The sequence below is a fragment of the Entomomonas sp. E7T21 genome, from assembly GCF_058693955.1.
The window spans coordinates 1,556,868-1,614,538 of record NZ_CP191672.1 but is presented as its reverse complement, the minus strand read 5'-3'; the positions used below and the strand labels follow the sequence as shown (position 1 = coordinate 1,614,538).

General features: G+C 35.8%; 60 protein-coding genes and 3 tRNA genes (2 of these 63 cut by a window edge). 34 read left to right on the top strand and 29 right to left on the bottom strand.

Annotated features, from left to right (window positions below; translation table 11 throughout):
- The 17 genes from pheT to ACQVD9_RS07715 all read right to left on the bottom strand — a co-directional run.
- Positions 1 to 962, bottom strand: the 5' end (the start) of a protein-coding gene (gene pheT, locus ACQVD9_RS07795) for a phenylalanine--tRNA ligase subunit beta (RefSeq protein ID WP_264745488.1). The gene continues 1,420 nt to the left of window position 1, outside the view; the window shows 962 of its 2,382 coding nt (coding positions 1-962); its start codon is at positions 960 to 962; its stop codon lies off the left edge, out of view.
- A 26-nt stretch (positions 963 to 988) separates the two neighbouring features.
- On the bottom strand, positions 989 to 2,005 hold the full coding sequence (pheS, locus tag ACQVD9_RS07790; RefSeq protein ID WP_264745487.1) for a phenylalanine--tRNA ligase subunit alpha: 1,017 nt from the start codon (positions 2,003 to 2,005) through the stop codon (positions 989 to 991).
- 215 nt (positions 2,006 to 2,220) lie between these two features.
- Positions 2,221 to 2,529, bottom strand: a complete 309-nt coding sequence (locus ACQVD9_RS07785; RefSeq protein ID WP_264745486.1) for a TRL-like family protein — start codon at positions 2,527 to 2,529, stop codon at positions 2,221 to 2,223.
- 208 nt (positions 2,530 to 2,737) lie between these two features.
- Positions 2,738 to 3,556 carry a UCP032817 domain-containing protein gene (locus tag ACQVD9_RS07780; RefSeq protein WP_264745485.1) on the bottom strand — a complete coding sequence of 273 codons (819 nt, stop codon included), beginning with the start codon at positions 3,554 to 3,556 and terminating at the stop codon, positions 2,738 to 2,740.
- A gap of 33 nt (positions 3,557 to 3,589) precedes the next feature.
- Positions 3,590 to 4,387 carry a TatD family hydrolase gene (locus tag ACQVD9_RS07775; RefSeq protein WP_264745484.1) on the bottom strand — a complete coding sequence of 266 codons (798 nt, stop codon included), beginning with the start codon at positions 4,385 to 4,387 and terminating at the stop codon, positions 3,590 to 3,592.
- Between the two features lie 22 nt (positions 4,388 to 4,409).
- Complete coding sequence (locus ACQVD9_RS07770) at positions 4,410 to 4,760, bottom strand: PilZ domain-containing protein (RefSeq protein ID WP_264745483.1); 351 nt, start codon at positions 4,758 to 4,760, stop codon at positions 4,410 to 4,412.
- 32 nt (positions 4,761 to 4,792) lie between these two features.
- Positions 4,793 to 5,779, bottom strand: a complete 987-nt coding sequence (locus tag ACQVD9_RS07765; protein WP_264747871.1) for a DNA polymerase III subunit delta' — start codon at positions 5,777 to 5,779, stop codon at positions 4,793 to 4,795.
- Complete coding sequence (gene tmk / locus ACQVD9_RS07760) at positions 5,772 to 6,410, bottom strand: dTMP kinase (RefSeq protein WP_264745482.1); 639 nt, start codon at positions 6,408 to 6,410, stop codon at positions 5,772 to 5,774. The genes ACQVD9_RS07765 and tmk overlap by 8 nt, the downstream gene beginning before the upstream one ends.
- Complete coding sequence (gene mltG / locus ACQVD9_RS07755) at positions 6,410 to 7,453, bottom strand: endolytic transglycosylase MltG (RefSeq protein WP_264745481.1); 1,044 nt, start codon at positions 7,451 to 7,453, stop codon at positions 6,410 to 6,412. The genes tmk and mltG overlap by 1 nt, the downstream gene beginning before the upstream one ends.
- Before the next feature lie 19 nt (positions 7,454 to 7,472).
- Positions 7,473 to 8,720 carry a beta-ketoacyl-ACP synthase II gene (gene fabF, locus ACQVD9_RS07750; RefSeq protein ID WP_264745480.1) on the bottom strand — a complete coding sequence of 416 codons (1,248 nt, stop codon included), beginning with the start codon at positions 8,718 to 8,720 and terminating at the stop codon, positions 7,473 to 7,475.
- Between the two features lie 225 nt (positions 8,721 to 8,945).
- Entirely contained in the window at positions 8,946 to 9,185 is a 240-nt protein-coding gene (gene acpP, locus ACQVD9_RS07745; protein WP_201090405.1) for an acyl carrier protein, read from the bottom strand.
- Positions 9,186 to 9,364: 179 nt separating this feature from the next.
- Positions 9,365 to 10,108: a 3-oxoacyl-ACP reductase FabG gene (fabG, locus tag ACQVD9_RS07740; protein ID WP_264745479.1), complete on the bottom strand. Its 744-nt coding sequence runs from the start codon at positions 10,106 to 10,108 to the stop codon at positions 9,365 to 9,367.
- Positions 10,109 to 10,118: 10 nt separating this feature from the next.
- Positions 10,119 to 11,060 (bottom strand): ACP S-malonyltransferase, encoded by a 942-nt coding sequence (fabD, locus tag ACQVD9_RS07735; RefSeq protein WP_264745478.1) that lies wholly within the window; start codon positions 11,058 to 11,060, stop codon positions 10,119 to 10,121.
- Positions 11,061 to 11,222: 162 nt separating this feature from the next.
- Positions 11,223 to 12,341: an SEL1-like repeat protein gene (locus tag ACQVD9_RS07730; RefSeq protein WP_264745477.1), complete on the bottom strand. Its 1,119-nt coding sequence runs from the start codon at positions 12,339 to 12,341 to the stop codon at positions 11,223 to 11,225.
- Positions 12,342 to 12,531: 190 nt separating this feature from the next.
- Entirely contained in the window at positions 12,532 to 13,569 is a 1,038-nt protein-coding gene (plsX, locus tag ACQVD9_RS07725) for a phosphate acyltransferase PlsX (RefSeq protein WP_264745476.1), read from the bottom strand.
- A gap of 2 nt (positions 13,570 to 13,571) precedes the next feature.
- Positions 13,572 to 13,760, bottom strand: coding sequence for a 50S ribosomal protein L32 (gene rpmF, locus ACQVD9_RS07720; protein ID WP_264745475.1), 189 nt, complete (start codon positions 13,758 to 13,760; stop codon positions 13,572 to 13,574).
- A gap of 13 nt (positions 13,761 to 13,773) precedes the next feature.
- Positions 13,774 to 14,304 carry a YceD family protein gene (locus tag ACQVD9_RS07715; RefSeq protein ID WP_264745474.1) on the bottom strand — a complete coding sequence of 177 codons (531 nt, stop codon included), beginning with the start codon at positions 14,302 to 14,304 and terminating at the stop codon, positions 13,774 to 13,776.
- Between the two features lie 99 nt (positions 14,305 to 14,403).
- Between ACQVD9_RS07715 and ACQVD9_RS07710 the strand changes: the two genes are divergently transcribed.
- The 7 genes from ACQVD9_RS07710 to ACQVD9_RS07680 all read left to right on the top strand — a co-directional run bounded on the left by ACQVD9_RS07710 (position 14,404) and on the right by ACQVD9_RS07680 (position 19,846).
- Positions 14,404 to 14,982 carry a Maf family protein gene (locus ACQVD9_RS07710; RefSeq protein ID WP_264745473.1) on the top strand — a complete coding sequence of 193 codons (579 nt, stop codon included), beginning with the start codon at positions 14,404 to 14,406 and terminating at the stop codon, positions 14,980 to 14,982.
- An 81-nt stretch (positions 14,983 to 15,063) separates the two neighbouring features.
- The gene (locus tag ACQVD9_RS07705) at positions 15,064 to 15,471 is read left to right on the top strand and encodes a pilin (protein WP_264745472.1); all 408 of its coding nucleotides are present in this window, start codon (positions 15,064 to 15,066) and stop codon (positions 15,469 to 15,471) included.
- 171 nt (positions 15,472 to 15,642) lie between these two features.
- Entirely contained in the window at positions 15,643 to 16,284 is a 642-nt protein-coding gene (gene upp, locus ACQVD9_RS07700) for a uracil phosphoribosyltransferase (RefSeq protein WP_264745471.1), read from the top strand.
- A 27-nt stretch (positions 16,285 to 16,311) separates the two neighbouring features.
- Positions 16,312 to 17,073: a tRNA (cytosine(32)/uridine(32)-2'-O)-methyltransferase TrmJ gene (gene trmJ, locus ACQVD9_RS07695; protein WP_264745470.1), complete on the top strand. Its 762-nt coding sequence runs from the start codon at positions 16,312 to 16,314 to the stop codon at positions 17,071 to 17,073.
- A gap of 17 nt (positions 17,074 to 17,090) precedes the next feature.
- Positions 17,091 to 18,185 (top strand): calcium:cation antiporter, encoded by a 1,095-nt coding sequence (locus ACQVD9_RS07690; protein ID WP_264745469.1) that lies wholly within the window; start codon positions 17,091 to 17,093, stop codon positions 18,183 to 18,185.
- Between the two features lie 467 nt (positions 18,186 to 18,652).
- A complete protein-coding gene (locus ACQVD9_RS07685) occupies positions 18,653 to 19,216 on the top strand; it encodes a Smr/MutS family protein (protein WP_264745468.1) in 564 nt (187 codons plus the stop codon).
- Between the two features lie 72 nt (positions 19,217 to 19,288).
- Positions 19,289 to 19,846, top strand: coding sequence for a hypoxanthine-guanine phosphoribosyltransferase (locus tag ACQVD9_RS07680; protein WP_264745467.1), 558 nt, complete (start codon positions 19,289 to 19,291; stop codon positions 19,844 to 19,846).
- Positions 19,847 to 19,892: 46 nt separating this feature from the next.
- On the opposite strand, the gene ACQVD9_RS07675 is transcribed toward ACQVD9_RS07680, so the two are convergent.
- Both ACQVD9_RS07675 and glyA read right to left on the bottom strand, forming a co-directional pair.
- Positions 19,893 to 20,888, bottom strand: coding sequence for an MFS transporter (locus ACQVD9_RS07675; protein WP_264745466.1), 996 nt, complete (start codon positions 20,886 to 20,888; stop codon positions 19,893 to 19,895).
- 82 nt (positions 20,889 to 20,970) lie between these two features.
- Positions 20,971 to 22,224, bottom strand: a complete 1,254-nt coding sequence (gene glyA, locus ACQVD9_RS07670; RefSeq protein ID WP_264745465.1) for a serine hydroxymethyltransferase — start codon at positions 22,222 to 22,224, stop codon at positions 20,971 to 20,973.
- Positions 22,225 to 22,422: 198 nt separating this feature from the next.
- Here glyA and ACQVD9_RS07665 point away from each other — a divergent pair, with 198 nt between their 5' ends.
- The 3 genes from ACQVD9_RS07665 (at position 22,423) to ACQVD9_RS07655 (ending at position 25,389) form a co-directional block, all read left to right on the top strand.
- Positions 22,423 to 22,866 (top strand): hypothetical protein, encoded by a 444-nt coding sequence (locus ACQVD9_RS07665; RefSeq protein WP_264745464.1) that lies wholly within the window; start codon positions 22,423 to 22,425, stop codon positions 22,864 to 22,866.
- A 169-nt stretch (positions 22,867 to 23,035) separates the two neighbouring features.
- A complete protein-coding gene (gene ettA / locus ACQVD9_RS07660; RefSeq protein ID WP_264745463.1) occupies positions 23,036 to 24,700 on the top strand; it encodes an energy-dependent translational throttle protein EttA in 1,665 nt (554 codons plus the stop codon).
- Positions 24,701 to 24,894: 194 nt separating this feature from the next.
- Positions 24,895 to 25,389, top strand: a complete 495-nt coding sequence (locus ACQVD9_RS07655; protein ID WP_264745462.1) for a hypothetical protein — start codon at positions 24,895 to 24,897, stop codon at positions 25,387 to 25,389.
- Between the two features lie 50 nt (positions 25,390 to 25,439).
- On the opposite strand, the gene ahpF is transcribed toward ACQVD9_RS07655, so the two are convergent.
- The 3 genes from ahpF to ACQVD9_RS07640 all read right to left on the bottom strand — a co-directional run bounded on the left by ahpF (position 25,440) and on the right by ACQVD9_RS07640 (position 28,629).
- A complete protein-coding gene (gene ahpF, locus ACQVD9_RS07650) occupies positions 25,440 to 27,002 on the bottom strand; it encodes an alkyl hydroperoxide reductase subunit F (protein WP_264745461.1) in 1,563 nt (520 codons plus the stop codon).
- A gap of 129 nt (positions 27,003 to 27,131) precedes the next feature.
- The gene (ahpC, locus tag ACQVD9_RS07645; RefSeq protein WP_264745460.1) at positions 27,132 to 27,695 is read right to left on the bottom strand and encodes an alkyl hydroperoxide reductase subunit C; all 564 of its coding nucleotides are present in this window, start codon (positions 27,693 to 27,695) and stop codon (positions 27,132 to 27,134) included.
- A 190-nt stretch (positions 27,696 to 27,885) separates the two neighbouring features.
- A complete protein-coding gene (locus ACQVD9_RS07640; RefSeq protein ID WP_264745459.1) occupies positions 27,886 to 28,629 on the bottom strand; it encodes a hypothetical protein in 744 nt (247 codons plus the stop codon).
- Between the two features lie 176 nt (positions 28,630 to 28,805).
- Here ACQVD9_RS07640 and ACQVD9_RS07635 point away from each other — a divergent pair, with 176 nt between their 5' ends.
- The 9 genes from ACQVD9_RS07635 to ACQVD9_RS07595 all read left to right on the top strand — a co-directional run bounded on the left by ACQVD9_RS07635 (position 28,806) and on the right by ACQVD9_RS07595 (position 38,200).
- Entirely contained in the window at positions 28,806 to 29,279 is a 474-nt protein-coding gene (locus tag ACQVD9_RS07635) for a hypothetical protein (protein WP_264745458.1), read from the top strand.
- 250 nt (positions 29,280 to 29,529) lie between these two features.
- Positions 29,530 to 29,606 (top strand) — tRNA-Arg (locus ACQVD9_RS07630).
- 50 nt (positions 29,607 to 29,656) lie between these two features.
- Positions 29,657 to 29,732, top strand: a tRNA-His gene (locus ACQVD9_RS07625).
- 18 nt (positions 29,733 to 29,750) lie between these two features.
- Positions 29,751 to 29,835, top strand: a tRNA-Leu gene (locus ACQVD9_RS07620).
- Between the two features lie 292 nt (positions 29,836 to 30,127).
- Positions 30,128 to 30,673 carry a GNAT family N-acetyltransferase gene (locus ACQVD9_RS07615; RefSeq protein ID WP_264745457.1) on the top strand — a complete coding sequence of 182 codons (546 nt, stop codon included), beginning with the start codon at positions 30,128 to 30,130 and terminating at the stop codon, positions 30,671 to 30,673.
- Positions 30,674 to 30,685: 12 nt separating this feature from the next.
- Complete coding sequence (locus tag ACQVD9_RS07610; RefSeq protein WP_264745456.1) at positions 30,686 to 32,359, top strand: AMP-binding protein; 1,674 nt, start codon at positions 30,686 to 30,688, stop codon at positions 32,357 to 32,359.
- 9 nt (positions 32,360 to 32,368) lie between these two features.
- Positions 32,369 to 32,614, top strand: a complete 246-nt coding sequence (locus ACQVD9_RS07605; protein WP_319804731.1) for an acyl carrier protein — start codon at positions 32,369 to 32,371, stop codon at positions 32,612 to 32,614.
- Between the two features lie 139 nt (positions 32,615 to 32,753).
- Positions 32,754 to 35,651, top strand: coding sequence for an autotransporter family protein (locus tag ACQVD9_RS07600; protein ID WP_264745454.1), 2,898 nt, complete (start codon positions 32,754 to 32,756; stop codon positions 35,649 to 35,651).
- A gap of 317 nt (positions 35,652 to 35,968) precedes the next feature.
- Positions 35,969 to 38,200: a bifunctional diguanylate cyclase/phosphodiesterase gene (locus ACQVD9_RS07595; RefSeq protein WP_264745453.1), complete on the top strand. Its 2,232-nt coding sequence runs from the start codon at positions 35,969 to 35,971 to the stop codon at positions 38,198 to 38,200.
- An 83-nt stretch (positions 38,201 to 38,283) separates the two neighbouring features.
- Here the strand turns inward: ACQVD9_RS07595 and ACQVD9_RS07590 are convergent, their stop codons facing one another.
- The 3 genes from ACQVD9_RS07590 to ACQVD9_RS07580 all read right to left on the bottom strand — a co-directional run bounded on the left by ACQVD9_RS07590 (position 38,284) and on the right by ACQVD9_RS07580 (position 40,529).
- Positions 38,284 to 38,562, bottom strand: coding sequence for a hypothetical protein (locus ACQVD9_RS07590; RefSeq protein ID WP_264745452.1), 279 nt, complete (start codon positions 38,560 to 38,562; stop codon positions 38,284 to 38,286).
- Between the two features lie 160 nt (positions 38,563 to 38,722).
- Complete coding sequence (locus ACQVD9_RS07585) at positions 38,723 to 39,139, bottom strand: hypothetical protein (protein ID WP_264745451.1); 417 nt, start codon at positions 39,137 to 39,139, stop codon at positions 38,723 to 38,725.
- A gap of 199 nt (positions 39,140 to 39,338) precedes the next feature.
- Positions 39,339 to 40,529 (bottom strand): amino acid aminotransferase, encoded by a 1,191-nt coding sequence (locus ACQVD9_RS07580; protein ID WP_264745450.1) that lies wholly within the window; start codon positions 40,527 to 40,529, stop codon positions 39,339 to 39,341.
- 153 nt (positions 40,530 to 40,682) lie between these two features.
- Here ACQVD9_RS07580 and ACQVD9_RS07575 point away from each other — a divergent pair, with 153 nt between their 5' ends.
- The 15 genes from ACQVD9_RS07575 (at position 40,683) to ACQVD9_RS07505 (ending at position 55,335) form a co-directional block, all read left to right on the top strand.
- Entirely contained in the window at positions 40,683 to 41,435 is a 753-nt protein-coding gene (locus tag ACQVD9_RS07575) for an SDR family NAD(P)-dependent oxidoreductase (protein WP_264745449.1), read from the top strand.
- Between the two features lie 97 nt (positions 41,436 to 41,532).
- On the top strand, positions 41,533 to 43,551 hold the full coding sequence (gene uvrB / locus ACQVD9_RS07570; RefSeq protein ID WP_264745448.1) for an excinuclease ABC subunit UvrB: 2,019 nt from the start codon (positions 41,533 to 41,535) through the stop codon (positions 43,549 to 43,551).
- Positions 43,552 to 43,822: 271 nt separating this feature from the next.
- A complete protein-coding gene (locus ACQVD9_RS07565; RefSeq protein ID WP_264745447.1) occupies positions 43,823 to 44,320 on the top strand; it encodes an OB-fold protein in 498 nt (165 codons plus the stop codon).
- 199 nt (positions 44,321 to 44,519) lie between these two features.
- On the top strand, positions 44,520 to 45,890 hold the full coding sequence (purB, locus tag ACQVD9_RS07560) for an adenylosuccinate lyase (protein WP_264745446.1): 1,371 nt from the start codon (positions 44,520 to 44,522) through the stop codon (positions 45,888 to 45,890).
- A 3-nt stretch (positions 45,891 to 45,893) separates the two neighbouring features.
- On the top strand, positions 45,894 to 47,063 hold the full coding sequence (locus ACQVD9_RS07555; RefSeq protein WP_264745445.1) for a ribosomal protein uL16 3-hydroxylase: 1,170 nt from the start codon (positions 45,894 to 45,896) through the stop codon (positions 47,061 to 47,063).
- Positions 47,056 to 47,490 (top strand): GNAT family N-acetyltransferase, encoded by a 435-nt coding sequence (locus ACQVD9_RS07550; RefSeq protein WP_264745444.1) that lies wholly within the window; start codon positions 47,056 to 47,058, stop codon positions 47,488 to 47,490. Before ACQVD9_RS07555 ends, ACQVD9_RS07550 begins: the two co-directional genes overlap by 8 nt.
- 541 nt (positions 47,491 to 48,031) lie before the next feature.
- On the top strand, positions 48,032 to 48,754 hold the full coding sequence (gene aqpZ, locus ACQVD9_RS07545) for an aquaporin Z (protein WP_264747870.1): 723 nt from the start codon (positions 48,032 to 48,034) through the stop codon (positions 48,752 to 48,754).
- A gap of 470 nt (positions 48,755 to 49,224) precedes the next feature.
- Positions 49,225 to 49,659, top strand: coding sequence for a DUF1090 domain-containing protein (locus ACQVD9_RS07540; RefSeq protein WP_264745443.1), 435 nt, complete (start codon positions 49,225 to 49,227; stop codon positions 49,657 to 49,659).
- A gap of 256 nt (positions 49,660 to 49,915) precedes the next feature.
- On the top strand, positions 49,916 to 50,905 hold the full coding sequence (locus tag ACQVD9_RS07535; protein ID WP_264745442.1) for a methyltransferase: 990 nt from the start codon (positions 49,916 to 49,918) through the stop codon (positions 50,903 to 50,905).
- A 217-nt stretch (positions 50,906 to 51,122) separates the two neighbouring features.
- On the top strand, positions 51,123 to 51,494 hold the full coding sequence (locus ACQVD9_RS07530) for a SirB2 family protein (RefSeq protein ID WP_264745441.1): 372 nt from the start codon (positions 51,123 to 51,125) through the stop codon (positions 51,492 to 51,494).
- A 209-nt stretch (positions 51,495 to 51,703) separates the two neighbouring features.
- Positions 51,704 to 52,726, top strand: a complete 1,023-nt coding sequence (locus ACQVD9_RS07525) for a class 1 fructose-bisphosphatase (protein WP_264745440.1) — start codon at positions 51,704 to 51,706, stop codon at positions 52,724 to 52,726.
- A gap of 13 nt (positions 52,727 to 52,739) precedes the next feature.
- Entirely contained in the window at positions 52,740 to 53,000 is a 261-nt protein-coding gene (locus ACQVD9_RS07520; RefSeq protein WP_264745439.1) for an outer membrane protein assembly factor BamE, read from the top strand.
- 84 nt (positions 53,001 to 53,084) lie between these two features.
- On the top strand, positions 53,085 to 54,053 hold the full coding sequence (locus ACQVD9_RS07515; RefSeq protein ID WP_264745438.1) for a DMT family transporter: 969 nt from the start codon (positions 53,085 to 53,087) through the stop codon (positions 54,051 to 54,053).
- Between the two features lie 47 nt (positions 54,054 to 54,100).
- A complete protein-coding gene (gene pdxY, locus ACQVD9_RS07510) occupies positions 54,101 to 54,967 on the top strand; it encodes a pyridoxal kinase PdxY (RefSeq protein WP_264745437.1) in 867 nt (288 codons plus the stop codon).
- Positions 54,968 to 54,987: 20 nt separating this feature from the next.
- Positions 54,988 to 55,335, top strand: coding sequence for a hypothetical protein (locus tag ACQVD9_RS07505; RefSeq protein WP_264745436.1), 348 nt, complete (start codon positions 54,988 to 54,990; stop codon positions 55,333 to 55,335).
- Between the two features lie 29 nt (positions 55,336 to 55,364).
- Here ACQVD9_RS07505 and ACQVD9_RS07500 read toward each other — a convergent pair whose 3' ends face one another.
- The 4 genes from ACQVD9_RS07500 to ACQVD9_RS07485 all read right to left on the bottom strand — a co-directional run.
- Entirely contained in the window at positions 55,365 to 55,769 is a 405-nt protein-coding gene (locus tag ACQVD9_RS07500) for a ClpXP protease specificity-enhancing factor (protein ID WP_264745435.1), read from the bottom strand.
- Entirely contained in the window at positions 55,769 to 56,395 is a 627-nt protein-coding gene (locus ACQVD9_RS07495) for a glutathione S-transferase N-terminal domain-containing protein (protein ID WP_264745434.1), read from the bottom strand. Before ACQVD9_RS07495 ends, ACQVD9_RS07500 begins: the two co-directional genes overlap by 1 nt.
- 151 nt (positions 56,396 to 56,546) lie before the next feature.
- On the bottom strand, positions 56,547 to 56,927 hold the full coding sequence (locus ACQVD9_RS07490) for a diacylglycerol kinase (RefSeq protein ID WP_264745433.1): 381 nt from the start codon (positions 56,925 to 56,927) through the stop codon (positions 56,547 to 56,549).
- A 94-nt stretch (positions 56,928 to 57,021) separates the two neighbouring features.
- Positions 57,022 to 57,671, bottom strand: partial view of a phosphatase PAP2 family protein gene (locus ACQVD9_RS07485; RefSeq protein ID WP_264745432.1) — the 3' portion only. 154 nt of this gene lie beyond the right edge of the window; 650 of the gene's 804 nt are visible here — the last part of the coding sequence; its start codon lies beyond the right edge, outside the window — the gene reads right to left on this strand; the stop codon is at positions 57,022 to 57,024.

The window sequence follows — 57,671 nt, the reverse complement described above, 5'->3', positions numbered from 1 at the left end:
CTGTGTTCTCCCCCCATTACTCCTGCAATAGCCAAAGGCTTAGTATGATCGGCAATAACCAATGTATCATTACGTAATTTTACTTGTTGCTCATTCAGTAATGTTAACTGTTCATCTTCATACGCCATACGTACTACAATACCCTGATCTATTTCGGCTAGATCAAACGCATGCATAGGTTGGCCTAATTCAATCATTACATAGTTGGTCACATCCACTACCGCATCAATACTACGGATACCTGAGCGACGTAAACGCTCTACCATCCACATAGGGGTTGGTTTAGTCACATCTACATTACGAATAATACGTCCTAAATAGCGTGGGCATCCATTAGTATTCATTACATCAATACTAATTTGATCATTAATTGTAGACGCTACTGTATGTGTATCAAACTCTGCAACAGGTGTGTTATACAATGCACCTACTTCACGTGCTATACCACGCATAGATAAGCAATCACCACGATTAGGCGTTAAATCAACCTCAATCACAATATCATCAAGGCTTAAATATTCGCGGAAATCTTTACCTACAGGTGCATCTACTGGCAACTCCATCAATCCAGCATGGTCCTCACTCACACCAAGTTCTTTGGCAGAACAAAGCATACCATTAGATTCTATACCACGTAATTTAGCTTTTTTAATAGAAAAATCACCGGGTAATTTAGCACCAAGTAATGCGAAAGGTACTTTCAAACCTTGTCTAGCATTAGGCGCACCACAAACTACTTGCAACGTTTCAGTACCATTGGTTACCTGACATACACGTAATTTATCTGCGTCAGGATGCTGTTCAATACTAACAATCTCACCGACCACAACACCAGTGAACTGCTGTGCAACAGGCTCAACACTATCTACTTCTAGACCAGCCATTGATAAACGAGCAATTAAATCGTCTTGAGAGACATTAGGGTTTACTAAACTACGAAGCCAATTTTCACTAAATTTCATACTGTTCTCCTTTATTCAACTAATAATTAACGAAATTGCGATAAAAATCGTAAATCGTTATCGAAGAACAGGCGTAAATCATTAACGCCATAACGTAACATAGCTAATCGCTCAGCTCCCATACCAAAAGCAAATCCTGAATACTTCTCTGGATCAACCCCCGACATCTTCAATACATTAGGATGCACCATGCCACACCCCATTACCTCTAACCAGCCTGTTTGCTTACAAACACGACAACCTTTGCCACTACACATCACACATTGAATATCTACTTCTGCTGAAGGCTCTGTAAATGGAAAAAAAGATGGACGGAAACGTACTGCAAACTCTTTCTCGAAGAATACTCTTAGAAACTCTTCAATGGTTCCTTTTAAATCTGCAAAACTTATATCTGTATCAACCAATAATCCCTCTACTTGATGGAACATAGGGGAATGTGTCATATCTGAGTCACTACGGTAAACACGGCCAGGACAAACCACACGAATAGGCGGCTGTTTCGCTTCCATGGTTCTTACTTGCACAGGCGAAGTATGAGTACGTAATAACATGTTAGCATTAAAATAGAAGGTATCATGCATTGTTCTGGCTGGATGGTGACCAGGAATATTTAATGCTTCAAAGTTATGATAATCATCTTCTACTTCAGGGCCTTCTTCAACACTATAACCAATATTAGTGAAGAAACTCTCAATACGCTCTAAAGTACGAGTAATTGGGTGAATACTCCCCGTAGCTTGTCCTCTACCAGGTAAAGTTACATCGATTTGTTCTGCTGTTAATTTTTTATTCAGTGCGGCTTGCTCTAAAGTATCCTTTTGAGCATTTAATGCTAACTGTACTTTTTCTTTTGCTGAATTAATTAATGCCCCTACCTTAGGGCGATCTTCAGGCGATAAATCACCCAAAGTTTTCATTACTTGCGTTAACTCGCCTTTCTTACCTAAATACTGTACTCTTAATTGCTCCACAGCATTTACATCATCAGTTACTGCTATTGCTTGTAAAGCTTTAGCCACTAACCCATCCAGATTTTCCATCCACTAAGCTCCAGACATATTAAAATGAAAAAAATAAGGGGAAAAGTATAACACCTTTCCCCTTTTTGATAACACTTTTATCAGCAATGAAAATTAGATTATCACTGCTTTTAGTTATCCAATAAAAAATAAGGGGAAAGTAATTACTTTCCCCCTATGGTTTATATATTCACATTTAGCATTTCATGCGGAACTAAGATGCTTAAGTCTATTTGTTACTCTCCAGTAACCATTACGCATGTTTTGCCATAAAATGGATATATACCATTAGAAGAATAATCTACTGTTGATACTTTTCTGATGCCCGCATTTTGTTTCGCTGATAAAATAGAAGCATCACCTGAAGCATAGAGTCCTAAAACGTTTTTAGCGCAAGATGTACCAGATTTTGAGCCAACAGCATTATCAGTGGCTGTAATTGGTCCTTTCACATCTGTTATGAAACCAAAGCCAACTGGCGACATATTACCAGCACAACCTGTTAATAAAATCGCCAACCCCATTAAACCAACTATCTTTTTCATGATTTATATTTCCTAATCTGTTAATGAGAAAACTGGTTTTTAGTGAGTAAAGACCAGATGGCTACTATTAAAGCTGAAATAAAATAGGAAACAAGAGAAGTTAGCTAAAAGTCGAAGGGGTTTTAATACTTATGTAGAATAATCAGAAGACAGTTTTTATCAATATAAACAATCATTTAGACATCATTACTTTCACTATTAACAACAACTAATCTCCCCCTCCACCACAACTGCTACAAGAACTACTACTGTCAGATGAGATGTTATCGTCATATTTAGTGTTATTAGTGCTCGTCGACTCACTCTCTCGGTAATTATTTTTATTATTATAAGAGCCTCCACCACAGCTCGAACAGCTTGAACAACCTGTAGCTGCGTTATTGTCATTTGGTTTTTTTCTATACAAACGAGCTTGTGCCAAAAACTCCTCTAATGTATAACTAAAACCTTGTGGAATATTTAATACATCATCTATTTGAAATAACATAGGAAATGTATCAACCATCATTAAATTTCCTTTGTTTTCTAACTGGCAAGCATATACCCATGTAATATATAGCTGGTCATTTATTTTTTGCTTTCTTTGATAAGTTACACTCGCATCAGCAGAGTTATGATGTAAATAAAACCCAAAACACTCCATACAAAAAGCCATGTAAATTCGACTGTCTAAAATAAACACATGCCATAAATCATCCACTACCCTTGATGGCATACCCCATACAGGTTTAGCTAGTTTTTGAAGCTCATTATCATGGGTTGCAGTTAATACAACAATAAAATAGCTCTTTAATTGATTAATAACTTGTGTTACTGCTGCATCATCTAATTGGGGATAATGTTTACGGAAAGAATTCAGAACATTTTCAGTAAAAGCATAATTATTTATTAATGCTAATCGCTGTTGAAAACTTATTTCTTTTAATTTATTCGCTTTATACTTAGCTTTTTTTAACTTAACATTTTGAATAATAACAATAAAAACAACAACAATAACAACTATCCATAATATAACCATTGACCCCATTAATTATTATCCCTTAAACAAGTTTTTGATTAATTATTTTAAGCCTGATGGTGTTGCCAATGGAAAAAGACGATAAAAATTGGCCGTTGTCATCTCTGCAAAAGCTTCAAAAGGCATATTTCTTAATTCAGCGATAAAGCTTGCTACTTCTTTTACATATTCAGGTAAGTTAGATTTACCACGATAAGGTATAGGTGCTAAATAAGGCGAATCTGTTTCAACTAATAATCGATCATTAGGTACTTTTTTTGCCACCTCTCGCAACATATCTGCATTACGAAATGTCACAATACCTGATAAGGAGATATAGTAACCTAAATCCAAAGCTGCCTTAGCCATTTCCCAATCCTCAGTAAAACAATGCAGTACACCTGCTTGGGGTAAAGCTGTTTGTTTTAATATATCTAAGGTTAGTTTTTTTGCTTCTCGGGTATGAATAATAACAGGCTTGGCTGTTTGGTGTGCTGCTTCTAAGTGAAGCTCAAAGGAGGCTTGCTGTTCTTTAGCTGTTTCTGCTTGATAGTGAAAATCAAGCCCAGTCTCACCGATGGCCACTACTTTAGGATGATCAAGTGCTTGTAACAACCAAGCTAAGCTAACTGGCTGCTTATCTGTCAAATCTAAGGGATGAATACCCACGGAACAATATACGTCAGCATACTTTTCAGCAATTGCTTGAACGGTAGAGGTATTATCTTTACTAACACCAATGGTTAAGAACTGCTTGACACCTTTATCTCTAGCTTGCTGAAGAACTGTATCTAATCCCCCTGCTACAGCTTCTAACTTTAAATAATCAAGGTGACAATGAGAGTCAACTAAATACGGCATAACTTCTTATAATAACTAAAGATTACATGGTAAAGGTAGGTTGTGTATTACCTTCTAGTAAACCTGCTAAATATTTTAAGATTTTTTCTTTCGCTTTAGCTGAATCAGCAGGTGAGAATTGAATACCAACACCTTGCACTCGAGAACCTTGATTTACAGGAGAAATCCATACTACTTTACCTGTAACAGGGATTTTTTCCTCTTCATCAATCAAATCAATTAATAGAAAAACCTCATCACCTAGATTATGCTTTTTATGGGTTCTCACAAATAGCCCACCATCAGTAACAAACGGCATATAAGAAGCATATAAGATATTCTTATTAGGAATACTTACATTAATAATGCTATTACCACCCATACTTAATGCCATAACTGCATCCTCTTTCTATTAATGGCTTTATTTTACCTTGTTGTCAGTAAATTAATCCAGTCAATCAAAATACTTTCTACTAACAATACCCTATTTAAATTAGCTTTAGCCAATACTTTTTGCCTTTCTTGCAATAACTTTGCTTGTAATTGACTAATGCTTTCTAAAGAAGCCTTATCGGCCAAATAACTTAACACCTTTTGCATATCAGCCATTCCTAAAGTATTAATATCTTTAGTGGCTTGATAACATAAAATACAATGTAACCACTCACAAAACCAGTTAAATAATAACAATAATGGAATATCATTCCAACTTTCAGCTACTTGACTAGCTACTAACTGATGTTTTAGTAATTTTTTTATATCTTCAACTACTTGCTGACGTTGCTCTAATACACCTTGTTGATAAAGTTCTACAGCATAAAGAGGTGCAAAACCTGCTAATGCCAATAATTGCATCAATTGCTCAGAATCTATAGCGGTTAATTGCTGCTGCATCCACTGCACTGCTGCTTGCTGATCAGGTGTAGGACATAATTGCTGAATACAGCGACTTTTAATAGTTGGCAATAACTGCCCTACTTGATGACTAACTAAAATAAGCCGACTATTACCTGCTGGCTCTTCGAGACTTTTTAACAACGCATTAGCAGCATTTAAGTTTAATGCCTCTGCAGGTTCAATTAATACAACTTTACAAGGTGATATCTGAGGTGTTTGATTGATAAAGTCAATTAACATACGAACTTGATCGACTTTAATAAACTCAGACTCTTCTGGCATTAACCAAAAAATATCAGGATGTGCGCCACTACTTGCCAGTAAATGACAACTTTTACAATGACCACAAGGTTGTTTATTATTAGGTGTAAGACATAGCGAATAATAGGCTAAACGTTCAGCAAATTGCTGTTTACCAATACCTTTTTTACCATGTAATAAATAAGCGTGAGCAGGTTTAGGGTTTCCTACCATCTGTTGCCATAAAGTTTGTTGCCAAGGTAGCAACTCATTCAACATTTAAACGTTCCCAAATTTCGATAAAACAAGCATCAATTTGCAATTGTACATTTTCTATGTTTTGGCTTGCATCAATTACTCGGTAAATTTCTGGGTATTGCTCAGCTCGTCGCCAATAGGCAGCACGTACCGCTTCAAAAAAAGTTAAGCTTTCTTGCTCAAATCGATCTAAACCATCCCTTGATTTAATTACACGAGAAAGCCCTATTGTCGCATCAACATCAAATAATAATGTTAAGTCTGGTCGTAAAGTGCCTTGTACCACACGTTCCAACAATATAATTTTATTTTCGTCAATGCCCCTACCACCACCTTGATAGGCATAAGTTGCATCAGTAAAACGATCACAAATAACAGTTTTACCTTCCTTAAGGGCGGGTAAAATTACTTGTTGTAAATGTTCTGCTCGAGCAGCAAATATTAATAATAGCTCTGTGTCAACAGCCATGCCTTTAAATCTAGGATCAATTAATATATCACGCACCCTTTCAGATAGTAATGTACCACCTGGTTCTCTGGTTACTAAGACGGGATAACCAACTTCCTCCAAACGATTAGCAAGATAGTAAATATTAGTTGATTTTCCAGCGCCCTCAGGCCCTTCAAAAGTAATAAATATTCCTGACATTATTTAGACTCACTTGGTGGAGGACTAGAACGATAATCAGTTCGACGATTCAACTGATATTTTCGAACAGCCCTTTGATGTTCTGTCAAATTCTCTGAAAATTCGTGACTACCATCTCCTTTGGCAACAAAATATAAGAACTTACCATCTGCAGGATGCAATGCTGCATGAATTGCCTTACGACTCACCATAGCAATGGGTGTTGGCGGCAAACCAGATATTACATAAGTATTATAAGGTGTTTCGCGCTTTAAGTCAGCACGCGTAATTCTACCCCTATAATTATCCCCCATTCCATAAATAACGGTTGGATCAGTTTGCAATAACATATTTTTTTGTAGACGTCTTACAAATACACCAGCAATTTGTGGACGCTCTTCAGGTACACCTGTTTCTCTTTCAATAATTGAAGCCATAATCAATGCTTGATAAGCATTTTCATAAGGTAAATCATCTGCTTTATTTTCCCATTCCTCATCAAGTACTTTTACAAGGCGCTTATGTGCTTGCTTCAATAAACTAAGGTCTGTATCACCTCGCATATACACATAGGTATCAGCAAAAAACTGCCCCTCAGGATGTTTTCCAGTCTCACCTAGAGTATCCATAATTTGCTCATCAGACATTGCTGCTATGGATTGCTTTAAAGCCTCTTGCTTAGCCAGTGCACGGCGTACTTGTTTAAAACTCCAACCATCCACTAAAGTAACTCGATAAAGAATTACATCTCCTTTTAGCCAAATGGCAATAAGAGCTTGTATATCCATACCTGGTGTTAAACGATACTCACCCGCATGAATAGTTTTTCCTTGATTTTCTAAACGCCAATACAACTTAAGAAAAAAGGCATCTTTAATATAGCCCTTTTGCTCTAATTGATTAAACATCACATTAGGTGTCGCCCCCACAGGAACCACTATTGTCTGCTCAGAGGAAATCAGCAATGGCTGCTGTAAGGCATTGTTATATTTCCAATACCCTACACCAACCACAGAACCACTTAATAGAATAAGTACAGCAACAACAATTAGGAATATCCGCATTATTTATTAACTACACCACTTAAGAAAAACGGCGGAAGATTAAGCTTCCATTAGTGCCGCCAAAACCAAATGAGTTAGACAGGACAGTATCAATAGTTACAGATCTTGCTTCAGCAGGTACAAAATCTAAATCACAATCTTCACCAGGTTCTTCTAAATTAATGGTTGGAGGAACTATTTGATCGCGAATAGTTAACACACTAAATACTGCCTCAATAGCTCCAGCTGCGCCTAATAAATGTCCTGTCATCGATTTAGTAGAACTTACAGGAATTTTATAAGCGGTATCACCAAAAATAGATTTAACTGCTTTTACTTCTGCTAAATCGCCTACAGGTGTTGAAGTACCATGTGCATTAATATAACTAATTTGATCTGCATTCAATTTTGCATCTCTAAGTGCATTCTTGATACAGGTGGCAGCACCTTTACCATCTGTAGTAGGCGCTGTCATATGATAAGCATCGCCGCTAAAACCTGCACCGACTAACTCTGCGTAAATTTTTGCACCGCGTGCTTTAGCATGTTCTAATTCTTCTAATACTAGAACACCTGCACCATCTCCTAATACAAAGCCGTCTCTATCTTTATCCCAAGGACGGCTCGCATGAATAGGATCATCATTACGTGTAGACAAGGCACGGCATGCAGAAAAACCAGCTAAACCAATACCACAGGTAGCTTTTTCTGCACCACCTGCTAGCATTACATCAGCTTCACCATGAATAATATTACGTGCAGCCATACCAATACTGTGCGTACCAGAAGCACAAGCTGTTGCAATAGCATAGTTAGGACCATGTACACCCAGATTAATTGATAATAGACCAGAAGCCATATTAATAATTGCGCCTGGTACGAAAAAGGGAGAAACCCGACGTGGACCTTGTTCTGCTAACGCTTTACAGTTTGCTTCAATATTAGGTAAACCACCAATACCAGAACCAATCACTACCCCAATACGGTCTCTATTTTCATCAGTCACTTCTAAACCTGAATCCAACATAGCTTGCATACCTGCTACTACACCATATTGAATAAAAACATCCATTTTTCTAGCTTCTTTTATGGATAAATGAGGTTCTACAGAAAAGTTTTTAACAGGTGCGCCAAAACGAGTAGCAAAATTGGAAATATCAAAATCTACATCAGTAAGCATCTCTACGCCATTTTTACCTGCTACGATATTTTGCCAACTGCTAGTAACATCATTTCCTACAGGACACACTATGCCAAGGCCAGTAATAACAACTCGTCTTTGCGACACTGCTTTCTCCTTAATTACACTATTCTTTATTCAAATGGGTTATTTTAACCAATTAGAACGCAATAACAAAATTATACTAAATATTAGAACATATTTTTTTTGAGTTAATACAGTGATAAATCTGTTATTTAATAATAGTAATAACTGATTTATTTAAATAGCATTATAAAACAAAAAGCCGTACACCCAAAGATGTACGGCTTTTTTCAAAGCAAAGGCGAAAAATTACTCTTCGATATTTGCAGAAATATAATCTACAGCATCTTGTACAGTAGTAATTTTTTCAGCTTGCTCATCAGGAATCTCTAATTCAAACTCTTCTTCCAGAGCCATTACCAGCTCAACATTATCAAGAGAGTCTGCACCTAGATCTTCAATGAAAGAAGCATTGTTGGTAACCTCTTCTTCTTTAACATCAAGTTGTTCAGCTACAATTTTCTTGACGCGTTCTTCAATGGTGCTCATACCTTGTTTTCACTCCTAAGTTGGATAATTTGGCTCTGGGCCACTTGCTAATTTTATAGAAAGGTAATTACTTTTATCAAGTAATATTTCAAAAACCTTTCAAAAAAACACCTAGAGAAAAATCCCCTAAGTTAATCTTACTATTTTACGATAATCTACACTATTTTGGTAGATATGAATCAACTCATATACATGCCGCCATTCACAGGAATGGTCGCACCTGTAATATAAGCTGCTGAATCAGAGGCTAAGAAAGCTACCGTTTCAGCAATCTCTTTAGCTTGCCCTAAACGACCAAGCGGAATTTGGGTTAATAAAGCTTCGCGTTGTGCTTCTGGTAATTCTCGCGTCATATCAGTATCAATAAAACCTGGTGCTACTGCATTAACAGTTACTGAACGTGAACCAAGTTCACGCGCTAAAGCACGGGTAAAACCTTCTAAACCAGCCTTGGCTGCTGCATAGTTAGCTTGGCCGACATTACCCATTGCACCTACTACTGAACCAATGCTAATGATACGTCCCCAACGGGCTTTAGTCATTCCTCTTAATACACCTTTGGAAAGACGATAAAGACTATTTAAGTTGGTATCTATTACATCATACCACTCTTCGTCTTTCATACGCATCATTAAATTGTCGCGGGTAATACCTGCATTATTAACTAAAATTTGTGGTGCACCAAACTCTTTAGTGATATTAGATAACACTTCTTCCACTGATTTTTCATCAGTCACATTAAGTGCCATACCAACACCTGCAATATTATTTTCTTTTAAATATTGGGTGATTTTTTCTGCACCTGATGCGGTGGTAGCTGTACCAATAACGGTTGCACCTTTTGCACCTAACTCTAATGCAATGGCTTGACCAATACCACGACTCGCACCTGTTACTAAAGCAGTTTTACCTGATAAACTCATCTATTTATTCCTATGATTGTAAAGCAATTAAAGTAGCATTAAATGCATCCGTTGTTTCTAATGCATAATTATCTAACTCTTTAACGCACCGTTTATTTAAACCACCAAGCACTTTACCTGGCCCACACTCTACTAGTGTAGTTACACCCAGTTTAGCTAGCACTTGTACAGATTCTACCCAACGCACAGGGCTATAAAGTTGTGCTAAAAGATTTTCTTTAAGTGTTTGTAAATCGCGACTTACATCAGCCGTCACATTCTGTACAATGGCAATATTAGGATTTTTCCAAGAGGCTGCCGTTAATGCTGCTGCAAACTCTTCTGCTGCTGGACGCATTAAATCACAATGAGAAGGAACACTAACAGGTAATGGCAAAGCTCTCTTAGCGCCTTTAGCCTTACACATTTCAATAGCTCTATTTACTGCTTCTGTATTACCCGCAATAACTACTTGGCCTGGTGCATTAAAATTAACCGCACTAACCACTTGACCTTGTGCCGCTTCAACACATGCTGCTTTAACCTCATCATCAGTTAAGCCTAAGATTGCTGCCATCGCACCTTGTCCTGCTGGCACAGCTTTTTGCATTAGTTGACCACGTAATTCAACTAATTTTACCGCCTCTACAAAAGGTAAACTTTCAGCGGCAACTAACGCAGAGTACTCACCTAAACTATGACCAGCCACATAAGAAGGAATTATATTTGACTGCTTCCGCCATAATTTCCATAAGGCAACAGATGCAGTCAAAATCGCAGGCTGTGTTTTATCTGTCTGGTCTAATAGATCTTTAGGCCCTTCTTGTACTAGCTGCCAAAGATCATAACCTAAAGCATCAGAAGCTTCTTTAAAAGTATCTTGAATAATTGTATGTTCTTTTGCAATATCAGCTAACATTCCAATTGCTTGCGAGCCTTGTCCAGGAAAAACAAACGCAGAAACAACAGACATAAATAACTATCCCGATTAATTTAATTAATAATTTTCGTAATAAACTTTTGTATCTTACAATAAGATGAATACTATAAAAACAAATTTTAATTACTTATCTTTTACTTTACAACCAACTATAGACCTCAACCCCTGATCTATAAGTATTTTTTTACTATCAACTTATTTTTTCTGTTCAGCGCCTTCAGATTTTGGTTTTTCTATTTTAATAGCCTCTGCCTCTTTAGCTAATTGGTCATAATCAAAATCTGTATCATAAAGCTTTAAGCTATTTTCTGATAACACAACCCTAATATCTCTATTCCAGTTTGGTAACTCAGCAGGTGGAAAAGGTACTACTCTCTCTAAATTAGGAAATATCAAATTAGCATTACCTCTTACCTCTTCATTTCTTCCTTGCTCTTTACGAACAGCATCACGATGTATATAAACAGAGTTTTTAGCGTTTTGCAGTACAGTTATACGCTCTAGAAACTCTTTTCCAAAGAATGCCTTACCATATTGTTGTTTATAATAATTTTCTTTATTAGCAAAACTAGCTATCGCATTATAATTACCTGCTTTAGTAGCTTGATAGAGGTATTTAAAAGAATCTATCAATTCTGCCTCTGTAGAAGCATCATCTTCTAACACATTAGCTTTTTTTAACAGTGCTAGAGCTGTTCCACGCTTTTGCTTTACAGCACAATCCAATAGAGCTGTAGCATCTTTTGTACGACCAACGCTAACAAAAATATCATACATATCAGAAAGCGCATCAGGATTATTTAATTTTGCTGCTTCAAACAAATAAACAGAGGCTGGAATAGCCGCATTTCTAAACTCAGGCATACCATTTAGTTTATATTGACCCATAGCATAAAAAGCACCAGGAACATTCTTTTGTAATAACTCATCAATATAAGCCCTAGCCTTTTTAGGATCATATTCCGTGTAATAACTATTCGAGTTTTTTAAATATAAACTAGCCATTAACAATTTAGCTTGCCAATGTCCCATTTCTGCAGACTTATTAGCCAAAATAAACATTTGCTGATAATGGTCTGTGTCATTTTGACCAAGAATTTTCATCGCTACTTGATAATAGAGATCTGCTCGAGCATCTTCTGGTAAAACAGGAATATTCTCTGACTCATCACCACAAGCAGGAAGATCTACCGATAAAAAATTAATTTCTTTATGTTTAGCATTTAAGTCAAGTGCAAATGCTGTAGTATTAACAGTTAATAATCCTACTAATAAACATTTTAACACACCATACTTTAACTTGTTAATTTGCATAGTTTAATCTCAAATGTAACCAAAGCCTATTTTTTAATATCTAGAATTATTTATTCTCAACAGCAAACTATTCACTATTACATTAACTTAATATTACTACTTATATGAGTCATTATACTGTAAAAAATATACTACACAATAAATAGCAAAATACTTATAAGAACCATCATCAATAGGATATTAGTTTTTATTAATGTGGCTGCAACAATACATCTTTAAGTAAAAGACTAATTTGCTGGGATAAACGTGCTTGTAAATCTTCATTTACTTCCATATAGGCATGATGTAAGGCTGTTTGAAAAGCGGCACTATCTGCTGCACCATGACTTTTAATTACAACCCCCTGCAAACCAAGAAAACTAGCACCATTATAGCGTTCAGGAGAAAAGTCTTTACGCAATCCCCTGAGCATTGGTAGAAACATAATAAGTCCTTTTAACCTACCTAACCAACTGGTTTTAAAACGATTATCTAAACGATTTGCCAGTAATTTCAATACACCCTCACTGGACTTTAATAGCACATTACCTACAAAACCATCACATACCACAACATCTGCATCACCACGATAAACGCTATCGCCTTCCACAAAACCAATATAATTCAACTTGTTTTGTGATTCCAATAATTGGGTAGCTTGTTTTACCTGCTGATTGCCTTTGATATTTTCAATACCTATATTTAATAAGGCAACTTTAGGTTTTTCAACGCCTAGCACTTCAGCTGCCACAGAGCCCATAACTGCAAATTGAAATAATTGCTCTGCACTGCAATCAACATTCGCACCTAAGTCTAACAAATAACATCCTTTATTTGCTTGTGTAGGCAAGCAACACATCATAGCTGGCCGATCAATACCAGGTATTGTCTTTAAAGTAAACCGTGCTAATGCCATTAATGCCCCTGTATTACCTGCACTAACACAAGCATTTGCTTTACCATCACGCACTAGCTCTAAACTCACCCGCATAGAAGAGTTAGGTTTTGATCTTAAAGCAACAGTAACAGGATCATCCATAGTTACAATTTCCGTTGCATCAACAATCTCTAATTTCGAATGAATAGAATGAGAAGATGGAGGTAACAGTGGTGTAATAACAGCTGATTGGCCAACAAGGATAAGTTTTAAAGAAGGGTTTTGTTCTAAATAAGAGAGACAAGCAGGAACTGTACAGGAGGGGCCAAAATCCCCTCCCATTACATCAACAGCGATGACTGGTGTAGTCAAATTTATTCGTCGAATTCTTGATCTTCAACGATAACTTGACGTCCACGATAAACACCACTTGGTGTTACATGGTGACGTAAGTGCATTTCACCTGTTGTTTTCTCAACAGATAATGCATTTGATTTTAATGCATCGTGAGAACGGCGCATATTGCGAGCCGAACGTGATTTTTTGTTCTGTTGAACAGCCATAATTCATTAACTCCTAAGCTTTGGGGTCACGCTTTAACTGCGCCAGAACACTGAATGGGTTTGACCTAGTAACCTCACTCTCAATCGGTTCGGGCTTATCAAGCACTACCGGTTGCTGGCATTCATCTAACTCATGTATTGGAATAATAGGAAGCGCTAATAATAACTCATCCTCTATCAATACTTTCAAGTCAAAAGGATCTTTTGTCCCTAATTCAAGGGCATCATATCCTTCTGGCAACATTATTTCTCCACGCTCACTACTCATAAACATATAATTATAAGTATCAGTTGTAGAGAAAGTCATCAAATCTAAACAACGTTGGCAAATCAATTGCACCTTAGCATCAAGCATAACAGACATTAATGCTTGCTGTTGTTCCCCACGTTTAAAAACCACTTTAACATAAATATTAACTTCATTAGAAGCTAAGGCTTCATGCAGCCGTGGTAAATCAGTCAAAGAAATATTACCCTCATAAGTAACATTCCGATCAACCAATTTATAGGGTTCAATATAATGTGGAATTGGGCCATTTGACATAGGGGCGGTATTTTATGGTTGTTCAGTCTATCTGTCAAAGGAAATTGTATATAAAATGCAATAATTGCTACAATTTATTTTTTCTTACTGAGACACGTTATGTCACCAATTATTCTGGCATCGAGTTCAAGCTATCGCCAACAGCTGTTACAACGTTTAAAAATAGATTTTCAAGCTATTAGTCCCAATATAGATGAAACTCCATTATTAAATGAAACACCTACAGAAATGACTAAAAGATTAGCTATTAGTAAAGCAAAAGCACTCGCGAACCAATACCCTAATCATCTAATTATAGGATCAGATGAGGTAGCTTGTTTAGAAAACAAAATAATGGGCAAACCTCACCATTTTGATCAAGCTTTTAAACAATTAAAAATGGCCAGTGGCAAAACTGTTGTTTTTCACACAGGCCTAGCCCTTCTTAACAGTAAAACAGGTAGCTTACAAGTAGACAGTATTCCCTTTTATGTGCATTTTAGAGAATTGTCTGATGATGCAATTAAAAGGTATTTAGAAATCGAACAACCTTTCGACTGTGCAGGTAGTATCAAGGCAGAAGGATTGGGTATTTGCTTTTTTAAGGGAATGGAAGGTTCCGATATAACCAGTTTAATGGGGCTGCCATTAATTCGTTTAGTTGACATGTTGCAAAAAGAACAATTATTTATTCCTTAATCTTATTTATTGAGTTGCTATAACATACTATTTTTTATAAATTGCCTACTGTTTATTAAAAATATAATAAGGAAATATAAAATGAAAAAACTACTTATTTCAAGCCTATTACTTACAAGCTTTATATTAACAGGATGTGGTGACAAAGAAGATGCAACTGAAGGTATACAAAAAGTAGCCATCGTACAAGGCATGAAAACTATCAGTTTATTTAAAACCCAATTAGCCATTTACTATACAGAACATCAAGAATGCAATAGTAATGCTATTAGTAGTGGTGACAGAGCCTTAACCAAAATTCATTATGTACAAGATGTGATTAGTAATGATCAATGCCAAGTTGTTTTAACCTTTAAAAATGATAAGACCATTCCTGACTTATCTGGCAAACAAATTATTCTTACATTATTACCAACCAACCATACACATAACTGGAAATGTACCTCTACTATTACTAGGAAAGATTTATTACCTAACGACTGTATTTAAACTATTCAATATAATATCCTTAATTATACAAACTTATAATTAAGGGTAATTGTCAATTATAAAAAAATACTTAAATCGCTAATAATTATTATAATTACCAATATAAATCGTTTGATTTTAACGTTACAATATACGCTATCTACAATATTGCTCCCCATATTGGAAACTATCATGCCTATTCATGAAATTTGCCACCCACTTATTCGCCATAAAATTGGTCTAATGCGTCGTAGAGATATTAGTACCAAGCACTTTAGAGAATTAGCTCAAGAAATCGCTGCCCTGCTAACTTATGAAGCAACCAAAGATATGCCACTTGAACCCTGCCATATTGAAGGTTGGAATGGTAATAAAATAACTGTAGATAAAATAGCAGGTAAAAAAATAACTGTAGTTCCTATCTTAAGGGCTGGCATAGGTATGCTTGATGGGGTATTAGGCCTTATTCCCAGTGCCAAAGTAAGTGTTATTGGTTTAGTTCGTAATGAAGAAACTTTAAAACCTGATACCTATCTTGAAAAACTAGCTTATGAAATTGATCAACGTAATGCACTAATTATTGATCCTATGTTAGCCACTGGCGGCTCTATGATTGCCACCATTGATATGCTAAAGGCCGCTGGCTGTAGAGAAATTAGAGCATTAGTATTAGTGGCAGCACCAGAAGGAATTGCAGCCCTAGAAAAAGCTCATCCTGATGTCGTTGTTTACACCGCATCCATTGACTCACATTTGAACGAAAAAGGTTATATTATTCCAGGCCTAGGCGATGCAGGAGATAAGATTTTTGGAACTCACCAAAAAGATATTTAAGTTTATTCCATCTGTAACTACAACATTATGAACCTATCCTCTATAAGAGTCGTATTAGTTGCTACTACCCATGCTGGTAATATTGGCGCGACAGCTAGAGCCATGAAAAACATGGGATTAAAGCAACTTTTTTTAGTTAATCCAAAACATTCCTTACCCCACCCTGATGCCACAGCTCGTGCATCAGGGGCTGATGATATCCTACAAACAGCTCAACTAGTTGATAACTTAGAGGATGCATTAATCGGTTGTAGCTTAGTGTTAGGAACAAGTGCTAGAGATCGGCAAATTCCTTGGCCTATTTTAGATCCCAAAGAAGCCGCTACGCTTAGTATAGAAACAACACAACAGCAGCAACAAGTTGCCTTAGTCTTTGGACGTGAGCACGCTGGGCTTACTAACGAAGAACTACAACGTTGTGACTATCATGTACATATTCCAGCTGATGATAGTTTTTCTTCACTAAATGTAGCGGCAGCTGTACAAGTGTTGACGTATGAGCTAAGAATGGCATGGTTGCAAGCACAAAAACAACCTACCAAAATGCAAAAACAAGAAACCACCTTGGAACAAAATAACTTACCTTGTACTCATGAAGAACTAGAACTATTTTATCAGCACTTGGAAAAAACCCTGATAGCTGTTAACTTTCTTGATCCAAACCGTCCAAGACATTTAATGACGCGTTTACGTCGTTTATATAGCAAAGCTCAGATCACTAAATTGGAAATGAATATTCTGCGTGGTATCTTAACTGAGACATTAAAATCAACCCAAAATAATCAATAGTTATTAGAGAATTATCCATGGCAAATATACTAAAAAATGAAAAACTGATGTTGCTTGGCTTTATTGTCGCCATTATTGCTTATAGTATTGAACATACCTTAATAGCTAATGGTCGAGCACTAGCCCTTATTGCAGCCGCGGTATTGATTATGGTGATTATTGGTGTTGCCATTCGTGTTGCCCACCATGCCGAAGTCATTGCTGAAAAAATAGGTGAACCTTATGGCACAATGGTGCTAACACTATCAGCCGTATTAGTAGAAGTTATTATCTTAGTAATTATGATGAGCCATGATGGCTCCTCACCCACCCTAGCCAGAGACACCATCTATGCAGCCATTATGCTAGACATGAATGGTATTATTGGTTTAGCTGCTTTACTAGGTGGCCTACGCCATGGCGAACAGGCGTACAATGATGATTCAGGCAAAGTCTATGTAGTAATGATTATGACTGCTGTTGGTATCTCTATGTTAGTGCCTGAATTTCTACCTGAAGATAAATGGACTTATTACTCTATCTTTACTATAGGCATAATGATTGTTCTTTATACCCTCTTTTTAAAAATGCAAACAGGGCGCCATAGTTACTTTTTCCACTATAACTATATAGAGAAACATAAAAAAGATCAGCAGGCAGAGCATCACTCGGTAGCAGGTAGCATTAAATCAGCAATAATTTTACTTTTAGTGGGCATTATTTTAACGGGTGCTTTAGCAGAGGTAATGTCAGTTATCCTTAACGTAGGTGTAGAGGGTATGGATATACCACCTATTATGTTAGGTTTAGTTGTTGCTACTATTTCAGCCAGCCCTGAAATTTTAACTGCACTCCGTGCCGCCCTCGCCAATAGAATGCAACCTGTTATTAATATTGCATTAGGTGCTACGCTTTCTACGGTTATTCTTACTATTCCAGTAGTTGAAGCAGTGGCCTTATTAACAGGGCAACAAATCACCATGGGATTAACCATCCCCCAAACTGTAATGGTATTTCTTACCCTTATTGTTGCTGCAGTTAATTTAAATGATGGAGAAACTAATGCCATTGAAGGTATGACACACTTTGTGTTGTTTGCTACCTTTATTATGCTTTCCGTTCTTGGTTTATAAATTATTAGGGATTTATTCAGCACATTAAATACTGGATAAATCCAATTTCTTTTTTATTCTCTTAGCTTAAAAATAATTTATTTTGTTATTCATATTTATCATTAATTTTACCCACAAAAGCTGTGGATAACTTTGTTGATAACAGTTTTAAAAAAGCATCTATATCAGCTAAACACTCACTTCCCTATAAAATGATTAAAAAATAACAAAAATATAATTTATTAAAAATCAATAACTTATATAAATAAATATTTTCAACAATTATACTTGACAAAACAAACCCTGTATTTTCAAGTCATGTGAATAAATCAAGTTATTTAAACTTCTATTTTAGTCTAAAAAACAATAACTATATTACTTATTATCTTATTTTATTATAAACATCTATTTACTAATCAAGTATCATGCTCCTCTTTATACTATCTATAATACAATTATGTAAAAATTGCTGTGATGAAGAGTAAACTATGGCAAAAGATGATGATATCTCATTATTTAGAGCGGAAATGAAAGGTGTCAAACCTATCAAATACGATAAAGCTGATATTTCTAAAAAAACGAAAGATAAATTACAAATAAAAACATTAAAAGAAAATGCAGCCAATACACTCACTAAAGAAAATATTATTGATGGCTTATCTGACCAATTTGTTATCGATGTTGAGCCTGAAGAATTTCTTTATTGGGCAAATAATGGTGTGCAAGAGTCACAAATGCGTCGCCTAAAAGCAGGACAAATCCCCTTTGCAGGTAGCATTGATCTACACGGCCTAACAGTAGATCAATCCCGAAAATTACTATGGGAATTTTTAGACGAAGCTACCAAACTAGAAATACGCTGTGTCCGAGTGACACATGGCAAAGCTTTACGCAAAGATAAATCAAAACCCATTATCAAAAGTTATATTAACACCTGGTTACGGCAACATCCCCAAATACTTGGCTTTTGCTCTTGCCAACCTAAACATGGCGGTACTGGTGCTGTTTATATTATATTAAAACGTACCATGCTCGAAGGTCGCGATGAATAATAAAACACTATTAATCATTGCTTATTAATGTAAAATAGCCCCCTTTTTTATCATTGTAAAGGTAATATATCCATGAGTCTTGATATGGAAACTATTCAACAAGTACGAGCTGAAGCAGACTGTCTCTATACTAAAGCTGAACTTGATACAGCTATTAGTAAATTAGCCACTGAAATCACTAGTGACCTTGCTGATAAAAACCCTATTGCTTTTTGTGTTATGAATGGTGGTTTAATTTTTGCTGGGCAACTACTACCCCTATTAGATTTTCCATTAGAGGTATCTTACCTACACGCCACTCGCTACTTAAATGAAACCAATGGTGGTGAACTATTCTGGAAAGCAAAACCTGAAGTATCTTTTATTGATCGAGATATTCTTATTATTGATGACATTCTTGATGAAGGACATACCCTTTCAGCCATCATTCAATATTGCCAACATGCAGGTGCCAATGCTGTTTATACAGCCGTATTAATCGATAAAGACCATAATCGTAAAGCTATCCCTGGCTTCTCTGCCAACTACACAGGCCTAAAATGTGCAGATCGTTTTATTTTTGGTTATGGTATGGATTACAAAGGTTACTGGCGTAATGCTCCTGGTATTTTTGCAGTCAAAGGATTATAACTGTTATTAAGCGAGGTTATTAAAGCAACCTCGCTTTTCCACTCCCCTAAACGGTATTATTACTCTCTGCACCAGCTAATCTATTTATTTCAGATTGAATCATAGCGGCGGCAATAGGTGGAAACAAGATACTAATCACAATGATTAACCATGTTTTAAAACTACCTTTCTCTCCACTATTTAAAAGCCTTTGATGAATAACATCATTTAATATTGAAAGCATAACAGGCATGGCAAAGGGCACAAAACATGCTGAGAGACTGGCGCCTAATGGTGTTAAAAGTGTTGCAGATTGAGAAAAATTTCTAATGTCCTTATGAACCTTATAAAACCAAAAAATAAAATAGAAGGGTACAAAAAATAGTAAAAATGTTAGTACTGAATCCAAATAGCTTGGTGTTTCAGGTTGTACTTCTCGTACTCTGGGTTGTTCATTAAACAAACATTTTTTCACTGGTAATAAAAATAACGTACCTATTACGACCAAAATAACTAATAAAATAATAATAGAGTTAAAAGTAACTGCTTGACTTATCAGGTCACTTATAACAAATGTCATAGATGCACCATTAATCATATTAGTTATACTAATGACACCAAATGACAGAATAAATACTTCAACACTATTCACCGCTCGAGCAATATAAGCAGGGATTAATAAACTAATACTACCAATAGAAAAACCTAATAGTGCCATTGCTACAAAAATTAAATTATTACCATCTTTTGCGAAACATAATAACAATAATCCTATTACAATAAGAATGGCAAATAAATAAAGCGGATAATAATATTTTGCTCGACTCGCTAGCCAAGCAGGTAAAATCGCGATAATTGTAAAGAGAACTTTTATAGATACTGAAGTGCCAATTATCACATTTGAAAGATTATAATCCATGCGTAGATAAACCGTTATCATACTAAAACTGGCATTAACCATCATTACTGTCATAAAAAAAATAAATAACGCCCAAAAACGATAACTACTAACTAAATCCGCCCATGTCCATTTTATTTCAGGCACACCTTGCTCAAATTGCATTATTTTACTTCCTAAACATATACTAATAAAAAAGGGGATATAATCTCATATCCCCTTAGTAATTTATTTAATAACGACTTATTTATTTTCCATAAACTGGAAAACGTGCACAAATATGTTGTACTTGGGTGCGTACACGCTCAATTACTGACTCATTAGTAATATCATCTAAAATATCACAAATCCAGTTAGCTAATTCAATACACTCTGCCCCACCAAAGCCGCGTGTAGTTACTGCTGGAGTACCAATACGTAAACCAGAAGTTACAAAAGGCGAACGTGGATCATTAGGTACAGAATTTTTATTAACCGTAATATGAGCACGACCTAATGCAGCATCTGCATCTTTACCTGTGATATCTTGCTTAATCAAGCTTAATAAAAATAAGTGATTATCTGTACCACCTGATACTACATCAAAGCCACGATCAATAAATACACGAGCCATTGCTTTAGCATTAGCTACTACTTGCTTTTGATATTCAACAAACTCTGGTTGCATGGCTTCTTTAAAGCAAATCGCTTTAGCTGCAATCACATGCTCTAATGGGCCACCTTGACCACCAGGGAATACTGCTGAATTTAATTTTTTCTCTATTTCTTCATTAGCACGGGCTAAAATTAAACCACCACGAGGGCCACGTAAAGTTTTATGGGTAGTAGTAGTAACCACATCAGCAAAAGGCATAGGATTAGGATAAACACCAGCAGCCACTAAACCAGCCACATGGGCCATATCTACAAATAAATAAGCACCCACTTTATCAGCAATTTCACGGAAACGAGGGAAATCAAGGATAGGAGAATAAGCAGAAAAGCCAGCAATAATCATTTTTGGCTTATGCTCAACCGCTAAACGCTCTACTTCGTCATAATCAATAAAGCCTTGATCAGTGATACCATACTGTACAGAATTGTAGATCTTTCCCGAGAAACTTACAGTAGCACCATGTGTTAAATGGCCACCGTGGGCTAAGCTCATCCCTAATACAGTATCACCTGGTTGTAATAACGCCATATAAACAGCACTATTTGCCTGTGAACCTGAATGAGGTTGTACATTGGCATAATCTGCACCAAATAATTTCTTAGCACGGTCAATCGCTAATTGTTCAACAATATCAACATACTCACAACCACCATAGTAACGCTTACCAGGATAGCCTTCTGCATATTTATTAGTTAACACACTGCCTTGAGCTTCCATTACGGCTGGGCTTGTATAGTTTTCTGAAGCAATCAATTCAATATGATCTTCTTGGCGTTGAGCTTCATGCTCCATAGCCGCATAGATCTCTGGGTCAAAGCGAGCGATAGTCAAATCACGACTGAACATAGCAATCCTCTAACATAGGCTAATGTTGATAATAAAGAGACTATTTTACCCCATATTTTACCTATTCGTATATGAAAGCTTTTCATCCACCTCATCAGTAATCATCATGTAGTATTTTTTTATTCAGTATTTTAATTTATAGTTAATATTAGCTTTATAAACTTACCCTGACTTAATAAACACACTAGGAATTACGCAATGAAACTCAAAACCATCGCTCTACCAGCAATAATGTCATTAGCTATCTTAAGTCCTACGGCCGCTTTAGCTAGCACTGCTGATGAACTAACCCAATGCTTAACAACAAAAGCAACTGAACAGGATCATCTTAACTTAGTCAAATGGGTATTTTCTGCGCTTGCACAGCATCCCGAGCTTAAACAATACAGTAATATTTCAGCAGATGGTCAAAAAACGATTGATAAAGATGTGGGTGCTTCTTTAGATCGTTTGTTAACTGTTGATTGTAAAGATCAAGTAGCTAAAGCCGCTAAAACAAACCCAACTGCAATAGGTCAAAGCTTTGGTGTTTTAGGCCAAGTAGCAATGGGCGGTTTAATGACTAATCCAGAAGTAGCTAAAGCAGTTGCTAATATGCCAAATCTTATTGATATGAAAAAACTCGAAGCAGTAATGAAATAATACCCTGATAAAACGAGCAGGATATAATTAATAATCTGCTCGTTTAAATCCTACTAATACTTCCTGATCCTACCTTCTTTTTAATATAAATAATTACACAATACCTACTATAGAAGGTACAATACAAAGTTCGAAAACAACTAGCTATTTTTATTACTACAGGTAAGACATGGCACAATACGTTTATACAATGAATAGGGTGAGCAAGGTTGTTCCCCCTAAACGTGAAATTCTTAAAAATATTTCCCTCTCTTTCTTTCCAGGTGCAAAAATTGGGGTACTTGGTTTAAATGGTGCGGGTAAATCGACTCTACTAAAAATTATGGCTGGGGTAGATACCGAGATTGATGGTGAAGCACGCCCAATGCCAGGCATTAAAATTGGTTACTTACCACAAGAACCACAATTAGACCCACAAAAAACAGTACGTGAAGTGGTTGAAGAAGCGGTTGATGAAATCAAACAAGCACAAGCACGTTTAGACGAAGTTTATGCGGCCTATGCTGAGCCAGATGCCGACTTTGATGCCCTAGCCGCTGAGCAAGCAAAATTAGAAGCAATTGTACAAGCCTCTGATGGTCATAACTTAGAGCGTCAACTGGAAATTGCTGCTGATGCCTTACGTTTGCCTGAATGGGATGCCAAAGTAGAAAAATTATCAGGTGGTGAAAAACGTCGAGTTGCTTTATGCCGTTTACTATTATCTGCACCTGATATGCTATTAATCGACGAACCTACTAACCACTTGGATGCTGACTCAGTAGCTTGGTTAGAACATTTCCTACATGACTTCCCTGGTACTGTGGTGGCAGTAACCCATGATCGTTACTTCCTCGATAATGTAGCGGGATGGATTTTAGAGCTTGACCGTGGTCATGGTATTCCTTATGAAGGCAATTACTCAGGCTGGCTAGAAGCTAAAGCCTCTCGTTTAGAACAAGAAGCTAAACAAGAAGCTTCTCATCAACGTGCCATGAAAGCTGAATTAGAATGGGTTAGACAAGGTGCCAAAGCACGTCAATCTAAATCTAAAGCACGTTTAGCACGTTTTGAAGAAATGCAATCTCAAGAATTCCAAAAACGTAGTGAAACCAATGAAATCTATATTCCACCTGGACCTCGTTTAGGTGATAAAGTAATTGAGTTCAATAATGTTTCTAAAGGCTATGGTAATAGATTACTAATCGACAACCTCTCCTTCTCGATCCCCAAAGGAGCTATTGTTGGTGTAATCGGTGGGAATGGTGCAGGTAAATCTACCCTATTTAGAATGATTATGGGTACTGAACAAGCTGATTCGGGTACGATTGAACTAGGTGAAACAGTAAAACTTGCCTGTGTAGATCAAAGCCGTGATAACTTACAAGGCGATAAAACCGTTTGGCAACAGGTTTCTGATGGTTTAGATATTATTCAAATTGGTGGTTATGAAGTTCCTTCTCGTGCTTATGTAGGTCGTTTTAACTTTAAAGGCACTGACCAACAAAAATTTGTTAAAGACCTATCAGGTGGTGAGCGTGGTCGTTTACATCTTGCCTTAACCTTAAAACAAGGTGGTAACGTATTACTACTGGATGAACCTTCTAACGACCTCGACGTAGAAACTTTACGTGCCCTTGAAGAAGCTTTATTAGACTTCCCTGGTGCTGCGGTTATTATTTCCCATGACCGTTGGTTCTTAGACCGTATCTGTACCCATATTCTAGCTTATGAAGATGACTCACAAGTTACTTTCTTTGCTGGTAATTACACCGAATATGAAGAAGATCGTAAAAAACGTCTAGGTGATGCAGCCACTCAACCACACCGTGTACGTCATAAAAGGATTAAGTAATTAATCATCCAAAAGGAGGCTTAAGCCTCCTTTTTTATTTCTCATCCCATCTAAAGTTTATCCTCTCTTACTAAATATTATTATAAATCAAATCGTTAAAAAATTATTCAATTTATTCTTTAATTTCTGTATTTACAGAAATTAAAGAATATAATATATTGGCAGTATACAAATAAAAGCATGAGGTATGGATTATGCCCACTATTAATAAACAAGTGCTAGAACTATTATTAGTTGAGATGAGTAAACATACCTTAAACAGTGCTATAACCATTTATAAAATTTTAGAAAAACAAGGATTAAAATATGCCTCTCTAGCCAAACATATCGCTAAAGGCAATAATTTTATTGGTTTCTGTACTAATCGTTATTTACAAATAGTGGCTAAATGGCAAACAGGATTGATAATTAATAATAGTGCTAATGCTAATATTTTATTAGATCACATAAAAATAGCCATGGCTTATCAATACGCTCGTTATATTATTAATGAATATAATAAATTACATAACGAAAATAATAGCTGTACTATTAAAGAAATTTCTTTGCTTAAAATAAGAGCATTACATACTACCGTTTTTGCCCAATTTGGTCTTAGTAGTGATGTTTGGATATTAGCCATTCCTTTTAAAGTATATGATTATTGTTATATCTTTAAAAATTGGCTAAGAAAACCTTATTTTAAATAATAAAAAAGCCCTGTATATAATACAGGGCAATACGTATGAAAGGAATAAAACTACTTACCAGAGCGAATTAAATAATCAAATGATGCCAAGGCTGCTTTCGCACCCTCACCAACAGCAATTACAATTTGCTTATAAGGAACTGTTGTAACATCACCTGCTGCAAAGATACCATCGACAGATGTTTTACCACGACTATCAATAATAATCTCACCATGTTGACTTAACTCTACAGTACCTTTTAACCAATCAGTATTAGGTACTAATCCAATCTGAACAAACACACCCGCTAAATCAACTTTATGTATTTCTTCAGTTTTACGATCTTTATAAGTTAAACCTACTACTTTTTGACCATCACCTAATACTTCTGTTGTTTGTGCTTCTTTAATAACGGTTACATTATGAAGAGAAGCTAATTTTTGCTGTAATACTGCATCAGCACGCAATTCAGCACCAAACTCTAATAACGTTACATGGCTAACTACACCCGCCAAATCAATAGCGGCTTCAACACCCGAATTACCACCACCCACTACTGCTACTTTCTTACCCTTAAATAAAGGGCCATCACAATGTGGACAATACGCTACACCTTTAGAACGATACTCTTTTTCACCAGGTACATTCATTTCACGCCAACGAGCGCCTGTTGAGAGGATAACAGTTTTAGCTTTTAAGCTTGCACCACTATCAAAACGTACCTCATGTAAACCACCTACTTCTGTAGCTGGAATTAACTTGTTAGCACGTTGCAAACTCATTATATCTACATTATAACTTTTAACATGCTCTTCTAATTGAGCAGCTAATTTAGGGCCTTCAGTTTCAATCGTTGCAATAAAGTTCTCAATACATAGTGTATCTTGTATTTGGCCACCTAAACGTTCAGCAACAAGACCAGTACGAATACCTTTACGTGCTGTATAGATAGCAGCCGCAGAACCAGCAGGGCCAGCCCCTACAATCAACACATCAAAAGCTTCCTTTGTGTTTAACTTCTCTGCCTCCCTTACGCTAGCACCAGTATCTACTTTGGCAAGAATTTCTTGCAAAGTCATACGGCCTTGACCAAAGGTTTCATCATTTAATAGCACAGTTGGCACAGACATAATCTGTAACTGACTTACTTCATCCATAAATATTGCGCCATCAATCATCGTATGGCTAATATTAGGATTTAATACAGCCATTGTATTTAATGCTTGCACAACATCTGGGCAGTTTTGGCAAGATAAAGAAATATAAGTTTCAAAGTGAAGCTTAGTCTTTAAACCTTTAATTTGCTCTATCACTTCTGGTGTTGCTTTAGGAGGATGACCACCTGCTTGTAATAACGCTAACACTAAAGAAGTAAATTCATGTCCCATAGGGATACCAGCAAAGCGCATTTCACCAATGGCTTCACCTACACGTTTGATAACAAATGAAGGCTTACGTTTATCATCACCTGCAATATTTAAACTCACTTTATCAGAAAGATGTTCAATCTCTCTTAATAGTCCTAACATTTCTTGAGATTTTTCGCCATCATCCAAAGAGGCTACAATCTCAATTGGTTTAGTTAACCATTCGAGATAAGTTTTTAATTGACTTTTTAAAGTTGCATCTAACATTTGAGATTCTCCTTGGCATAAGATAGGCAAAAAAACGCCCGGACGAAAAACAACCAGGCGCCTTTACGCTTCCTTTAAACTCTTTCAGTAGTCTGCTCTTTGAAGCGAAGAGCAGACCCTATTCAATGATTAGATCTTACCAACTAGATCTAAAGAAGGTGCTAATGTTTTTTCACCTGGAGTCCATTTAGCAGGACATACTTCACCTGGATGCTCAGCAACATATTTAGCAGCTTGAACTTTACGAAGAAGTTCTTTAGCATCACGACCAATACCACCATCGTGTAGCTCAACAATTTTGATAACGCCTTCAGGATTGATTACGAAAGTACCACGTTCTGCTAAACCATCTTCTTCAATCATCACTTGGAAGTTACGAGAGATAGCACCTGTTGGGTCTGCAATCATTGGGTACTGAATTTTCTTGATAGTATCAGAAGTATCGTGCCATGCTTTATGAGTGAAATGAGTGTCAGTAGAAACAGAGTAAATTTCTGCACCTAATTTTTTGAACTCTTCATAATTATCTGCTAAGTCACCTAACTCAGTTGGGCAAACGAATGTGAAGTCAGCTGGGTAAAAGAATACAATAGACCATTTGCCTTTTAAATCAGCCTCAGTTACTGCTTTAAAATCGCCATTATGATAAGCCTGAGCTTTAAAAGGTTTTACTTCAGTATTAATAAGAGACATGTGTCACTCCTTTTTTTTAAAATCTTCTATTGGGTTTTAGTAACTTACGGAATACATTCTATAGCCATTAACTAATAATTAAAAATTAATTAATTTGATAGTATTGATTAGTTTTATTAATCATCAATCCTTATCATTAATTTTTAATATTAAACACTATAAGTTCAAAATTACCAGTAATTAAAAGTTACTATTTGTTTACACAAGCTAATACAATGCCCTGTGCTACTTGATAATAGTCTTTTCCTGCAGATGACTCAGCAAATTTTATAAACTGCTGTAACTCTGCATCTGACAAATCACGATATACATAAACTAAAACATTTTCAAGTTGAGTATCTACTTGCTTTTGAATTTGTTGTTTAGTGGGTGTTATCTGTTTTAAAGCATCACCTGCCCCCATACCTGGTAGCCACATATCAATGGTATCACTGGCAATGCTTGTTAATGCAACACTAACCTCTACTGTTGCTTGATCATAAGGAATCAATTTTGCTAAATGCTTAAATAAATCTCTTCTATCATTACTAATCTCTACAGCAGGCACACCATTTTGGCGTTTCCTTAACTCTTCCTTAGTAGTTGCCGTTGTTTCTGCTTGAACAACCTTTTTACCCAAATCAGACTCAAAGAAGGTTAAAGCAGTCTCAGGATTAGTCAATTTATTGCGTAACTGCAACTCCCCTTTTTGCTTCATCGCACTAGGCTCAAAACGCTGATTACTACTCACCACTATGGATTGATATAATAAAGGTGGTAATACTGCTTGATATTGCTTCTGCATTGCCTGTAAAGCATCATTAAAATGATCAATTTGCACAGGCCAACCTGCCGCTTTAAAAAGTTGATTGCTTGTATCTACATTATTTGCCATAACAAAAGAAGTACAACTTACTAATAACAAGCCTAATAAATACTGTTTAAACCATTTCATATAAACTTTTAAAACCTTATAAAGAAAATAATTTGATAAGCTGACTATACTCGATTTTTTATCACTGTATATTTTAAAAGTTATTCAAAATGTCACATTGGCTATTAGAAAATAAAATTGTCGTTTATTATATAGCGATTTCTCTAAAATAAAGCGCTAATTAAGGATTGTTAATAATGGCTAACAACCAACAAACCACGCACAATACACCCCTCTATAAAAATGCTGATTTCAATTGTGGGCGTTGTGATAGTCTTTGGCAAGCCACCTATACTGATATTGCAGCATTGCGTGCTAACCAACCTATTGCATGTAAAAGCTGTAACTGTGAACTCATTATGTCTGATGAAGAACTGCAAACACTTAATCGCCGCTTTGAACAATCAGAAAAACTAAGCAAAATGGCCATCTATTTCACACTACCCTATTTTGTGCTCTGTGCTGTAATTGGTTTCATTTATGGGGGAATGGCTACAACTGTAATGATAGTAATTGGTTTTATGGTTATTATCACTATGCGTAAATCTTTAATGAAAGATGGTATTGATCACTTTCATTTAATCGCTTTAAAAAAAGAACCTAACAATCAAACTCAAGCAAAAACTCAAAATAATCCATCTTCTAAGAAGAAAAAGAAAAAATCAAAATAGCATAAATATATGAATAGTTAGCATTAACTAAAAAATTAGATAATGGCTAACTATTTTCAACACAATAATTAATTACTCTATATTTTTTACATCCTCCCCATCCAAACAAATAAAAATCACTATTTTTATAAAAAACCATTGACTCAATCTATTATTCTAGTTATTATGCGCCCCGCTTAACGAACATAGCTTAGCAATGGGGCAAAGGGTTTTAAGGTTGTCTTTTTCTTGATCCTAACGCTCTGATAGAGCGCCCGTAGCTCAGTTGGATAGAGCACCCGCCTTCTAAGCGGGTGGTCGCAGGTTCGAATCCTGCCGGGCGCGCCATTTAATGCCTGAGCAGTTTTAAGCAAAGTATGTTATTGTAGTTTGTAATGGTGGGCGTAGCTCAGTTGGTAGAGCACAGGATTGTGATTCCTGTTGTCGTGGGTTCGATCCCCATCGTCCACCCCACTAACTACACACAAATATGCGGACGTGGTGAAATTGGTAGACGCGCTGGACTTAGAATCCAGTACCGAGAGGTGTGAGAGTTCAAGTCTCTCCGTCCGCACCAAATACAAACCCTAGTTAAATCGATTAACTAGGGTTTTTTATTTATACCCTTTTTAATATTCCATAATAATTAGCTTTAATTGGCATTAAACCACAACCATAGAATTATTATTTATAAACTCTACGAATCAAATGATCAAAAGTCATTTTTAAAATACTGATCATCTAATTTCACCACAATTGAATGTCTAACAAAATAAAACCATACATAACTATTGTTATTTCTTAAGTAGTTGTATACTAACTCTTTATATAATATAAAGTATTTACTTACTCTGAGCCTTTGTATCACTATGAATAATTTAACCCCCTCTCCTATATACATTGAAACCAATAATTTTGTATTACGGACGTTAGTGGAGAGTGATGTAAATGATCGTTTCTTAACTTGGCTTAATAGTCAGGAAATGATGGATGGTTTAAATCTAGCTGGTATACGATTTTCTGCTGAAACATTAAAACAGTTTATTCGTAGCTTTAATAATCTTACTAATTATTTTGTTGGTATTTTCGATCAAAAAACAAATTTATTAATTGGTTTTTACACCATTGATGCTGATTTAAAACATAGAGTGGGTAATCTATCAGCAGGTGGTATAGGAGAAGCTGGCTATTCTGGTAAAAAAGTTTTTTGGGCTACTATTGATGCATTATTAGACTATTTTTATTTATATCGTGGCATGGAAAAAATGGTTGCTCGGATATTAAGAAAAAATGTTCGGATGTTATTTTGCTTTGTCAATAATCCAAGATTTACATTTGAGGCTGTTTTGAAAAAGGAATGCCTTGCTGCCAATGGTGAACGTTTAGATATTGTTATATTTTCATCTTTTAAATAAGGTCTTTCGACTATGGATAGCTTAGTATTAACCCCTACTCAAAATAAAGTATTACCTTTCAAAACCAGTGGCTTTAAAAGCTTAGTTGAAGGTTTAGAATATGCAGCTAAAGGTGAATCTGGTTTTAATTTTTATAATTCACAAGCCGAATTAGTCAGTGTTTTATCCTATGCCGATTTATTTAATCAAGCCATTAAAATGGCCCATCAATTATTAGCCATCGGATTTAAAAAAGGCGATCATTTACCTGTTATTGCTGAAAATAGACCAGAGTTTTTAGTCATATTTTATGCTTGCCAATATCTAGGCGTTATTCTTTGTCCATTGCCAATGATTTCTTCAGCTGCTGAACGCAGTATTTTTGCTGAAAAAACACTTCAGTTAGTAAAACTGACAAATGCAAGATTTATAGTAACTTCAGAGGCATTAATTAAAACTTTTTTTGCAGAAAAAAATACTAACTTGCAATTTATTAGTTTTGAAAATCTAGCTGCAGAGTCAACCGAACAATCACTGACTGCTAGTACATCGCAATTTTCCCCTATAGAGAATAATAGTATCTCTTTTATTCAATTTTCCTCAGGCTCAACTTCTCAACCCAAAGGAGTTACCATACATAATCATGATGTTTGTGAGCATGTTCGGGTGGTGTTAGAAGATGTTATGAAACTTCGTGCTGATGATCGCTCATTATCATGGTTACCGTTTTATCACAACATGGGGCTAATTGGTTTTATTATAGCCTCTGTTAATGGTCAACGATCAGTAGATTGTTTTTCTCCACTAACTTTTGTTAGCAACCCTGCTCTTTGGTTAAAGTTAATATCTGACAATAAAACAGCCATTACTTATGCCCCCATGTTTGCCTATCAATTAGCTATTAAGGTATTTGATGAAAAAGCTTTTGCAGGGTTAGATTTATCCTCTCTTCGTGTGGCTGGCATTGGTGGCGATGCTATCCATATTGAAGTCATGAAAAAATTTCAACAAGTTTATGCTCCCTATGGATTTAACTACCAAACATTCTTACCTAGTTATGGTATGACAGAAGCTATCTTAGCTATTTCAGGCAAAACAGCAGGTGCCCCCGTAGTAACAGATGTTTTTGAAGAAAAAGAAATTGTATCCTGTGGCACTGTATTGCCTGATTGTGAATTAAAAGTAGTTGACGATAACAATATGTCATTACCAGACCGTTCTGTAGGCAGTATTTTCTTTAAGAAAAACACTATAACAGGTGCTTTGCATAATCAAACACAAAGTATTCCTCTATCTACTATAGATAACTATATTGATACAGGTGATATAGGCTATTTATATAAGCAAAACTTGTTTGTTCTTGGGCGCAAAAAGGATGTTATTTTAATTCGTGGTCGTAATATTTGGGCACAGGATATTAAAATATCCATTATCAATACAAACTCATGGTTAAAAGCAGAAGATATTATTGTAATGGGCATTGAAGTTAACCAAGAGGAAAAATTAGTCGTAATGATTCAATGTGATGCAGAACATCAAGATAACTTAATGCTAGCTAAAAAAATTAAAGCACAGATTAGCCAGCAATTTAGTGTATTAGCTGATATTGTGTTTGTCCAAACAGGTGGCCTACCTTTAACACCATCAGGCAAAGTATCTCGAGAAAGATTTACAGAAATATACCTAACACACACCTCTTTAAATTAACCGTTTACAATGAAAGATAGCAAAATGGATTACCAACAATTAGCAAGATCAATTTTAGCAAGATCTCTGAATATCCCAGAAGAGAGCATAAAAATGAGCCACACCATCGATGATTTGAAAGATATTGATAGTGTTGACTTCGCCCATATTGTGGCAGAAATTGAAAAAGTGTCTAAAAAACAAATCCCTATTGAAGATTTACTAACATTAGATTCTGTAGAGAAATTAGTGAATATTTTAGAAAAAAATAGCTAGTTTTGTTTATTTTTATCTGAACTGTATACTGTATCACATATAATTTATTAAAACATTTGAACTCATAGTTATAATAACTCATCTTATAAGATATATAGTTCTTTTTACAGGAAATACTCAGCTTTTACTCTTGCCTACTATGAAAAATCCCCGCTTTATACTAAAACCGATTTTTATTGGTGTACTTTCAGTCATCTCATCTTATTCTGTAGCAGATGCTATTTGGAATGGCTCAACAAGCGACTATAAGAATGATAGCAACTGGAGTACAGGTTCTGTACCTGACTTGTCTACTGAAAATATTATCATCAATAGTGGGCAAGCTAATCTTGTTTTTGATGATGATTTTTATGGGTTCAGCAAATGGGCTGGAAGTGGTGGTAATAAGTTAATTATTGGTGGAGCCGCTTCAGAAAAGGGCAATCTGAATATAAGTGTAGCTGATGGAACCTATCATAATCAATCTAGTGCCGAGGCATCGCTTGTAGTAGGTGAAAATGGCGGGAACGGCACATTCACATACGACACATCAACAAATAGCAACAATCAACATATATCGATAGACTTTAACTCTGTCACCATAGGTAATGGCCAGCAAAGCCAAGGTTTTGTTAATATCTTAGGTTCAGGTAAAAATATATATCAACAATATATGGGAGGGGAAGCGGTAGCTACTAGCTCCTTAAACGTAGGTACTAATGGTGGTTCAGGGACAGTTACTATAGATGGAGGTAGTTTAGATATTAATGGTTCAGTTATGGACTATGATACTAGCGACTTTTTTACTCTAGGAAATGGTACCAATAGTGTAGGTACTGTAAATGTACTAGGTGGTGGCAAACTATCTGTTTCTGTTGGTTTAATACCAGCAAATGCTGCTGTGATTGGTAAAGATGGCGGTACAGGTCTATTAAATATTTCCGGACAATTTGATGGTTTTGATGGTACTAATAATCCTACCAAAATTTCTAGTCGAGCTATTTTCTTTAAGGGATTCGTTGTAGGTGATGGCGCAGGCAGCCAAGGTTTTGTCAATATAAAAGATGGTGGTCTTTTAATCACCTATGGTGAGACAGTTGTTGGTAAAAGTGATGGTTCTGGTAATATTCTAGTATCAGGAGAAAACAGTCGCTGGGAAGTTTCTGGTAAAGCCTCTGGCGAAGGAGTACTTGACTCCTATGAATGGTCAGAGGAAGGCGTTTTAACACTAGGCTCTGCTGGAGGTACAGGAATATTAACCATTGATGATAGTGGGGTGGTAAGCCTTGGTGTTGGTCGTTCAGTAAATAATTATTATTATAATCCAGATACAGGAGAAAGCTATACTTCCTATGACTATGAGTTTATGGGAGGAACTGGAACCTTAAACTTGACTGACTCAGCCGATAGTACAGGCACCCTTATAATAAAAGGTGATGCTGGAAAAGTTGGCGTTTTAGATGCGGTAGAAGTTAATTATGGTGCAGGAACAGGCGCTGTTGTATTTAACCATAACGATTATACAGGTACTTATGAATTTACCCCTGAATTGGTAGGTAGTAATGCGACTAGTAGCTTTATAGTAAATAATTCAGGGGTAACTGTATTTAACCGAGATACTAGTCAATTTATAGGTCACTCTGTGGTTAATGGTGGTGTTTTAGAAGTTAACAGTATCCTTGGTGGTGATATGACCATTAATAATGGTGGTACATTAACAGGCATTGGCACTGTGGGTAGTACTGTGTTAAATGCAGGAGGCACTATTGCAATTGGTCAATATAATACATCAACCCCCTCAACACTTACTATTAATGGTGATTATCAGGGTAATAACGGTACTATTATTTTTGACACAGTACTGGGCAATGATACTTCTGCTACAGACAAACTTATTATCACTGGTGACACATCAGGCTCTAGCTATGTCAAAGTTAATAATTTAGGTGGTTTAGGCGATCAAACCATACAAGGTATTGAGTTAATTAATGTACAAGGTGCATCAAATGGTACCTTTACCCAAAGTGGACGAATTGTAGCAGGCGCTTATGATTACTCCTTAGTAAGAGGAGATGCTTCCAAAGGTGCGGATCCAAACAATTGGTATTTAAGCTCTCAATATGCTAAAGCTGATGGTGGATTAGGCTCAGATTTAAGGGCTGAAGCAGCTACTTATATTGGAGTAATAGAAAATAATATAGCAGCTTTTAATCATAGCTTCCATGATAGGCAACAAACATTAAATAATGGTTATGAGTCCTCATGGATGCGGGTGGAATATGCTCATGATAAATACTATGCAGGTGACAATGATTTACTTAAAAATAAAGTAAAACGTAAATTAGTTCATTTAGGAACAGATCTTTATCAACATGATCAATTCCACTTCGGAATCATGGCAGCTTATGCTAAAAGTGATATTACCAGTAGTTCTCGTATAAAAGACTACCACTCTACAGGTAAATCAGATGGCTATTCAGCAGGCATTTATGCTACTTGGTACGATCAAGACCCAACGTCAGGTGGCTTATATATAGACAGCTATGCCCAATATAATTGGTTCCGTAATCAAATAAATGGCCATGGTTTAGCACAAGAGAAATTTAATACTCAGGGACATACCCTTTCCATTGAGTCAGGCTATGGCTTTGTAGTGAATAAGAGCAAACAAGCCACATGGATAGTTGAACCACAAGCACAAATTATTTATGGCAATAGTAGCTCCTTTAATTATACAGAAGACAATGGTACACATATCCATACCAACAATGATAAGGGACAAATAAGGAGTAGACTTGGCGTCCGCTTACAGGCAGAGGTTGAAAATGCAAAACTATTCTTAACCACTAACTATTGGAATCAAAATAAATATACTGCTGTAAGTATGGATGGAACTGAAGTCCATAGTAATCGCGCTAAAAACTTGTTTGAAGTAAAAACGGGGGTGCAATACAACATCAACAGTAAAATCCAAGCATTTGGTCAACTCAATGTTATTACTGGGGAAAACTCTACTAGAAGCTATGGTGGTAATGTTGGAATTAAATATCAGTGGTAAAAAGGTGCATGATTAACTTAGTTTTTATTACCCTCTCTAATAGAAAAGGCATAAAATAATTTATGCCCTCTTCTATTTTTTATTTACCCAATAAATATATCTATATATTGGCTGTTAACTAGTTTTACTATGGTCTTGTAACTATTATTCCCTTTATTACAAAAATATAATAAACTTCTTATAAGGCAGGAAGCAAAGAGACAAATAATAAAGTAATTTCTAATGCACACGTTTGTATTATTAACTGTTGTACCGTTTAAATACTCTACAACGCCAACTACTGACACTTACCTGCTATCATCTGACAGAGATACTTAATGAATAAAGCCATTGATTTCCAACAAATTATTGAGAACAATCCTTTTATCACTATGCGCTTATCATTTGAAGATGGAGCATGGAAGGTATGGTATGTATCACAGAATGTGAATCAATATGGATTTGATCCTAATGATTTAATGAATAGTATTATCTCTTGGGATGCAATGATCCATCCTGATGATCGAGTAGTTGTTCTGCAACAAGCCAATAGTTATATGATGAAGTCACTTGATGACTTTAAATTGCGCTACCGCATTCTTACAGCAAAAGGTGAAAGTATCCATATAACAGAATACTCTCATACTAATAGAGACTCTCTTGGTAATGTAATCTGTATAGACTCTGTATTACTCAATACAACTACTGTTGAAGTGGATCGCAATATTGCCATTAACCACTTTAAACAACAAGCCGTGATGAATGACATTTTACTTAGTTTGCATGATGTTGATTTAGAAATGTCCTTACAAATTATTTTAGAACGTGTTGGTCGCTATCTGAACACTAGCCGTGCTTTGCTATTTAAGGATAGTCCAGATCATAAAACCTGCAAAGTAGTATGTGAATGGCTCAATAAGCATATAACCTCTATTAAAGACCTAGATTATGCAGTGGCTTATGAAACAGAGATGCCTGAAATTTATGTAGCACTCCAAAATACTGGCTTTTTACTAGTCAACGCAGGAGAAATTCCTGAAAATTGTAAAGAAGAATTTGAGAAGGAGGGGCTAGTCTCTTCTGCTATTTTTGCTGTTTATTTACATGGTCAACATTATGGTTTTGTTTGCTTTGATGATTGCATTATTCACCGTATATGGGATGAAGATACCGCCAATTTTCTAAAAAACATATCCAATATGATTTCGAATGTGCTGTTTAGGATACATACTGAAGAAAAACTAAAACACCAAGAAGAAGAAATACGTAAGATGGCATTCACAGACTATCTTACCGGCCTTCCTAATAGATTTCGTTGTGGCTCTGATCTTATAGATACCTTAAAAAACTCTGAAATAACAGGACAAGGGGGATATGTATTCTTTATTGATCTTGATGATTTTAAAGTCGTCAACGACTGTTATGGCCACGACTTTGGAGATGGGGTATTAGTCAGCTTTGCTAATTATGCACAAGCACTTTTTGCGGAAAAGGCTACTGTTTATCGTTTTGGTGGTGATGAATTTGTGATTATTCTTAATACCGATGATGATACCCTCGCCTACTCCTATCTTAACGATTTGCTAAAACGTACTAAAAAGCCTTGGACAGCAATGGGTAAAGAGTTTTACTGTTCTCTTTCTATTGGCGTTGTAAAGTTTGCTGCACATGGTGATGACTCTCGATCTATTATAAAAAAAGCTGATCTTGCTATGTATCAAGCTAAAAAAACAGGTAAAAATAATTTTGTTTTCTATACAGAAGGGCTTGCTTGTGACAGTATAAAACGCTCAGAAATAGAAACGCTACTGCGTAATGCAATAGAAAATGATTGCCAAGGATTTATTGTATATTATCAACCATACCTTAATACTCAAACAGGTAAAATTATTGGTGCAGAAGCGTTAATACGAATGGTTGATGCTAAAGGTAACTTAATTCTACCTGAACAGTTCCTACCCCTAGCAGAATACCTTGGACTTATTGTTCCCTTAGGCGATTGGATTTTAGAACAAGCAGCTAAACTATGTCATATTATCAATAATATACAGGGACTAGAAGACTTTACTATTACCGCCAATATGTCTCCCAAACAATTTAAACAAAAAGATATTGTTTTAAGAGCAGAACATATTCTAGAAAAATCTAAGGTCAACTTTAACAATATCATCATCAGTATGAATGAAAATATGGCTGTTAATGCCATAGAAAAGATGTTGCAAGTATGCGCTGAACTACAAAAGAAAAATATTAAAGTAGAGCTTAACGATTTTGGTTCTGGCAGCTCCTCTTTTATTAATATGCGCGATTTACCTATTGATGCCATTCAAGTATCAAGTAATTATATAGAAAATATTGATGATCAGTTTACCAATGCTTTTCTAAAACTTGTAACTAAGTTAGGGCATTCTACAGGTAAGTTGATCGTAATGAGCGGCATAGAAACCGACAAGCAATATGATTTCTGTAAAGAAATTGGTATAGATGTTGTTCAAGGTTTTGCCTTGTACTCACCTACTACAGCAGAAAACTTACTAAAGATAATAACTGATAAGAAAGAAATTAATTGAATGGAAAAAAGGCTTTTATAGAAACTGTATAACTCATTTAAAGTCAAAGCCCCTAACTATTTCTAGAAAGGGGCTTTATTCAATTATGCATATTCTATCGTTACATTGTTGTTAAATAAACTTTTCAATATTTCGCCTGTTTTTTGCTGAACTTCTTCCAACAACATACTTCTTTCGCCATTAAATTTTATATATAAAACAGATTGGGGTGTCCGACCATATTTTTTTTCATCAACAGATATATAAGCCTCTACGGGGACAGTCCAAGAAGAGATATACGGTGTAACAGGCATTGGCTCATCATGCTCTACCTGAAAGCTACTTGGTAATTTAACAAGTGCATATACTGGATTAATATTCATTTTTAAATCTCCTTAATTATTATGTGGAGATTTATTTTATTGAATATAACTTATTGATTCTTTTTGCTTTAGCAAGATATATTATTAATTTATTATAACTAATACAAACATTCTATCTTATAATTTATAAAATAGAATGTTTTCTAATCAAGCCAACTAATTATTTACGGTCATCATTTCTTTTATCGGTTACTTGTTTTAAATCGATATCTGTATTTTTTCTATCTTTTTGTTCAACACGTTTACCATCTTGCTTCTGGTCTACGCGTTTTTCACCCTTCTGTTCAGTGCACTTACCGTCTTTTTTCTGACCAGTACGTTTCTCATCTTTTTGATCAGCGCGTTTTTCTCTTTTCTTCTCTACGTTCTTGCCATCTTTTTTAAGCTCTGAACGCTTTTCATCCTTTTGTGCTGTACGCTTACCATCTTTTTTTTCAAGACGTTTTGCATCTTTCTTAGCCTCTTTATTAACATCACGTTTTTGCTGAGATGCTGACTCCCTTTTTGGATCATGATTATCTTGTTGAGCTGATGCATAACCAGCAACACTTAAAGATAATAATGCAGCTATAGACACAGATAATAACTTTTTCATATAGAGTTCCTTGTATTTGATTTAAGTGACTCTATTCTAACTATAAGTTATGTAAGGAAAAAACGTGTATATGGTAAATAATATGTAAAGGCTTATCGCTACACTTAGCTTTTAAAAAATTTTACTACTCCAAAAAATAAGGAGGCATCATAGCCTCCTTATTTAACCATAGCAGCAAGTATTAAATCACTTGCAAAATAGCATCCGTCACAGTTTTGATATTGTTATTATTTAGTGCAGCCACGCAAATACGACCAGTAGCTACGGCATAAATACCATAGTCATTACGTAACTTATCCACTTGGTCAGCAGTTAGGCCAGAATAAGAGAACATACCACATTGCTTAGCAATAAATGAAAAATCTTGCTTAGCGCCAGCTAATTGTTCAACCATTAGGTTACGCATTGCTTTAATACGATCTCTCATACCACTGAGTTCATCATCCCATAGCTTATAAAGCTCTGGGCTGTTTAGTACTTTAGAAACTAACATAGCACCATAGATAGGTGGGTTTGAATAGTTAGTACGAATAACCCGTTTAACTTGTGAAAGAACTCTTGCCGCTTCATCTGCCGAGTTAGTCACTAATGATAATGCACCTACACGCTCACCATACAGTGAGAATGACTTAGAGAATGAACTAGAAACAAAGAAGTTAAGCCCTGATTGTGCAAACAGTCTAACTGCAAAAGCATCTTCTTTAACACCATTACCAAAACCTTGATAAGCAATATCAATAAATGGAATTAATTGCTTTTCTTTAACGACTGCTAGCACTTGCTGCCAATCATCTTCTGTTAAATCAACACCTGTTGGGTTATGACAACAGCCATGGAGTACTACCACAGTATTCTTAGGTAATGCTTTTAAATCAGCTAACAAACCATTACGATCTAAACCGTGAGTATTAGAGTCATAATAACTATAATCATGTACTACAAAGCCAGCAGTAGAGAATAAAGCACGGTGGTTTTCCCAACTAGGATTACTAATCGCCACATCGTGACCATTTAAATAGGTTTTAATAAAATCTGCACCTAATTTTAATGCCCCTGTGCCACCTAGCGCTTGTACTGTTACTACTCGTTTTTCAGTTACTAAGGGTGAATCAGCTCCAAATAATAATTTTTGCACAGCTTGGTCATAACTACCAATCCCTTCAATCGGTAAATAGCTATGAGGAGCACCTGTTGCCACAAACTCAGCTTCAGCTTTTTGGACAGCTTTTAGTAAAGGAATACGCCCTTGCTCATCATAGTAAACGCCTACCCCTAAATTAATTTTATTAGTACGGGTATCAGCCTGATAAGCTTCATTTAAACCAAGAATAGGATCACGAGGAGCAAGTTCAATTTCAGCGAACAAATTCATTTTTTATCACTCTAAAGGTAGATAATAGAATGAACATTATAACGCTATCGTTATAGTATCTAAATAGCTAATTAATAAATTCAAACTTTGTTATTTATTAATGTAACCTAGATGGATAGTTTTTAACTCGCCAAACAAGCATGGAGTATTGTAATGAATGATTTTAATAATAAGGTAGTTATAGTAACAGGCTCTACCACAGGTGTTGGTGAAGGCATTGCTATTGAACTGTTTAATCGTGGTGCAACGGTTATTATCACAGCACGCAATCAAACAGAACTAACTAATACTGCACAACAAATTGACCCAACAGGACAACGTATTATTCCTATCCAAACGGATGTTAAAGATCATTTATCTGTGAAAAGCTTAGTTGATCAAACCATGCAACGTTTCGGCAAACTCAATTATCTTGTAAATAATGCGGGTATAACAGGCCCTCATGGCGTCACTATTTGCGATTATTCAATAGAAGATTGGAATAATGTAATAACCACTGATCTTAGTGGAGTATTCTTTGGGATGAAATATGCTATCCCAGCCATTATAAAAAGTGGTGGCGGTGCTATTGTTAATTTATCAGCCGTAAATGGCTTAGTTGGTATTGCAGGTATTGCCCCCTATACCACAGCTAAACATGGCGTAATTGGTCTAACCCAAGCTGCTGCATTAGAATATGCAGAACAAGGAGTAAGGATCAATGCCATTTGTCCAGGCTATGTTGACACCCCTAATATGCAACAACTACCCAATGATGTTCGGCAGCAAATGGCTAGTACTCACCCAATGAAAAGAATGGCTACTCGTGCAGAAGTTGCTAAAACAGTGGCGTTTCTTCTTTCTGATGATAGCTCATTTACCACAGGTGCTTACTATACAGTTGATGGTGGTTATACCGCACAATAAATATTTAGCGAGTTAATAACTTTTTTACACTTTCAGGGTAGATAATGGGATGATAGTCCCCATATTAGAGGATGAAATTTCTATATTGTAGGTAATCATGAGTAAATTTTTACTAAAAACCAGTTATACACCCGCAGGCGATCAACCTAATGCCATTAAAGAAATGGTGCAAGGTATCGAAGCAGGTTTATCTCACCAAACTTTACTAGGTGTTACAGGCTCTGGTAAAACTTTTAGTATTGCCAATGTAATTGCCCAATTACAACGCCCAACACTCATTATTGCCCCTAATAAAACCCTTGCTGCGCAATTATATGGTGAGTTTAAAAGTTTCTTCCCTAATAACTCTGTAGAGTACTTTGTTTCCTACTATGATTATTATCAGCCAGAAGCCTATGTACCCTCCTCTGATACCTATATTGAGAAAGACTCCTCAATCAATGATCATATTGAGCAAATGCGTCTTTCGGCTACTAAAGCTTTATTAGAAAGACCTGATGCGATTATTGTAGCCTCTGTTTCCTCTATCTATGGTCTAGGTGACCCTGAGTCCTACTTTAAAATGGTATTGCATGTTGATCGTGGTGATAAGCTCGATCAACGCACTCTATTACGTCGTTTAACAGAACTACAATATACTCGTAATGATTTTGATTTTGCCCGTGCAACGTTTAGGGTGCGTGGCGATGTGATTGATATCTACCCTGCTGAATCTGATTTAGAAGCCATTCGTCTAGAACTATTTGATGATGAAGTAGAAAATATTGCTGCTTTTGATCCCCTAACAGGCGAAATCCTACATAAATTACCACGCTTTACCTTTTACCCTAAAACTCACTATGCCACACCTAGAGAAGTTTTATTAGAAGCAGTGGAACACATCAAAGAAGAACTAAAAGAACGCTTAGAGTATTTACAAGCTAATAATAAACTTGTTGAAGCACAGCGCTTAGAGCAGCGTACCAAGTTTGATTTAGAAATGATGGTTGAACTGGGCTACTGCAATGGTATAGAAAACTACTCGCGCTATTTATCAGGCAGAGCACCAGGCGAGCCACCTCCTACCTTATATGACTACTTACCTGATAATGCCTTACTGGTTATCGATGAATCACATGTTACCGTGCCACAAATTGGTGCTATGTATAAAGGTGACCGATCTAGAAAAGAAACCTTAGTAGAATATGGTTTTCGCCTTCCCTCCGCCTTAGATAATCGTCCTTTACGCTTTGAGGAATGGGAAGCCATTAGCCCGCAAACTATTTTTGTTTCTGCCACACCGAGCACTTATGAAGCAGAACATGCTGGCCAAGTGGTTGAGCAAGTAGTTAGACCTACTGGCTTAGTAGATCCCGAGATTGAAGTACGCCCTGCTACCACCCAAGTGGATGACTTACTTTCAGAAATTAGAAAACGGGTTATTAAAGAAGAACGTGTATTAGTCACTACCCTGACTAAACGAATGGCGGAAGATTTAACAGACTATTTGTCTGATCATGATGTTAAAGTTCGTTACTTACACTCAGATATTGATACGGTAGAACGAGTAGAGATTATTCGTGATCTACGAATAGGCACTTTTGATGTATTAGTGGGAATCAACTTACTGCGTGAAGGCCTCGATATGCCTGAAGTATCATTAGTTGCTATTCTTGATGCGGATAAAGAAGGGTTTCTACGTTCCGAACGCTCACTTATTCAAACCATTGGCCGTGCTGCCCGTAACCTACATGGTAAAGCCATTCTTTATGCAGATAGAATTACAGGTTCTATGCAACGTGCCATGGATGAAACAGAACGACGCCGCACCAAACAAATTAGCTTTAATGAAGAGCATAATATCACCCCGATAGGTGTACAACGTGATATTACTGACATTATGGAAGGCGCTAATATCCCTGGTGCACGTGGTGGCAAACGTCGTAGCCTAGCCAAAGTAGCGGAAGAAAGTGGTAAATACGATATTGAATTACGTACTCCAGCAGATTATGCAAAACGAATCAAACAGCTAGAAGAGCAAATGTATAAATTAGCAAAAGATCTAGAGTTTGAAAAAGCGGCACAATTAAGGGATCAAATTCAACTACTACGCCAGCAAGCATTAACTAACAGTTAACAATTTGCTGAACGAATAATGCTATTTTAGCAACCATAATCTAATTGGTTGGAATTAATTAGTCGAATTAAAGTCTAGAGTAAAAGAAGTTATCATTATTTACTATGTCCAAGCTTTATAGCAAATACCTGTAGGCAAATGGATTTACTTTTTATATTAGTTATTAAACACTGAGGGTGGGTTGAGTTTTATAACTAATACAAATAGTTAATTTGCTAAATGCTTGGTAATGATACTTCACCTATATCATATCACTCTGAGGAATTATTAAATGAGCATAAGTAAATGCATTAATACTGTCATAGCAAGTTCTCTATTAGTTTTATTAGCAGGCTGCGCCCATGACCAAGGCACAAAAGACAATCCTACCTCCCATAATGCTAGAGAACAAAAAGCATCTATTGAAACAATATGGAATGACTATAAAGAAAACTTCTCTGAAGCCACTTCCAAATGGACACAAGTAAATATTGTGGTAACAGGCACTGTTAATAATGTTGAAACGAAAGATTTCCCCTCACAACAGAATAAAGACATAGCTATCCCCTATTATCTTGTTACTTTACAAGACCAAGTTAATACAAGCTGCACGGGTGTCATTAAAATGAGTAACGATACAACCACCAAACAACAAGTATCAACTCTCAAAAAAGGTAACGTAGTAACCATTAAAACAAATCTTTATCAACCAGAACGTTTTATTACAGGCGATATTCCTAAATGTTCTTTTTTATTTGACAATGGTGTATTTAAACCAGAAACAAAATAACCTAATTGAACTAAAAATAACGTTAGCAATGATTAATAGGGTAAATCTATAAGCATATCTCACTACCTTATAGATTTACTTATTAACTTTTTAACCTTAAATCAATAACTAACAAACTCACTAAATTTCCTGCCAACAATTTACCTGCTTTAGTGTATAATTCGCACAGTTTTGTTAGCTATTTATTAGGAATGTGTTCATGTTGCTTTCTGCTCTTACTGCTGTGTCTCCTATCGATGGCCGCTATGGCTCTAAAACAAAAGACCTACGCCCTATTTTTAGTGAATTTGGCTTAATTCGTTTCCGAGTCATGGTAGAAGTACGTTGGTTACAACGTCTGGCAAGTCATCCTCAAATTCCAGAAGTAGCTCCTTTCTCTAAAGAGGCTAATGACCTGCTTAATAGCCTAGTGACTGACTTTAAAGAACCTTATGCGCAGCGCATTAAAGAAATTGAAAGAACTACTAATCATGATGTAAAAGCCGTTGAATACTTTATTAAAGAACATGTGGCTAATGTACCTGAGCTTGCTAAAGTTAACGAATTTATTCACTTTGCCTGTACTTCAGAGGATATTAATAACCTTTCACATGCCTTAATGTTACGTGCTGGACGTGATGAAGTCATTGTTCCTACTATGAATAAAATAGTAGAAGCCATTAAAGCATTGGCAAAACAGTTTGCTGATATCCCTATGTTATCTCGTACGCATGGTCAGCCTGCTTCACCTACTACTTTAGGTAAAGAAATGGCTAATGTGGCTTATCGTCTACAACGTCAAATCAACCAAATTATAAGCGTACAACTACTGGGTAAAATTAATGGTGCTGTAGGTAATTACAACGCCCATTTATCAGCTTACCCAGCTATAGATTGGGAAGCCAATGCACAAGACTTTATTGAAAAAGAATTAGGTTTAGCATGGAATCCTTATACTACGCAAATTGAACCCCATGACTATATTGCTGAACTATTTGATGCGGTAGCGCGCTTTAATACTATCCTTATTGATTTTGACCGCGATGTTTGGGGTTACATTTCTTTAGGCTACTTTAAGCAAAAAACTATTGCAGGTGAAATTGGTTCATCTACCATGCCACACAAAGTAAACCCTATTGATTTTGAAAACTCAGAAGGTAACTTAGGTATTGCTAATGCTATTTTACAGCACCTAGCTAGCAAACTACCTGTTTCTCGCTGGCAACGTGATTTAACCGACTCTACTGTACTACGTAATCTAGGTGTTGGCTTAGCCCATAGCTTAATTGCTTATGAAGCTAGCTTAAAAGGTATTAGTAAGTTAGAAATCAACACTAATCGCCTAGCTGAAGATTTAGATAACTGTTGGGAAGTGCTAGCAGAACCTATTCAAACGGTAATGCGCCGTTATGGTGTAGCAAATCCTTATGAAAAACTGAAAGAGCTAACCCGTGGCAAAGGTATTACTCCAGAAGCATTACTAGCCTTTATCGATACCTTAGAAATACCAGATACAGCCAAAACTGAATTAAAAGCATTAACCCCAGCCAACTATATTGGCAATGCTGTAGTACAGGCGACGCGGATTTAATAAATGCAAATTGATCAACCATTAGCTTTATTGGGTGGTATTTCACCCAGTACTTTTATGAAAGAGTATTGGCAGCGTAAACCGTTATTGGTACGTGGTGCGTTTACTGACTTTAAAAACCCTATTAATCCTGATGAGCTAGCAGGCCTATCACTTGAAGAGGAAATAGAGTCCAGAATTGTTGTTGAACATGGTAATACACCTTGGGAATTACTGCACGGGCCTTTTGCAGCAGAAACATTCCAAAACTTACCTGAAACAAATTGGACTTTACTGGTACAAGCTGTTGACCAATTCATTCCAGAAGTCGATCAACTTTTTGAACCCTTTAGCTTTATCCCTAAATGGCGCTTTGACGACATTATGATTAGCTATGCAGCTAAAGGCGGTAGTGTAGGCCCTCACTTTGACTATTATGATGTGTTTTTAATTCAAAGCTATGGTCAACGTCGATGGAAAATTGGTCCACAAGAAAACAGCGAAAGCCCTTGCCTTGATCATCCAGATTTAAGATTGTTAGCTGATTTTAAACAAACTGATGAATGGGTACTTGAACCTGGAGATATGCTCTATCTACCACCACAATTTGCCCATTATGGTATTGCCGAAACAGACTGTATGACTATTTCTGTTGGTTTAAGGGCACCTAGCACACAAGAAATATTAGTGCATTACACTGATTTTCTTAGCCAATTCTATGCAGAAGAATCTCGCTATAGTGACCCTGAACAACAGGCCGTTGCTAAAGATCCACATTTTATTGATACAGCAGCCTTAACAAGACTGAAAAAAACCTTACAGGAAGCACTGCAAGACGATCAAAAGTTGCTTACATGGTTCGGTCAACATGTGACAGAGCCTCGTTATCCTGAACGTTTAATGGGTGAAGCGCTTACCGAGCAAGAACTTGTTAATACTATAGACAATGGTGCGATAGTCATTCGTAATCCAAGTGGTAAACTTGCGTGGTCAATTTTTAATGATGAAGCAATATTGTTTGCCAGTGGGTTTAGCCGTAGTTTCCCAAAACATTATGCAGATTTACTCCGTTTAATTTGTGAAACCAATGCACTTTACCAAGAAAATTTACAAGCTTGGCTCAAAGACCCTATCGTCACTACCCTATTAACTGAATTAATTAAACAAGGAACATTGGAGTTTTTCAATGAATAAGACCTTTGTTCGTAAAGCTGATTGGCAAAAAGATATGGTTGATATCATGCGAATCAGAGAAGCAGTGTTTATTAATGAGCAAAACGTTCCTGCAGAGCAAGAATGGGATGACCTCGATAGTTTATCCACTCACTTTTTAGCCGTCGACGGTAGCTATGCAATGGGAACAGCCCGTTTAACCAAAGAAACTGATGACTGTGCTAGAATCAGCCGCGTAGCTGTGCTAAAAGACTGGCGTGGCTTAAGCATTGGTGATGAGCTTTTACAAGCAGCTATAGAAGAAGCTAAACAGCAAAATTTCAAAAAACTAACCCTTACTGCCCAAACACATGCCACCAAATTCTATAAACGTTTTGGTTTTGAAATAGTAAGTGATGAGTTTCTTGAGGTAGGTATTCCTCATGTAGAAATGCTACTAGCTATTTAATCAATTAATATAGTTATATTACTACTATCTAAATAGCATTTAAAAAATAAGCTCATCCAAGGATGAGCTTATACAAAATTAGCTTTATCACTTCAATACCTCTTAATTATTAATAATAGATCATGGAATGATTCTTATTTATACTTTATGAAATATTCTGCAATAAACATCATAATTTTTACTCATATCTATACATCACATAAATGATAAATATTATTATTAATTTTTATATTTTATTCATTAATAATCAAATAGTTACAATAAAAACAGATGATAATGATTATATTTTATATATTTAATAAAAATCATTATCAAAAAACAATAACACCATAATCTCTAGAACTTTTTTATCACTTTTTTTTTACATATTTTTGACACTAACAATAATAGCCTTACTAAGACATTTTACTTAGTACTTTATTAAAAACTTTTAGCAAAAAGATTCTTCTTACAATTAATACAAGATGACTAGTAAGTTTGAAGTAGTAAGTAAAATTCAACTGAAATACCTAATTGTAATAAAGGAATACATCAAATGAAAATGAATAATTATCTTGCAGAGTTTATTGGTACATTTGTACTTGTTCTATGTGTATGTGGTACTGCTGTTATGAATGCAGCCTATCCTGAACTTGGTGTTGGTTTTTTAGGCGTTGCTTTAGCAGCTGGACTAGCTGTTCTAGTAATGGCTTATGCAGTTGGTCATATTTCAGGCGGTCATTTTAATCCAGCAGTAACTATTGGATTATGGGCAGGCGGTCGTTTCAGTGCAAAAGAAATTACACCTTATATTATTTCTCAAGTAATCGGCGCAACAGTAGCAGGTGGCGTATTATATTTAATAGCCAGTGGCCAAACTGATTTTAACTTAGCAGGTGGCTTTGCCTCTACGGGTTATGGTGAACACTCTCCAGGAGGCTATTCAATGGCTGCTGCCTTTATATGCGAACTCGTCTTTACTGCTATTTTCTTATTTGTCATTATGAGTGTAACTGACAAAAAAGCAGCTACTCAGTTTGCTCCACTCGCTATTGGCTTATGTTTAGTGATTATCCACTTAGCAGCAATCCCTGTTAGTAACGCTTCTGTTAACCCTGCAAGAAGTACAGGCGTGGCACTTTATGCAGGTGATTGGGCATTAGCTGAGCTTTGGTTATTCTGGTTAGCGCCAATATTTGGCGGTGTTATTGGTGCATTAGCTTATCGTGTAGTTAATAGCACACAAAACATTGAAGAAATGGCTGAAACAAATATACCCACTTAATTTCACTAATAATTTATAGTTGAATCCTAATGCTGACTAGCAGTTAAATATAATTAGCCGCTAGCCAGCATAAAGGTTAAATAACATTAATAAATTATCTTATTTATACATTACAATTTAACCAAATATCCTAGAGAAAAAATTAAACACTTATTAGAAAAAATACCAATATTTTTTTAAAAAACAGTTACATAATTGAATAACAGCTGAATAAACTATATTTCATTAGGAAAAATAGCCTAACAAAAAAAAGCACTAATATTTCCTATAACCAAAGCCACCACATCCTTATAAGACTTTCTAAAGCCATTAGTTTTGTTTTTTCAAATAATCACATCATATTTTTCATATAGATCATTACTAATCTTCTTCCTATACTTAATGTGTACTAGTACATATCATTATTGCACTGTTATCTCTTTTAGAAGAGAGATAGCATATTTTTTAAGTTATATTGATGGAGATGTTTTATGCGTAAACTTACTGTTGGAGCATTTTTGTTATCAGTTTGTTTAGCGAATACAGTAGTAGCTGATTACTATCATAGACAACAAGGTTGTAAAATAAAGATTCAGAAGTTGGAACAACAACTTGAATATGCGAAAAGTTATGGCAACACCAACCGTGTACACGGATTAGAAAGAGCCATAGCCAATGTTAAAACTTACTGTTTGGGGGATTATGATGATAATTATAGTTATAACAACCAAACAAAAGATATTTCTAAATTAAAATCTAAAGTAGCTGATAAACAAGAAAAGGTCGATGAACGTAACGAGGAGTTACTAGAAGCTATTGCCAAAGGTGATCCTGAGAAAATAGTTAAAAAGACCAGAAAGCTAAAAGAAGCAATGGCAGAACTGGAAGAAGCAAAAAGCAATCTAGCACTGTCTAATCAAAACTAATCGAGCAATTTTTTAGAAAAACTAATCGGCTTCATAACTAAAAAGGATAGACTCTATAGTCTATCCTTTTTATCATTTTATAAACCATAAAACCTTTACAATCTAATACTAGAAACCTATAGCTAATACCCTAATATTCAATTTTCTCCAAGATATTATTACAACCTATACCCTTATAGCCTGCTATATGCCATAATCAACAATCTATTAATTAAAACGAATATATCGTATATAACCTATTTTTTGAGTCGTATTAATGGATCCTCGTAGTGAAGTGCTGCTTCGCCAAGCTGAATTATTTAATGGTAAAACCCTATTAGCAGGCTTACCTGCTGATGAACTACTAACTAAACTGCCACAAGCAACAGGCTGGACATGGTTGGCCAATGACTGGCAAATGCTTAATCATCACTATAATCAACGTATCCATTTAGCTACCACAGCGCCTACTACCAAGTTTCAGACAACAGTTTTATTCTTACCAAAATCGAAAGAGCTTACAGAATACTTATTACAGGCTTTAGCTGCTTGCACAGAGTTACAAGGCTCACTCTATTTAGTGGGTGAAAAAAAAGCAGGTATTGAACGGGCAGCAAAACAATTAGCAACTTATGGCAAAACACGTAAATTAGATAGTGCTAGACATTGTCAATTGTGGCAAGTACAAATTAATGAATCCACTACTGCACCTAAGCTACAAGACTTCGCCCAGTCCTATACTGTTAATGACCTTACTATCACTAGTTTTGCGGGAGTATTTAGTCATGGTCATTTAGACGTGGGTAGCCAACTACTTATTCAGCATCTGGATAAAATTCCTACAGACAAAATACTTGATTTTGGTTGTGGTGCAGGTGTTATTGGTGCTTTATTAAAACAACGTTATCCACAAGCTACTGTTTATTTACAAGATGTGGATGTTTTTGCTATTGCTAGCACTGAACAAACCTTAAAGAATAACAATTTAGAAGCTATTACCATTACTGGCGATGGTATTGATGCCTCTCCCAAAGGGTTAACTGCCATTATCACTAATCCTCCTTTCCATCAGGGTATTCAAACCAATTATCAAACCACTGAGCAACTATTGCATTATGCTATAGATCATCTTGTTAAAGGGGGTGAATTACGCTTAGTGGCTAATAGTTTTTTAAAATACCAACCCCTTATTCAACAGGCTTTTGGTAACTGCCAAGTGCTAGCAGAAAGTAATGGTTTTAAGATTTATAGCGCTTACAAAGTTTAACGTTTTCTTTTATTAATTTGTTCGCTGACTTCATAAATTGTAGTACTACGCCGTTTTTACTAACAGATTTACTAATAAAAGAAAGGTTAGCTAGAAAAACAATAAACCTTAGTAAGTTACTAGCAATACCTAATTGATTTAAAATCTTTATCCTTTGCTACATTATAGCTAAACTATTGTCTATTATTTCAACTCTATAATTATATAAGTATTTACAATGCAAAAAATTATTCTTCATCTTCATGCACTTACTGCCGTTATTACTATTAGTTTATTTATAGCACGCTTTGTTGGATTGCGAGTAGGTGCTAAATTTATGCAAAAGAAATGGGTTCGTATTATTCCCCACCTTAACGACACCTGTTTATTAATTTTTGGTATTACCCTCGTAATACTTACCCAGCAGTACCCTAACCTATCAAACCACTTTTGGTTAACTGAAAAGCTATCCTTTTTAGTTGGCTATATTGTTTTTGGTTTTATGGCAATTAAAGGCAGAACCTCAGCAATACGCTATATTGGATTTGCCTTAGCATTAGCCTGTTTTGCTTGTATCGTTTATTTAGTAAAAACTAAAATACCCTTTTAAGGTTGATTATTAAGGTATTTTATTGATTAATAAAGTACCTTAAATAATTTAAAATATTCGTTTTTTAAGTTAATTTATAATTTTAATCAATGTTATCTTTTAGATTATTGTCATCTTTTTAATAAAGATAGCGTATAATTACCCCACTAAATTTTTCTACCTGATAAATCCTAATAAAATTTATAATTTGCTTATATTTGGAGTATTGCATGTCACGCATGACCACCTTGAGTCACTTCCTTATTGAACAAACCCGCAATCATAATACCCCTTCTGACTTACGCCTGCTTATTGAAGTGGTAGCACGTGCTTGTAAAATGATTAATCGTTCAGTGACTAAAGGCGCACTTGGTGGTGTACTAGGCAGTTTACAAAGCGAAAATGTGCAAGGAGAAGTACAAAAGAAACTCGATGTGCTTTCCAATGAAATTTTATTAGAAGCTAATGAATGGGGTGGTACATTAGCGGGTATGGCGTCAGAAGAAATGGATACGGTTCATCAGATTCCTGGTCGTTATCCTAAAGGTGCTTATTTATTAGTATTTGATCCACTGGATGGCTCTAGTAATGTTGATGTGAATGTGTCAGTAGGTACTATCTTTTCAGTATTACGTTGCCCTGTTGAACATTTAAGCCAAAATGATCCATTAAAAGAAGAAGCCTTCTTACAACCAGGTACTGAACAAGTAGCAGCAGGTTATGCTATTTATGGCCCACAAACTATGTTAGTGCTTACCTTAGGTAATGGTGTTAAAGGCTTTACCCTTGATCCAGAATTAGGTAGCTTTGTACTAACTCACGATAATATCAAAGTACCAGAGCAAACTGCTGAATTTGCGATTAATATGTCTAATCAACGCCACTGGGAAGAACCTGTTAAACAGTATGTATCAGAGTTATTAGCAGGTACTGAAGGACCATTAGAGAAAAACTACAATATGCGTTGGATTGCTTCAATGGTAGCAGATGTACATCGTATTTTAACCCGTGGTGGTATCTTTATGTATCCACGTGATGCCCGCGAGCCTAGCAAACCCGGTAAATTACGTTTAATGTATGAAGCCAACCCAATGTCAATGATTATTGAACAAGCAGGCGGTGCTGCTACTAACGGTCAGCAACGTATTTTAGATATACAACCAAGCTCGCTTCATGAACGTGTTGCTGTGTTTTTAGGTTCAAAACAAGAAGTAGAACGCATTACTAACTATCACAAACAACAGCAAAAATAACAAGGATAATACTATGTTTAAAAAAACCACCCTTATCTTATGTATCACTAGCCTTGCAGTATTGGCAGGCTGTAATAAGCTTACTGAAGATAACTACAGCAAGTTAAAAATGGGCATGGAGCGTAAAGAAGTTGAACGTATCTTTGGTAGCCCAAAAGAATGCCAAAGCGCTTTTAAAGCAACTAACTGTAGTTGGCAAGAAGGTGAAGCATCATTACAAGTACAATTTGTAGATAGTAAAGTGCTTAGCTATTTTGGTAATAAAATTAAATAGTCTCTATCCCTTGTCTTTCTTCAAAAAAAGAGTAATCTAATTAATAGATTACTCTTTTTGTTTTTATTCTGAACTATTATCACTATGCATACATCATCAGGCCGCTGGCTGTTAGGGCTAGCATTGGCTTTAACGACAGCTATTCTATGGGGCCTTTTACCCGTAGTTATGAAAGAAGTTTTAAAAGGCATGGACGCTTATACAGTGACATGGTATCGCTTTACTGTGGCTGGCGTATGCTTATTCAGTTACCTTTACTTAAAAGGCAAATTGCCTCGCTTTAAAAATTTTGGTTATAAAGGATACCTATTATTATTGTTAGCTATGCTCGGTTTATTAGGTAACTATGTTACTTATATGATGGGCTTAAACCTATTAACACCAGGTACAACTCAATTAATGATGCAAATTGGCCAAATCATGCTTATCGTTAGTAGTGTGATTATCTTTAAAGAGTCTTTTAATCATGTGCAAGTAATGGCGGTTATTATTTTACTGGTAGGTTTTCTACTCTTTTTTAATCAACGACTGATTGAATTACTAACCTCACTAGGTAGTTATACTATTGGTATTATTATTTTAGTTATTTCCTCTATGCTATGGACTGGTTATGCACTTTGCCAAAAACAGTTGTTAGTGCATTGGAACTCTATGCAAATTTTAATGATGATCTATTTAGGCAGTAGTTTATTCTTATTCCCGACTAGTCATCCTTCACAAATCACCCAACTAACTAGCCTACAATTTTGGTTACTGGTCTTTAGTTGTGCCAATACTATTATTGCTTATGGGGCGTTTGCTGAAGCCCTAGCTCACTGGGAAGCCTCAAAAGTTACAGCTACTTTAGCTATTGCACCCTTAGTAACCTTTATTGGTGCCACAGTTGGCGCATTTTTCTGGCCTGCTTACTTTATAGCAGACTCTTTAAATATTTTAGCTTATTTGGGTGCTATTATTGTGGTAATGGGTTCAGCCTTAGTCGCCCTTTCCCCCATCGTCATGCAAAAAATAAAAGCACGTCGTAAGCAAACTAACTATAGCCAGTTATCTTGATATTTCTTACAATACGCTCTTTTCTATTGATTTAGGAGTTGCTAACTATGAAATCTGTTCCGCAAATATTGACCATTCAATCACATGTGGTTTTTGGTCATGCTGGTAATGCGGCGGCTGTATTTCCGATGCAACGCCTAGGCGTTAATGTATGGCCACTTAATACTGTACAATTTTCTAACCATACCCAATATAAACAATGGACGGGGCAAGTTTTACCACCTAAGCAAATTTTTGAACTAGCGCAAGGCATTGAAGCTATTGGAGAGTTAGCAAACTGTGACGCTATTCTTTCTGGTTATTTAGGTACAGCTGAACAAGGCCGTGAAATCCTCCAAGTAGCTAAGCATATTAAAGAACTTAACCCGAAAGCTATTTATTTATGTGATCCTGTGATGGGACATCCTGAAAAAGGTTGTGTTGTAGCGCCAGAAGTCAGTGAGTTTTTATTAAAAGAAGCAGCTTCTGCGGCTGACTATTTAACACCTAACCAATTAGAATTAGACAGCTTTATTGGTCGTCACCCTACTTCCCTAGATGACTGTGCTGAAATGGCCAAAAGTCTTTTAAAATATGGCCCTAAAGCCATTATGGTGAAACATTTAAATTATCCAGAAAAACAACCTGATAGTTTTGAAATGCTCTTAGTAACTGAACAAGAAACATGGCATTTACAACGCCCATTGTTAGCTTTTCCTAAACAACCTGTTGGTGTAGGTGATCTAACATCAGGCATATTCTTATCTTGTTTATTACTAGGTAATAGTTTACTCGATGCCTTTGAATTTTGTGCTGCCGCGGTACATGAGGTATTATTAGAAACACAAAAACATGGCAGTTATGAATTAGAGTTAGTGGCTGCGCAAGATCGTATAGCTCACCCAAGAGTTAAGTTTGCGGCTAAAAAGCTTTAGTGCTCACATAAGGAGAACTTATGCTAGCTTTTTTAATAGGTATTATCCTCGCCTTACTAGGTACATTCTCATTATTTATAATGAATGTAATAGGTCTATTATTAAAGCTAGATAGAATTTCAGCTACACCTATCCGTTATCTCTGCTCCACTATCCTAGTTTTTATTCATGTTATCTTAACCATTATTGGCGTCTGGTTTTTACTGGATTTACTCACCACTTATTTCAATATCAATACCGATACAATGCAATCATGGCATGTTGTAGTAGGTATTATTATTGGTTTTATTCCTGCTATTTTTATTTTAAGCAAATCTGTCAATAAATTTAGAAACTATATAGAACAAAAAAGACATAATAATGAATAAATAAGTTCATTATTTATTCATTATAAGTATTATTTGACCACTTTTAGGCTTGGCTTCTTACGAGGTGTAGGTGTGTCTGGTGAAGGTGGCTTATCATCTGGTTCATTATTTTCTTGCTCTAATAAGGGATCATGTTCAAAGAACATACCATAGCCATTTTCTTTAGCATAAATTGCTTTAACAGCAATAATAGGTACATAAGGTCTTTGTACCACACCTGCAAAACGCCCTTCAAAGCTAATTGCTTCATTATCCATCAGTAAATGTTTAATAGCCGCAGGTGCAAGATTTAAAACAATCTGCCCATCTTCGGCAAAACCATCGGGTACACTTACATTAGGTAGATTAACATCCACTAATATATAGGGCGTACAATCATTATCTAAAATCCATTCATACAGCGCGCGTATTAGATAAGGGCGATTAGACTTCATTAATTCGCCCCTGCTAATTTTAACTCTTGCTCAGACAAACTAGCTTGGAAACTTGCTCTATTAAAGCCTCGATCCATATAGGCTAATAAGCCTTTGCCCGTTTTAGGAATCTCAATATCCAATAAAGGTAAACGCCATAAAATGGGTAATAAACAACAATCAGCTAACGAGAAATCATTACTGAGAAAATAAGGTTTTTCACTAAAAACAGCTGAAACACCTATTAAACTTTCTCTTAATTCTTTACGTGCTGCATTTTGAGTAGTTACTTTGGTTTTAGGATCAAGTATAAGATCGACTAAGTGACACCAATCTCTTTGGATACGGTACACTAATAATCGCCTACTCGCCTTATCGCTAGGATAAGCTGGCAATAGAGGTGGATAAGGATAACGATCTTCTAAATACTCCATAATAACTATTGAGTCATAAAGTACTAAATCTCGTTCAACTAACACAGGTAAACTACTATACGGATTTAACTCTGCCAGATTGGGAGGATAATAATTAGGGTCTACATTACGTATTGTTATACCAATGTCTTTCTCTGCTAATACTAAACGTATACGGTGAGAATAATGATCTATTGGACTCGAATAGCATATAAAATGGGGGGTAGTACCCATATCAACTTCCTTAGACATCTATAGCAAATATATTAATTTATTTATTATAGTATTATAACGTTGTAAATACATCGCTTTCCAGAATAACCTAGACAAAAGTTGATAGATATTGCTATTTTCACCACCTATTTAGGTTATTTTCTTATAAATTCTATAAATAATGGCCTATTAAAATAATTCCCCACACAATAAAAATTGTCCATAATCCTATAAATTGAGCAGCACTGCCTAAATCCTTAGCATTTTTTGAAAGCTCATGACGTTCCAACGAAATCCGATCAACCACTGCCTCAATCGCCGAGTTAAACAATTCAATAATCACCGATAATAGACAAACAGCAACCATGATCGCCTTTTCTACAGGAGCTACTGGCAGTAATAATGCAATAGGAATTAAGACAACACTTAGCCCTAATAAAGTACGAAAAGCAGCCTCATTTTTAAAGGCCACCTTTAAACCATCCATAGAATAGCCTGTTGCATTAATAATCCGTTTTAAACCACGTGTTCCTTTAAAAGGCGACTTTTCCATAATACTCTCTTCAAAAATAACATTATTATTGCTAGGTATTATCTCACTAATTAAATGATAGTTAATAAATTTAACATTTTATTAACAACATTTTTTATTCTGGATAACGAACAATAGCTAATCGATTAAGCACAGGAATTTTGTTAACTAAGCGGAAAATAGGTTTTGTAATACATACTAAACCACTACTTAACTTAGCGGCAAAAGGCGTATACATTCCCCAACCTAGTGCCAATAAAGCTAAGATCAAACCACCAATATAATCATCTGATGCCCAGTGTGCACCAGCGATTAAGCGAGGCATCATAAATATAATAGCCAATAACCAAACAATAAAATATTGACTAAATTTACGTGCAAATACTGATAAGAATAATGCCCATATCATCAATACTGAGGCATGATCGCCTGGAAAACTTCTATTAGAGCTATCTTTAATTTCTAATTTTTGTTCAAAAAAATCAAAATGCCTAGAAAGACGATAGGCATCATCTAACGTTGCTGTAGGACTAGCATGCTGCCAACCAAAAGCAATAACTAACTTGGTAAAAATAATACGTACAACTACTTGCAATAACATAATCACTAATAACGCAAAAAATGCTTGCCTTACCATCTTAGCGCCATATAGCCAATCTGCTTTTATCAACAAAACCAGTAAAATAATAGCTACGATAAAATCAAAAAAGCGACTACTCATTATTGCCCAAATACTAGCCCACACATAATTCTCTTTTAAAGAAT

What these genes read in the sequence shown, in the direction of transcription:
- ACQVD9_RS07605 (WP_319804731.1), top strand. Translation starts at nt 32,369, where the DNA reads ATGAAAGATAGCAAAATGGATTACCAACAATTAGCAAGATCAATTTTA.
- fabD (WP_264745478.1), bottom strand. Translation starts at nt 11,060, where the DNA reads ATGTCTGTTGTTTCTGCGTTTGTTTTTCCTGGACAAGGCTCGCAAGCA.
- ahpF (WP_264745461.1), bottom strand. Translation starts at nt 27,002, where the DNA reads ATGTTAGATGCAACTTTAAAAAGTCAATTAAAAACTTATCTCGAATGG.
- ACQVD9_RS07680 (WP_264745467.1), top strand. Translation starts at nt 19,289, where the DNA reads ATGAGTCTTGATATGGAAACTATTCAACAAGTACGAGCTGAAGCAGAC.
- ACQVD9_RS07615 (WP_264745457.1), top strand. Translation starts at nt 30,128, where the DNA reads ATGAATAATTTAACCCCCTCTCCTATATACATTGAAACCAATAATTTT.
- ACQVD9_RS07770 (WP_264745483.1), bottom strand. Translation starts at nt 4,760, where the DNA reads ATGGCATTAAGTATGGGTGGTAATAGCATTATTAATGTAAGTATTCCT.
- ACQVD9_RS07495 (WP_264745434.1), bottom strand. Translation starts at nt 56,395, where the DNA reads ATGGGTACTACCCCCCATTTTATATGCTATTCGAGTCCAATAGATCAT.
- ACQVD9_RS07515 (WP_264745438.1), top strand. Translation starts at nt 53,085, where the DNA reads ATGCATACATCATCAGGCCGCTGGCTGTTAGGGCTAGCATTGGCTTTA.
- ACQVD9_RS07640 (WP_264745459.1), bottom strand. Translation starts at nt 28,629, where the DNA reads ATGAAATGGTTTAAACAGTATTTATTAGGCTTGTTATTAGTAAGTTGT.
- ACQVD9_RS07715 (WP_264745474.1), bottom strand. Translation starts at nt 14,304, where the DNA reads ATGTCAAATGGCCCAATTCCACATTATATTGAACCCTATAAATTGGTT.
- ACQVD9_RS07665 (WP_264745464.1), top strand. Translation starts at nt 22,423, where the DNA reads ATGAAACTCAAAACCATCGCTCTACCAGCAATAATGTCATTAGCTATC.
- ACQVD9_RS07535 (WP_264745442.1), top strand. Translation starts at nt 49,916, where the DNA reads ATGGATCCTCGTAGTGAAGTGCTGCTTCGCCAAGCTGAATTATTTAAT.
- ACQVD9_RS07780 (WP_264745485.1), bottom strand. Translation starts at nt 3,556, where the DNA reads ATGGGGTCAATGGTTATATTATGGATAGTTGTTATTGTTGTTGTTTTT.
- ACQVD9_RS07540 (WP_264745443.1), top strand. Translation starts at nt 49,225, where the DNA reads ATGCGTAAACTTACTGTTGGAGCATTTTTGTTATCAGTTTGTTTAGCG.
- uvrB (WP_264745448.1), top strand. Translation starts at nt 41,533, where the DNA reads ATGAGTAAATTTTTACTAAAAACCAGTTATACACCCGCAGGCGATCAA.
- ACQVD9_RS07655 (WP_264745462.1), top strand. Translation starts at nt 24,895, where the DNA reads ATGCCCACTATTAATAAACAAGTGCTAGAACTATTATTAGTTGAGATG.
- mltG (WP_264745481.1), bottom strand. Translation starts at nt 7,453, where the DNA reads ATGCGGATATTCCTAATTGTTGTTGCTGTACTTATTCTATTAAGTGGT.
- ACQVD9_RS07565 (WP_264745447.1), top strand. Translation starts at nt 43,823, where the DNA reads ATGAGCATAAGTAAATGCATTAATACTGTCATAGCAAGTTCTCTATTA.
- purB (WP_264745446.1), top strand. Translation starts at nt 44,520, where the DNA reads ATGTTGCTTTCTGCTCTTACTGCTGTGTCTCCTATCGATGGCCGCTAT.
- ACQVD9_RS07785 (WP_264745486.1), bottom strand. Translation starts at nt 2,529, where the DNA reads ATGAAAAAGATAGTTGGTTTAATGGGGTTGGCGATTTTATTAACAGGT.
- acpP (WP_201090405.1), bottom strand. Translation starts at nt 9,185, where the DNA reads ATGAGCACCATTGAAGAACGCGTCAAGAAAATTGTAGCTGAACAACTT.
- ettA (WP_264745463.1), top strand. Translation starts at nt 23,036, where the DNA reads ATGGCACAATACGTTTATACAATGAATAGGGTGAGCAAGGTTGTTCCC.
- ACQVD9_RS07550 (WP_264745444.1), top strand. Translation starts at nt 47,056, where the DNA reads ATGAATAAGACCTTTGTTCGTAAAGCTGATTGGCAAAAAGATATGGTT.
- ACQVD9_RS07685 (WP_264745468.1), top strand. Translation starts at nt 18,653, where the DNA reads ATGGCAAAAGATGATGATATCTCATTATTTAGAGCGGAAATGAAAGGT.
- upp (WP_264745471.1), top strand. Translation starts at nt 15,643, where the DNA reads ATGCCTATTCATGAAATTTGCCACCCACTTATTCGCCATAAAATTGGT.
- ACQVD9_RS07595 (WP_264745453.1), top strand. Translation starts at nt 35,969, where the DNA reads ATGAATAAAGCCATTGATTTCCAACAAATTATTGAGAACAATCCTTTT.
- rpmF (WP_264745475.1), bottom strand. Translation starts at nt 13,760, where the DNA reads ATGGCTGTTCAACAGAACAAAAAATCACGTTCGGCTCGCAATATGCGC.
- fabG (WP_264745479.1), bottom strand. Translation starts at nt 10,108, where the DNA reads ATGAGTTTATCAGGTAAAACTGCTTTAGTAACAGGTGCGAGTCGTGGT.
- ahpC (WP_264745460.1), bottom strand. Translation starts at nt 27,695, where the DNA reads ATGTCTCTTATTAATACTGAAGTAAAACCTTTTAAAGCTCAGGCTTAT.
- ACQVD9_RS07710 (WP_264745473.1), top strand. Translation starts at nt 14,404, where the DNA reads ATGTCACCAATTATTCTGGCATCGAGTTCAAGCTATCGCCAACAGCTG.
- ACQVD9_RS07490 (WP_264745433.1), bottom strand. Translation starts at nt 56,927, where the DNA reads ATGGAAAAGTCGCCTTTTAAAGGAACACGTGGTTTAAAACGGATTATT.
- ACQVD9_RS07775 (WP_264745484.1), bottom strand. Translation starts at nt 4,387, where the DNA reads ATGCCGTATTTAGTTGACTCTCATTGTCACCTTGATTATTTAAAGTTA.
- ACQVD9_RS07590 (WP_264745452.1), bottom strand. Translation starts at nt 38,562, where the DNA reads ATGAATATTAATCCAGTATATGCACTTGTTAAATTACCAAGTAGCTTT.
- ACQVD9_RS07675 (WP_264745466.1), bottom strand. Translation starts at nt 20,888, where the DNA reads ATGCAATTTGAGCAAGGTGTGCCTGAAATAAAATGGACATGGGCGGAT.
- pdxY (WP_264745437.1), top strand. Translation starts at nt 54,101, where the DNA reads ATGAAATCTGTTCCGCAAATATTGACCATTCAATCACATGTGGTTTTT.
- ACQVD9_RS07610 (WP_264745456.1), top strand. Translation starts at nt 30,686, where the DNA reads ATGGATAGCTTAGTATTAACCCCTACTCAAAATAAAGTATTACCTTTC.
- ACQVD9_RS07690 (WP_264745469.1), top strand. Translation starts at nt 17,091, where the DNA reads ATGGCAAATATACTAAAAAATGAAAAACTGATGTTGCTTGGCTTTATT.
- ACQVD9_RS07635 (WP_264745458.1), top strand. Translation starts at nt 28,806, where the DNA reads ATGGCTAACAACCAACAAACCACGCACAATACACCCCTCTATAAAAAT.
- ACQVD9_RS07555 (WP_264745445.1), top strand. Translation starts at nt 45,894, where the DNA reads ATGCAAATTGATCAACCATTAGCTTTATTGGGTGGTATTTCACCCAGT.
- pheS (WP_264745487.1), bottom strand. Translation starts at nt 2,005, where the DNA reads ATGGAAAATCTGGATGGGTTAGTGGCTAAAGCTTTACAAGCAATAGCA.
- aqpZ (WP_264747870.1), top strand. Translation starts at nt 48,032, where the DNA reads ATGAATAATTATCTTGCAGAGTTTATTGGTACATTTGTACTTGTTCTA.
- ACQVD9_RS07525 (WP_264745440.1), top strand. Translation starts at nt 51,704, where the DNA reads ATGTCACGCATGACCACCTTGAGTCACTTCCTTATTGAACAAACCCGC.
- ACQVD9_RS07705 (WP_264745472.1), top strand. Translation starts at nt 15,064, where the DNA reads ATGAAAAAACTACTTATTTCAAGCCTATTACTTACAAGCTTTATATTA.
- ACQVD9_RS07730 (WP_264745477.1), bottom strand. Translation starts at nt 12,341, where the DNA reads ATGCAAATTAACAAGTTAAAGTATGGTGTGTTAAAATGTTTATTAGTA.
- ACQVD9_RS07600 (WP_264745454.1), top strand. Translation starts at nt 32,754, where the DNA reads ATGAAAAATCCCCGCTTTATACTAAAACCGATTTTTATTGGTGTACTT.
- glyA (WP_264745465.1), bottom strand. Translation starts at nt 22,224, where the DNA reads ATGTTCAGTCGTGATTTGACTATCGCTCGCTTTGACCCAGAGATCTAT.
- ACQVD9_RS07575 (WP_264745449.1), top strand. Translation starts at nt 40,683, where the DNA reads ATGAATGATTTTAATAATAAGGTAGTTATAGTAACAGGCTCTACCACA.
- ACQVD9_RS07500 (WP_264745435.1), bottom strand. Translation starts at nt 55,769, where the DNA reads ATGAAGTCTAATCGCCCTTATCTAATACGCGCGCTGTATGAATGGATT.
- ACQVD9_RS07580 (WP_264745450.1), bottom strand. Translation starts at nt 40,529, where the DNA reads ATGAATTTGTTCGCTGAAATTGAACTTGCTCCTCGTGATCCTATTCTT.
- tmk (WP_264745482.1), bottom strand. Translation starts at nt 6,410, where the DNA reads ATGTCAGGAATATTTATTACTTTTGAAGGGCCTGAGGGCGCTGGAAAA.
- ACQVD9_RS07520 (WP_264745439.1), top strand. Translation starts at nt 52,740, where the DNA reads ATGTTTAAAAAAACCACCCTTATCTTATGTATCACTAGCCTTGCAGTA.
- ACQVD9_RS07530 (WP_264745441.1), top strand. Translation starts at nt 51,123, where the DNA reads ATGCAAAAAATTATTCTTCATCTTCATGCACTTACTGCCGTTATTACT.
- ACQVD9_RS07505 (WP_264745436.1), top strand. Translation starts at nt 54,988, where the DNA reads ATGCTAGCTTTTTTAATAGGTATTATCCTCGCCTTACTAGGTACATTC.
- trmJ (WP_264745470.1), top strand. Translation starts at nt 16,312, where the DNA reads ATGAACCTATCCTCTATAAGAGTCGTATTAGTTGCTACTACCCATGCT.